Below are 54,685 nucleotides of genomic sequence, written 5' to 3'. Positions count from 1 at the left end.
TGCACGCGCGACCAGGTCGCAACGACCCGGGTACTCATTCTCTCCAATCATGCCCAAAACCGTTTTCATCACCGGCACCTCCACCGGCATCGGTGCCGCTGCCGTACGTCTTTTCGCCCAGCACGGCTGGCAGGTGGCCGCCACCATGCGCAACCCGTCCGACGCAAAATTTGACGACCTGCCCAACGTCCGTGTCTACGCCCTCGACGTGACGGATGCTGCTGCCGCCCCCCTCGCCATCCAGCAGGCGCATGCCGATTTTGGCAGTCTAGATGTTCTCATCAACAACGCGGGATACGGCCTCGTTGGCCCGTTTGAAATGGCCACGGATGCCCAGATTCAGGACCAGTTTGCCACCAATGTCTTCGGCGTTTTTGCCGTGACGCGGGCGGCGCTACCCATTTTTCGGACGCAGAAGTCCGGCGTTATCATCAACATTACCTCGGTGGGCGGGCGCACGGCTTTTCCGATGAATTCGCTCTACCACGCCACCAAATTCGGTCTCGACGGCTTCTCTGAGTCGCTTTGGTACGAGCTGGCCCCGTTCGGCATCCAAGTGAAAGTGGTAGCCCCCGGCGGCGTGGCGACGGATTTTGCCACCCGCTCCCTCAAAATGACCATCGACCCAGCCGATGTAACCGACCCCTACGCCCCGCAGGTGCGCAGCGTGCTGACCGCCTTCAGCGAGCGCGGCGGCGCGGCCAGCCAGCCCGAGCAGATTGCCGAAGTCATCTACACCGCCGCCACCGATGGCACCTCGCAGCTCCGCTACATCGCCGGCGATGATGCCAAGGGTATTCTCGGCGCGAAAGCCCAGATGAGCGAAGCCGATTTTGCCGCGATGATTCAGAAGAATTTCGGCGTGTAGCCCCAGTTGGTGAGCATTAAGCATAAAAAAAGCGGCCCCGGAAGGCCACTTTTTTTATGCTTGGGGCCGTGCTTATTCGGCTGGCGCAGCCGAAGCAGCGGGGGCTTCGCCCGCGGCCGGAGTGGCCGAGCCTTCGGGCTTGGGGCCTCTGTTGCGGTTGCGGCCCCCACGGCTGCGGCTGCGCTCGCCGTCGGCACGAGGTTCGCGGGCCTCGCCTTCGGGCCGGGGCTCGCGGGGCGGGCGGTTTTCGCCTTCAGCACGCGGCTCACGCGGCGGGCGAGGCTCGCCTTCCGGGCGTGGGGCGCGAGGTTCGCGGGGCGGGCGGGCCTCTCCTTCGGGGCGCGCAGTGCGCTCGGGGCGGGGGCCACGGTCGCGGCGCTCTTCGCCTTCGGGGCGGGGCGGGCGCTGGTAAGGCACGGTGGGCGCGTGGCCGGCATCGAGGGCCGCCAGGGCATTCTTGGCGGCGGCGAGTCGTTCCAGGTGCTTGGGGTCTTTGGGGTCGGGGGCATCACGGCGGGGTTTGCCATCATCGCGGCCTCCGCCGCCGCTGCCACCTTCGCGGCGGGGGCCACGGTCACTGCCTTCGGGGCGAGGACCACGGTCGCGGCTGCCGCCGCCGCCGTGGCCACCACGGGCCGGGCGGCCGCCGATTTTACCACCCAGGCCGGCGAAGCGCTTGGGGTCGAATTCCGGGGCTGGACCCAGGCCCAGTTCCTCGGTGATGGCGCGCTTTTCGAGGTCACGCTCGATGAGCTTTTCGATTTTCAGTACCCGGTCCTGGTCTTGGTCCGAGATGAAGGTGATGGCCGTGCCCTTGGTGGCGGCGCGGGCGGTGCGGCCGATGCGGTGTACGTAGTCCTCAGCGGCGCGGGGAATGTCGTAGTTCACGACGTGGCTCAGTGAGTCGATGTCGATGCCGCGGCTGAGCACGTCGGTGGCTACCAAGATGGGGAACTGCTTGTTTTTAAAGGCGCGCATGATTTCCTCGCGCTCCTCCTGGGTGCGGTCGGAGCTGATGCCCCGGGCCTCGATACCGAGCTTGTTCACGGCCTTGACGATACCGCCCACGGCTGCTTTTTGGCTGGTGAAGAGCACCATGCTCTGCACGTCCTGGGTTTTTATGATGTGCTCCAGCACGTAAATTTTCTGGCGGTCATACGCCATGTAGAGCTGCTGGTCGATGCCGGCGGCGGGCTTGGACACGGCCAGGCGGATTTCCTCGGGATTCTTCAGAATCTGCTGCGAGAAGTCGCGGATTTTGCTGGGCATGGTGGCCGAGAACAGCAGCGTCTGGCGCTCCTTGGGCAGCTGGCGCACGATGTTGAAGATGTCATCGCTGAAGCCCATGTCCATCATCTTATCGGCCTCATCAAGCACCAGATACTTGATTTGGTCGAACTTCACGTAGCCCATCTGCAAATGCGCGATGAGGCGGCCGGGCGTGGCGATGATGATATCGGCCCCGCTCGTGAGGGCGCGTTTTTGCTGCTCCCAGTTCTCGGATTTGCCGCCACCGTAGATGGCTATCGAGCTGGCTTCCACGTAGTAGCCGAAGCCCATCACCTGCTCGTCAATCTGGGTGGCCAGCTCGCGGGTAGGCACCAGAATGAGGGTGGTGGTGTGGCCGTGCTTGGCGTGCGAAATCTTGTCGAGCAGCGGCAGCAGGTAGGCGGCGGTTTTGCCGGTGCCCGTTTGGGCGCAGGCAATCAGGTCTTTACCGTCGAGAATTTTGGGGATGGCCTGCTCCTGAATGGGGGTGGCCTGCTGGTAGTTCATGGCGTCGATGCCAGAGAGCAGGTCGTCGTGGAGGTTAAATTCGTGAAACGTCAAGGTTCAGCTTATTGAAAGTTGTAAAAGGCTGACCTTGATGCCGTGGTCAGCAAACCGCTTGATTTGGGGTAAAGATACGCCGGGCGGCGGGTGTTGCGCGGTGGGCGTTTGATTGGGGAAAGGCCGTCATGCTGAGCGCAGTCGAGGCATCTCTACTGCTTCGCCTCCTGCCAGAACTTCACCCCCGACCCCTCTCCAAAAGAGAGGGGTGCCTGACAAAGCGGTAGAGATGCCTCGGCTACGCTCGGCATGACGTTCTTTGAGTTTCTCAATACTTTTCTCTCCCTCATGCCCGCCCTCGACCGTTTCTCCACCCAAGCTGCCGACTACGCCCGTTACCGCATTGCCTACCCCGCCGAGCTCTATAACTGGCTTTTGCCCCAGGTAGAAAGCCGCGAGCGGGCCTGGGATTGCGCCACCGGCAACGGCCAGGTAGCGGCGGTACTGGCCGATTCATTCATCCGGGTCGATGCCACCGACCTCAGCGAAAACCAGTTGGCTCAGGCTCCGCTACGCTCCAACATTCACTACCAGCGCGCCACCGCCGAGTACACGCCCTTCCCCGAACAGCGCTTCGACCTCATCACCGTGGCCCAGGCCGTGCATTGGTTCGATAGCGAAGCCTACCACCGGGAGGTGCGCCGCGTGGCCCGCCCCGGCGCGGTGCTGGCTGAGTGGGGCTACCAGCTGTGCCGCCTCGAAACGCCGGAGTTGAACCAGGTGCTGGATTCCTTTCACGACGTGACCTCGGCCCCGTATTGGGACGCCAACCGCCGCCACATCGAAAACGAGTATGCCAACCTGCCCTTCCCGTTTATCGACGTGCAGCAGGCGCGATTTGCTGCTGTAAAGCTCTGGACGGCAGGCGATATGCTGAATTATCTGCGCACCTGGTCGGCCACGGCCAACTATGCCCGCCAGCACGCCGGAGACGATATGGTGGCCCTGGTGGCCGACGAGCTGACGCAGCTGTGGGGGCCGCAGGCACGCTCTGCCACGTTCCCCATATTTGCCCGGGCCGGGCGGGTAGAATAATCGGCGGGCCGCCGCGTTGACCCGCTGAACCAAGCGTTTTCGATGACTATTTTGACTACCCAATTACGGGCCGTGGCCTTGTTTTACCGCAGTGTCGCGCCGTTTATGCTGGGCATTTCGGGGCTGATACTGCTGGCCGTGCTGCTGCCGGCCATCCACGAAGGCTGGAGCGGCGGCCTGCTGCCGGGGCTGCTACTCACCAAGCTGGCCACCGCGCCGGTGGTGTGGTACCTGGCGGAGCAGCTGCGGCCCGGCCAATACTGGTTTTATTTCAACCTGAACATGTCGCGGCGGCGGCTGTGGGGGGCGGTGGTGGCGCTGGATGGGCTGCTGTTTCTGGGCGGTGCCTTGCTCATGCGAGCCGTATTATCGTGAGCAGGGCCGATGAAACCCCGGCCAATCCGCAGGTACTGGAAGCGGATGGTATCCGCATCGTGTTCGGCGAGCGGCAGGTGCTGGGCAGCATCTACCTACGGGTGCAAACCGGCCAGATTGTGGGCCTGCTGGGCCGCAACGGCAGCGGAAAGTCGGTGCTGCTCCAAACCATTTTCGGCGCCCGCGCCGTGGCCGATGCCTCGGTGCGCGTGAACGGCCGGCACGCAGTGCCCGCCTTCCGAGTGCCCGGCCTGCTGAACTATTTGCCCCAGGAGCCGCTGTTGCCCCCGTCGCTGTCGCTGGCCCAGGCGGCCCGGCTGCTGGGTGTCGACCTCGAAAAAGCCACCGCCCGCTTCCCGGAGCTGCGCGCGCAGTTTGGCAGCCGCGTGGGGGAGCTGTCGGGCGGTTCGGCGCGGCTGGTGCAGGCGCTGCTGCTGCTGCATCAGCCCACGGCCTTCTCGCTGTTCGATGAGCCGTTTTCGGGGGTGATGCCGGTCCATGTCGAAACCCTGGCCGAGGAAATGCAGCGCCTCAAAGCACACAAAGGCCTGCTCATCACCGACCACCGCTACGCCGAGGTGCTGCCCATCTGCGACGTGGTGTACCTGCTGCACCAGGGCCGGCTGCTGAAACTGGACGGCGACGTGCGCGAGCAGCTGCGCGACTATGGATATTTGGCGAGTTAAGGCAATTTGTAGCCCGGCGCGTAGCTTGCCGGTTCTCCCAGCATTCTGGTATGTCGTTGCCACTTCCCTTCGCTCATCTCCGCGTCCTCGAACTTGCCTCGGTGCTGGCCGGCCCGCAGGTGGGCCAGTTTTTTGCCGAGCTGGGGGCCGAAGTCATGAAAATCGAAAGCCCCGCCGGCGATGTCACGCGCACCTGGAAAACCAGCGCCGAAACCGCCGCATCAACTGCTACGCAGGTCGCGGCTGAAACTTCCGTTTCAGCCTATTTCGCCGCTTCCAACTGGGGCAAAAGCTCCCTGGTGCTGGACCTGACCACCGCCGCTGGTCAAGCCGCGCTGCACCACTTAGCCACCCAGGCCGATATCGTGCTGGCCAGCTACAAGCCCGGCGACGCCGAAAAGCTGCGCGCCGATTACGCCACGCTGTCCGCCCAAAACCCGCGTCTGCTCTACGGTCACCTCACCGGCTACGGCCCCGATAATGCCCGCGCCGGCTATGATGCCGTGCTGCAAGCCGAAGCCGGGTACCTGCACCTCAACGCTGCCGGCCCCGGTCAGCCACCCCAGAAAATGCCCGTGGCCATGGTCGACCTGCTGGCCGCGCACCAGTTGAAGGAGGGCTTGCTTACGGGGCTGTTTCAGCGTGAAAGAACCGGACGCGGGGCGCTGGTGCAGGTCAGCCTGCTCGACAGCGCCCTTTCAGCCCTCGCCAACCAGGCCGCCACCTACCTCGTCACGGGCCACGACCCGCAGCCGCTGGGCTCGGGCCACCCCAGCATCGTGCCCTACGGCACCGTGTACCGTGCCGCCGATGGCCGGGCGCTGGTGCTGGCCGTGGGCTCCGATGGGCAGTTCCGGCAGCTCTGCGCCGCGCTGGGCCGCCCGGAGTGGGCCACCGACGCCCGTTTTGCCACCAACCCGGCCCGCGTGGCGCACCGCCCGGAACTGGAAACGCTACTAACCGAAACCATTGCCGCCGTGGGGGGCAACGAACTGCTGGCCGAGCTAGAGCTCCGCGCCGTGCCCGCCGGGGCCGTGCGCACGGTGGGGGAGGCCCTGCGCCAGCCCACGGCCCAGGCCATGCTGCTGCCGGGCCACGGTGCCGGCCCGCCGGGCCTGCGCACGGTGGCTTTCCGCAGTTCCCAATGGGCGGTGGCGGGCCGGTTGAGCGCGCCGCCGGGCCTGGGCACGGCCGCAAATGTCCGCTTCACGCCGGATTCATCAGCGCCGAGTGAAACTACGGCCCCGCTTGCTTTCGTACCTCCTGCAACCTGAGTGGCCCATGCCGGCCGCGTTGTCGTGCCTTGAAAAGATAATTTCCTGCCCGTGCTGCGTTTCTTCGCGGCTTATTCCCCTTCCGCATGGCTAAATCATCCCCTAAAAAAAGCACCGCCTCTGGCTTGTTAATCAACCCCGCGCCAGTGGCTACGCCGGAACCCAAGCCTGCGTCGGCCCGCCGCAAACCCGCGAAAGCGGCTAAATCCAGCAAAGCAGCGGCCGAAAATCCCAACGCTCCCGTTCCGGTGGTGTCCGAAACGGGCCATACCGGGGCCACCGCCACCAACAACCGCCCCACGGCCGAGGCCGGCTCGCCCACCGAGGCCCCGGCCGACCGCCTCAACCAGATTTTCGAGGGCCTCAAGCAGAAGTCCACCGCCAAGCAGGCCATCTACCGCAACACCCAGGCCGCCTTCGACTGCCTGCGCTTGGTGTCGCAGGAGCTGGTGCTGGAACTCAGCCACAAGCTCACACCCCTCGATTCCAGCGTGGTGATTGAGTACCGCTCCATCAACGACATGGAGTTTCACATCCGGTTTTCCGGCGATTTGCTGGTGTTCGTCATGCACTCCAACATCGTCACCTTCCCCGACGACTATGGCCCCATGCCCAGCAAATACGTCGAAGCCGACTTCCGCCGCCGCTTCTTCGGCCACATCATGGCCTATAACTTCATGGCTGACAGCATCAAGTACCAGCGCCTGAACGACCCCGGCTACCTCGTGGGCCGCCTGCTGGTCAACATCAACAACCACTACTTTCTCGAAGGCGTGCAGCAGCTCGAACTGCCCGACAACGACATGAGCGACAACCCGGTAACGCCGGAATCCATGCGCCTGTTCGTGGAAAGCGCCATGATTGCCGCCGTCAACAACGACCTCATCGCCCCGCCACTGCCCGAAATTCAGAAAATATCGGTGAAGCAAAAGCTGGAAAACCAGCAGGTGAGCCGCGGCAGCAAAGTTGGCTTCAGCTTCTCGGCCGAGCAGATGTTTTAAATGATTAATGGTTAGAGGTCAGTGATTAAGCAAACCCCATCATTAACCACTCACCGTTAACCATTAATCATTACTTCCCGTAGCCCACCTTCTGGCGCACCTTGGCCAGCACGCCCGCGCCGTATTCTTGCGCCCGTTGCGCGCCAATGGCCAGCGCGGCATCCAGCTCCGGTAGGTTGTTCATGTAGAAGTCAAACCGCTCGCGCTCCACGGCAAAGCGGCGCAGAATCAGCTCATACAGCTCCTTTTTGGCGTGGCCGTAGCCGTAGCCGCCGGCCAGGTAGTTGGCGCGCATTGTCTCTATCTCGGCCGGCGTGGCCAGCAACGAGTAAAGTTTAAACGTCACATCGGTATCCGGGTTCTTGGGTTCTTCGAGCGGCGTGCTGTCCGAAATAATGGTTTTGATGGCCTTCATCAATTCTTTTTCGGGTAGAAAAATATCGATGATGTTGCCGTAGCTCTTGCTCATCTTCGCGCCATCGGTGCCGGGAATAGTCATCAGCTCGGCGTCGACGCGGGCCTGGGGCTCCACCAGCGTGTCGCCGTAGCGGCTGTTGAAGGCTTTGGCAATGTCGCGGGCAATTTCGAGGTGCTGAATCTGGTCTTTGCCCACGGGCACGATTTCGGCGTCGTAGAGCAGGATGTCGGCCGCCATCAGCACCGGGTAAGTGAAAAGGCCGGCGTTCACGTCCGACAGCTTATCGCTCTTGTCCTTGAAGCTGTGCGCGTTGGCCAGCATGGGGTAGGGCGTGAAGCAGCTCAGGTACCAAGTCAACTCCGTCACCTGCGGCACGTCGGACTGCCGGTAAAACAGGTTTTTCTCGGTGTCGAAACCGCAGGCCAGCCACGCGGCGGCCACGGCGTAGGTGTTGGCGCGCAGCACTCCGGGGTCGCGCACGGTGGTGAGCGAGTGCAGGTCGGCGATGAAATACAGCGAGTCGTTGGCCGGGTTTTTCGACAGCTCGATGGCGGGCAGGATGGCCCCCAGCAGGTTGCCGAGGTGCGGGCGGCCGGTGCTCTGGATGCCGGTAAGAATGCGGGACATATGAATTAATTAAGGTTTCAGCCGCACGCCCTGGTTGTAAGCATGCACGGCGGCCACGAGCTGGGCGCGGCTGATGCCATTGATGGCAAATTGGCGCTGGAGCACCGGGTCGGCCGGAAATAGGGCGGCTACGAAGCCGCCGGGCGCGAGTTTCTGGTCGAACCCCGGCGAGCGGCTGGGACTGTACGCAAAGAACGCACTCGTGCCGGCTTTGCGCAGCACCGGCAGCTTCGCGTGGGCCTTAAAATTCGGCCCCATTTCCACCTGATAATGATAATAAAACAGCTCCACCGGCCCGGTTTCGAGGATTTCGAGCAGCGCGGGCTCCTTGAAATCCGCATCGGTGCCGCTGAGAAAGCGGAAATCGTTCGCCCGCATAAAGCGGTGGTTTTCCACGGTAAAAGCGGTGACCTCGGCGGCGTGGAACTTGCGCTCCTTGCCGTTTTTAACGCCCACCATCATCGTGGGGCTGCCGTTTTCGGCCAGGGCCAGCTTCAGCGAAGCCTCGCCTTTGGAGCCGTTGGCCAGCTGATAGGTGCCGGGGGCAAAAATAAACTGAGCATGGGCCACGGCGGGCAGCAAAAAGGCCCCGGCTGCCAGGAGATAGAATAGTCGCATGGCGGTGAAATGGCAACGAGCGGAAAAAAGTTACACGCTCACGTTTTCCACGGCTTCTTCCTGCAATTCGGTTGTTTCCTCTTGGCCCAGGTACTTGTCAATGAGGAAATGCGCCAGGTAAAGCACCGGCGTGAGCAGAATGGCCGCCGCAAATTTGTACCAGTAATTGGTGTTGGCTACGCTAAGCACTTGGTCCATTGTCCAGTTGCCAAACACGTAAAAGGCCACGTACAGCACCACAAACGAATCGACCAATTGCGAAATCAGGGTTGAGCCCGTGGCGCGCAGCCAGATGTAGCGCCCGCCCGTAGCCTTGCGAATGGCCGTAAAAATAGTGGCATCGAGCACCTGCCCCACCGCAAACGCCACAATTGAGCCCGTGATAATGCCCAGCCCCTGCCGAAAAATGCTCTGGTAGGCAAAGTCGATGTTGAAGGGCCGGCCTGCGTTATCGGTCTTGTTGACATCGAGCCAGAAATCGGCTGGCGGCAGCTTGGTGGTGAGGAAGATAACCCCAAAGGCGAACAGAATCAGCACTACCGTCAGGTAGCTGATGCGCAACACGCCCGCCTTGCCGAAATACTCGTTGATGATGTCCGTGGTCACGAACACGACGGGCCAGATGAGCACGCCCGCCGTGAGGTTGCCGGGTAGCCCCATCAGCTTATCGGCCGAGAAAATCTTGACGCCGATGATTTCGGCCAGCAGCGCATTCACCAGAAAAATCCCGCTGAGAACGAGGTAGAGCTGCTGCTTTTTATTAGCGAAGGTGTTCATAAGAAAGACAAGCTACAGGCTCACAACTATTCCCTCCGTGGCCAGCTCGGCCGTGGGGAATAGGGCCCGGGCCTCGTGCAGCAGCGGCTCCAAAGCCTTGTAGCGACTGGAGAAGTGGCCCAGTAACAAACGTTTTACCCCCGCCGCCTCGGCAATGGAAGCGGCTTGGCGGGCGGTGCTGTGGTGGGTTTGGGCGGCGCGCTCCCGCAGGTCCTCCAGGAAAGTGGCCTCGTGATAAAGCAAATCCACGCCCTGGATGAGCGGCACCAGCGCGGGCGTGTAGAGGGTGTCGGAGAAGAAGGCGTAGCGGCGCGGGGTGGGGGCGGGGCCGGCCACGTCGGCGTGGCGCAGGCCGGGCTGCTGGCCGTCGGGCGGCAGGTCGTCGCCCTGGGCCAGGCGGGCCAGCTGGGCGGGCGTGAGGCCGGCGGGCAGCTTCTCTTTCAGAAGGTTGGCCCGGCGGGGCCGTTCGGTGAACAAGTAACCGGCGCACGGCACGCGGTGGCGCATGGGTAGCGTGGCCACGGTCAGGTTTTCATCTTCATACACCACGGCGTGAGCTTCGGTATTCACGGCCGTGAACTCCGTGGCAAACCCCAACTGCATGTTGGAAACCCGGGCCTGGGTCACCAGCACCTCATCGAGGCCGGGCGGGCCGATGATGGCCAGCGCTTGGGTGCGGCCCTGCAGATGCATGGTGCCCAGCAGCCCAAATAGCCCAAAATAATGGTCGCCGTGCAGGTGTGAGATAAAGATGGCCCGGACGTGGTGGGGGCGCACGCGGTATTCCAGCATTTGCCACTGAGTGCCTTCGCCGCAGTCAATCAGGTAGTTGGATGCGCCAACGGTGAGCACCTGGGCCGTGGGGTGGCGCCCGGCCGTGGGCGTGGCCGAAGCCGACCCCAGAATCTTCAGCTCAAAAGTCATGGGTTGGGGAAAGGCTACACGCTATAAGCTGCAAGCCGCAAGCTGTTGTCCTGGCTAAAAGCAGAACAGCAGCTTGCGGCTTGCAGCTTATAGCGTGCGGCTAAAAAAATTATTCCTTATCCGTCAGGTCGCGCTCGATGGCGTGCAAAAACACGCGGTCGATGCCTTCTTCCACTGTGGGCAGAATGTGCAGAACGGACTCAAGCTTGCTGATGGTGATGAGTTTCAGCACATGGTCTTGCAGGCCGGTGAGCACCAGCAGGCCGCCCGTGGAGTTGCAAAGACGGTTGGCAATAAGGATGGAGCTGAGGCCCGACGAGTCCGTGTACTTAACGTTCGTGAGGTCGAGTATCAGGTTGTTAATGCCTTCAGCGTTCAGCTTCACGAACTCCGACTTGAGGTCGGGCGCGACGGTGGTGTCGAGCTTCTTCTCCTCAATCGTGATGATGGTGTAGCTATCTTTTTTATCAATCGTGTACTTCATACAGCGTAGGCGAGGGAGGGTAAGAGAACGGCGAAGGTAAAGAAAAAACCTAAAATTTAGGGTGAAGTTTGGCTAATGTTTTGTGGGCATTCGCAAACTTGATGCCGGACCGGCGAAAGTTAGCGATGCCCAGGTCGATTGCCAGTCGGCGCGGGCGCGCAGTTTGGCGGGGGCGGCGCTCATGTCCACGGCCGCTAGTAGGTAAGGGCCGGGGCCGGATAAGCGTAACAAGATGCGGCCGTTTTGGTTGGCGCGGGTGGTGTAATGCAAGGTGGGCAGGCCGCCGGGCTGGCGCTGCCACACCTGCACGGCCGCGCCAAACGCCGGCCGGCCGGCCCGCAGCACGCGCACGGTCAGGGCCTTATCGGCGGCCAGGCGGTAGGGGTTTTGCTCGGGCACCAGCTCCAGCGGCAGGCCGTAGACGTGGCGGCAGGCGCTGTCGGTGACGGCCGGAGTAGCGGCGGCCTCGCCCACCTGAATCAGGGTTTTAGCGCAGCGGCGGTAGGTTTCGCGGCCGGGCTTGGCCATTTCCTCGTTTTCCTGGCGCAGCTTCAGGGCATAGTCGAGGCCTTCTTCGCGCAGGTAGGCGGTGAACTGCTCGGCGGGCAGTTCGATGAAGGAATTGGTGGAGCGCAGCAGCACGACGTGCGTGCCGGGCCGGGCAAAGGTGAAGCCGGTGCGGAACGTATCGGTTTCGGTGGCGTTGTTAGGCGTGAGGTCGGTGGAATCGCCCGGGGTGGGGCCGAAGCGCACGAGGCGCTGAATTTTGGCGGCTTTGGTGGTCCAGGGCTCGCCCTTGAAATCGGCCCCGATGAAGGTATGCACGTTCACCGTCTCGCCCGGCTGGAGGCGGAAGCGCGGGGCTTCGAGCCAGAACTCGTGGGCGAGCGCGGCGGTGGCAGTACCAGCGAGTAAAGTAATAATCAGAAGTTTGCGGCTCATTCGAAATATTACTGTTTCTCTGCGAACCTCAGCGGCTCTTCTGCCTCCTCTGCGTCCTAAAACCGATGATTGAGTTTTAGCCCGTAGAGGACGCAGAGGCTCTCGCAGAAGGCGCAGAATGTTCTACTGCCGCTCCAACGCCAGCGCGTAGGCGCGGTCGTAGTATACGCGCAGGTTTTTCCAGTCGAAAAGCTCCGCCGAGCTTTCCACGGCGTTGCGCTGCATAATGCGGTCGCGGCGGTTGAGCTGCACGAATTGCCAGAGCATATCACAAAGCTCTTCGGCCGATTCGTCAAAGGACTTTTCCTGGCGGTGGACCACAAAAATGCCTTTGGATTCGGGGTCGGGCACGTTTTGCAGGGCGTAATCGCCGAAGCCGGAGAGGTCGGAGGTGATGGCGGGCACGCCGCGGGCCACGCATTCGAGCGGGGTGTAGCCCCAGGGTTCGTAGTAGCTCGGAAACACGCCCATGTGGCAGCCGCGCACAAACTGGCCGTACTCCATGCCCAGCAGGGGCGAGGCGGGCGACACGAAATCGGGGTGGTACACCATCTTCACCCGGTCGTGGCGGTGGTTGAGCAGGTTGGACCGGCGCAGGTAGTTCAGGATGTCGTCGTCGGCATCGTTTACCAGGTTGTGGGTGATGACGGGGGGCAGGGCGTTGGTTTTCCAGCTCTGGAGCTGGCGGCGGTAGCGCAGCTTCCAATAGTCGTCCACCATTGCGCCAAGCTCGGGCAGCTTGTGGTCCTGGCTGGCGGCGGCGGCGTAGAAGAGGCGCTCGCCCACCTGGCGCTCGATGGCCTTGCAGGTCTCGTGTACTTCATCTAGCATGGCGCGGCGCTCCAGCACCTGCGGGTTGATGCTGGTGAAGGGCCGCTTGGTGATGAAAAACATCACCACCTGGGTTTCGAGGCCGCTTTGCTGGAGGCGATAGTTGAGGCGGGCCAGGGCTTCGAGGGTCAAATCAAACCCCTTGTTGTGGTACTCGTAGCGGCCCGAAGTGAAGAAATACAGCGTTTTATCCAGGTCGAAGGCGTACGACTGGAAGAAGTGGGCCATCACGAATTCGTGGATTTTGGCCTTGTATTGCTGGTGCAGGTTCTGGAACTCGTGCAGGGCCACGAAGCGCTCGATGTTGAGGCCGTTGGGCAGCACCGCGTCCGGAATCCTATCTAGGAGGTAAATGCACTCGCGCACCGTCAGCTCACTCACGGTGGTGAAAACGTGGCTGCCGTGGGCGGCGGCGCGCTCCATGCGCACGGCTGGCTCGATGTTGAATTTCTTGGCCTCGGCTTCCCAGTTCACCCACATGAGGTGGTCGTAGAAAGCGGGGTCGTTCATGGCCAGGTAGCGGCCCAGCAGCGTGGCGTGGGTGGTGAAGAGCAGGTGCGCGGGCACTTGCAGGCGGCGCAGCTCGGGAATGGCCACGCCGGTCATCCACTCGTGGAAGTGGCCCAGTAGACGCTGCCCGGCCACCTTCTGAGCGGCCAGGTGCTGGAAGAAAACGGTGGTGAGGTGCCCGAAGGCGATGACCTGGTGCAGCAAGTCGTCGGTGTCGGGCGCGGGGATGCCGTGGCGGCCCCACAAATCCGACTTCAGCTGGCCCAGCCGGTCGTAGGCCTGAAACGGGTTGATGAGCACCACCCGGGGCCGGCCCGTGACGAGCCAGGTGCCAATCTGCACGTCGTAACCCTGGGCGCGCATGGTGCGCACGGCGGCCATGAAGGGGTCGGCCCCGGTGTGTACCGTCAGGTCGTCGTAGGGCTCAAACTCGCCCTGGGCCATGTTGGGGAAGTAGGGACCCAGCAGGCAGTACCGCTCGCCCCAGGCGGGCACGGTGGCCGGCACCTTGCTGCGAATGACGGTGTAGATGCCCCCCACCTGGTTGCAGACTTCCCAGGCCACTTCAACGAGCAGCGAATCGGGAAACAGGGCATCGAGAGCGTCGGGGGCGTGGGGCGTGGGCTGCATAGGCGGGGAGGAAGGTCGGGGCGGGAAAAAGAACGTGGCGAAAGGTAAGCCGACTGGGGTTTAGTTGACAGCCTGGGCCATGTTTTTTCAAAATAAGCCGGAAAAACAGGATTGGAGAAGGGCCGAAACTTCGGGCCACGGTAGCGGTTATTCGCCTTCATCCCATTCATTTCCCCATTCTGATGGCCGATACCACCAACGTTCTAAAACTCGAACACGAAATCATGCCCGTGCTGACCCAGCGCCGCAGCCCCCGCGCCTACTCTGCCAAAGCCGTGTCGGCCGAGGTGGTGGAGCAGATTTTCACGGCTGCTTCCTCCGCCGCCTCCTGCTATGGCGAGCAGCCCTGGCGCTACATTATGGGCAGCCAGTCGAGCAGCCCCGAGGCGTTCGGGAAAATTCTGGGTAGCTTGATGGAATTCAATCAGGCGTGGGCTAAAAAAGCGCATGTAATGGCCGTGGGCGTGGCCAAGCTGAATTTCTCGCACGACGGCAATGCCAACGGATGGGCCAAGTACGATGTGGGTCAGTCCACCGCCACGCTGGCCGTGGAAGCTGCCGAGCTGGGCCTGCAAATCCACCAGATGGCGGGCTTTTCGCCCGATGCCGTGCGCACCGCGTTCAGCATTCCCGAAGGCTTCGAGCCAGTGGTGGTGTTCACGCTGGGCTACCCCGGCCCGGCTTCCGACCTGCCCGATGGGCTGAGCGAAAAAGAAACCGCGCCCCGCACCCGCAAGCCCCTGGCCGAGTTCCTGTTTGAAGGCGCGTGGCCCACGCCCGCCGGCGAGCGGTACGACCAGGCACCGGTTTAGTAATTCCTGATTGCGCAGCGCCTGATGAAGTAGGGGCGAGGGCATACCCGTTTGGGCTTGCCCTCGCCCCTACGTTTGTTTTACCTCCACTACGCCGGGAACAAGCACCTGCGCGGGCAGCGTACCGGTGCGGGCAAAATCGGCCCAGAGCTGCCGTACCTGCCGGCCAGCGGCATCGAACTCCTCCCAATTGGCTTCGCCCAGCAGCGGCGTGGCGGCCCAGCTGGCCCGCGTGCCCAGCAGCAGCGGCAAGTCAATGACGTGCGCGGCCCCGAACGGGCTGCCGGGTGGCTGGTAAGTGACCAGAAACCGCCAGGCCCGGCCGCCCGCCCGGGCCTGGTGTTCGGCAAAAGCCTGCGCGGGGTCTAGGTAAATGCGGCGCGAAGTGACGCTGGTGAGCAGGCGCACTAAGCTACTGCCCGCCAGCGGCAGGCGCTGCAACCAGTTAAACGTGGGGTCGATAACGGCGAAAAACCGGGTTTCTTCGGCCGTTGTGCCAATCAGGACATCAATATGTGGGGCCACGGCGGCCCAGGTGGCCTCAATGTCAGGTTCGGGTGGTAGCGGGGCGGCCCCGTACTGCGGGCCGAAGGGCATACCGCTTTTCAGGCCCTGCCAGCGGGCGGATTTAAGTACGGCCCTTTCGCGGGCCAGCACCTCAGTGGTGGAAGCGGTGGGCGGCAGCGGGCCAACGGCCCTGCTCATGGTGCGTAGCATGCGCTGGCGGTTGCGGGTGAGGCCGAGCGGCGCACTGTGCAGCATGGCGCGGCGGAAAAGCGTGCCCGCACCCTCCGTCAGCATGAGTTGGGCAATGGCGTCGGCCCCTGAGGAATGGCCGAACATAGTCACCAGGGCCGGGTCGCCGCCGAACGCGGCAATATTGCGCTGCACCCAGCGGAGGGCTTCCAGCAAATCGAGCAGGCCGAGGTTGGGCGGGGTGGTTGCAGTGCCTAGAAACCCGAACAGCCCCAGCCGGTAGGTGACGGCCACAAACACCACGCGCTGCTCGGCGACCCAGGTGGTGGGGTCGTAAATCGCCAAATCGCCCGCGCCGGACACGTAGGAGCCGCCGTGTACCCACACGATGACGGGGAGTTTTTCATTGAGCTGGAAATCAGCCGGCCGCGTGATGGACAGGCGCAGGCAGTCCTCCTCAAAGCGGAGGGCGGCAAACAGGCCACCCATCACCTGGTCCACGCGCGGGTCGGCGAGCTGCGGGCAGGCCGGGGCGGGGGCCATGGCCTGGATGGGCTCCGTGGCGGGCGGCTCGGGCACTGGCGGCTGAAACCGCGCGGCCCGGGCGTAGCGGATGCCCGTGGCGCGCACCACCAGCCCGTCGGCCCGGCCGATGATGAGGCCGGCCGGGGTGTGGAAGTGCGGGGTAGCGGGAGCGATTTGCAAGAAGTCAGGTAGTTAAATAATTGAGCACGTCGTGCTTCTGTTCTGAAAAAGACATTCCTAGTGCAGCGCCCGCTTCTTGATGATGCCGCCCTGCGCGTCGTCGATGCGGTACTGCACGATGAAGGCGTTCGGGTCGACTTCCTGCACGGCGGTGCGCAGGGCGGGCAGCTCCAGGCGGGTCACGACGGTGAACACGATGTCGCGCTCCACCCCCAGCTCGCCGCGCTTGCCGTAGCCCGATTTGCCCTGGTACATCGTCACGCCCCGGCCCAGCTTCTCGGTGATGACCTTGCGCACGGCGTCGCTGTGCTCCGACACGATGGTGACGCCGGTGTACTGCTCAATGCCGTTGAGAACGAACTCCAGCACGCGGGCGGCGGCGAAGTAGGTGAGCATCGAGTACAGGGCCGGCTCGGTGCCCAGCACCAGCACCGCCACCCCGAAAATGACGACGTTGAGAATCAGAATCAAGTCGCTCACTTTGAGCAGCACCAGGAAGCGGCTCACGAGCAGGGCCGCGATTTCGGTACCATCCAGCACGGCCCCGCCGCGCATAGCCAGCCCGATGCCCGCCCCGATGAACACGCCGCCGAATACGGCCGTGAGCAATAAATCGTGGGTCACGTCCGGGAAGGGCACCAGGGCCAGCACCAGCGCCAGCCCGCCAATGCCCAGGGCGCTGCGCAGGGCAAAGCGGCGGCCCAGCTGGTTATAGCCCAGCGCAATGAACGGCAGGTTAATTACCAGAATCAGAATGGATAGCGGCAGGCGAAACGCCGCCGCCAGCAGCATTGAAACCCCCGTCACGCCCCCATCAATAAAATGGCTCGACAGCAGGAATGACTTGAGCCCAAATGCGGCCGAAATCACCCCGGCGATAATGAACAAGGCATTCTTCAGCTCCGAGTTGGGCCGGTTGATTTGGGCCGCCAGGGGCGGGGCCGGGGTTGAGTCAGGGGGCGGCGTGGGGTTCATAGGGTGGGGAGATTAGGTGCTCGGGTAGAAATTTAATAGCGTCTGGTTAGAATGGGTAGGGTGCGGGGCTTGCCCCCGCCCGTCGTCGAACAGCTCGTTGCTGAATTGTTCAACGACGGGCGGAGGCAAGCCCCGCACCCTACTTCATCCGGAACTGCCGAGCAAATACCTACCCTTCCTGCGACAAAATCAGCACGGCATACGGCGCAATGGCAATGCTGCCGTGCCAGCCAAAGCCGTCGTACTCGCCTTTCTCCGCGTCAATGCCGAAGCTTTCCATGTCGCCAAACTCGCCGTCGTAGCCCTGCCAGTCGCTGTTGAAGCGCACCTGCCAGTGGCCGGGACCGGGCAGGCCCATGGTGTAGGCCTCGTGGGCCTGGTTGGCGAAGTTGGCCAGCACCACGGTGGTATCGCCGGGGCCGCCTTCGCCGGCCTGCCGGCCAAAAGCCACCAGCTTAGCCTCATCGTTTACATGGAAAACCCGGGTGTGCTGGCCGCCCAGGCCCCGCGTGTTGCCGTGCAGGTTGCGGCGCAGGCCAATGAGGTCGCGGTACAAATGCACTAGGCCGCCGCGCTCTTCCAAGCGTTTCCATTCCACCGGCTCGGTGTCGACGAACGCGCCGTCGGCCAGCATTTCCTGGCCCTGGAAAATCATCGGGATGCCGGGGGCCGTCATCACCAGGGCCGCGCCCAGGGTGGTGCGCTTCTTGGCAAACCAGTGGTCGGCCGCGCCGGGCATTATTTCTTCGGCCACGCGGCTCTTGCCGTTGGCCACCTCGTCGTGGCTTTCGGTGTAGATGACGCGCCGGAAGGCGTTGTCGTTATAGAGCTGGGTGAGGGCCTGGGCCACGGCGTGCATGTCGCGGTCGGCGTCGTTGGGTGTCGTCAGCGCATCGCGGATGGGGTACACGAACGAGCCGTCCCACTGCGAATCGAAGCCCTGGCCGCCTTTTTCGGTGGCTTCCGTGATGGCGGGGTTGCCGCGCAGGTCCTCGGCGATGGTGATTTTCCAGGGCATCGTCTTGTCGATTTCCTCGTTAATCCAGCGCATCAGGCTCCAGCCGTCGGGCAGGTCCTCGTCGGGGTTTTCCTCGCCGTTCACGTTGCGGATGAAGGCAATGGCATCGGCGCGCAGGCCGTCGCAGCGGTACTCGTTCAGCCACATCAGGGCGTTGTCGCGGATGTACTGGCGCACCTCGGGGCGGCCGTAGTCGGGGCGGTTGTCGCCCCAGGGCGTTTTGGCGCGCCAGTCGTTGTAGAAGTAGATGCCGCCGCCGTCGTTCTCGTGCCAGCCATCAAACTGCCAGAGGTCGAGGTCGCCGGGGCCGAAGTGGTTGTACACCACGTCCAGCACCACGGCGATGCCGTGCTGGTGGGCCTGCTTCACCATTTCCTTGAAGGCCACCGGCCCGCCGTAGTCGCTTTCCAGCGCAAACGGACACGCCGGGTTGTAGCCCCACGAGCGGCTGCCCGGAAACTCCGTAGCCGGCAGCAGCTCGATGCAGTTAATGCCCAAATCGCGCAGGTAGGGCAGCTTTTCGGCCACGCTCAGGAACGTGCCCACGTTCTCGGCATCGGGCGCGTTGAAGGTGCCGACGTGCAGCTCGTAAATCACCAGCTCGTTCCAGGCGGGCATCTGGAAATGGTCGTCGCCCCAGTCAAAGTTCGGGTCATGCACCACCGACGAGCCGGCCGAGTTCGTTACCTGGCGGGCATAAGGGTCGTTACGGTCAAAGGTCTGGTCGCCGTTGGTGAGATGGAATTTATATTCGTCGCCCACCTTGGCCCCGGCCACGTCGGTGGCCCAATAGCCGTTTTCTTCGGCTTGCAGCGGGTTCTTGTCGCCCTGCCAGTCATTAAAAGAGCCGATAACGGACACGGTATTGGCGTGGGGGGCCCACACCCGAAACGTGGTGCCCGCCGCGTGGGGCACGGCCCCCATGCCGGGCTGGAGGGTGGGGCTAGGGGCGGGTTTGGGGGCGGGTGCGGGGGCCGGAGCCGGTTTGGCGGTTGCTTTGGGCGCGGTTTTGGCGCGGGAATCGGGTTTGGAAGCGGAAGCGTTGGGCATTGAGAAAATGACTGACCGCCGCCCGGGCAGCCGAAAATGCGGCCGGTACTGGGCAGAGGGAGCCTGACTATACGCGGGGCGGCCCGTTTTGGCCAAATCGGGGCAATGCAAACCGGCGGGACGCCGCAGGTTTTTCAGTACATTAGGTCAAAATCCTGTGCCATGACTGCCGCCGCCGTGCTGCCTCCCGAACACCACCCCCTGCACCACCGCCGCCTCGCCGTGCGGCAGCGCGTGAAAGCCCTCAACCACCTCGTACCCGCGCTGGTGCTGGTGCAAGGGGCTTTTGAGGCCTTTTATGGGGGCACGCTCTCCTGGATACGTGGGCTGGAAATGGCCGTGGGGGCCACTTATCTGGTCTTGCTCGCGCGCGAAATGCGGCACCTGCGTTGCCACCCCACCGGCACCGTACACCACGGCCCCGAATGGCTGGAAGTGGCCGCCGCCGGCATTCTGGCCCTGGCGAGCTACCACAGCTGGCACCGCCACCACGAAGCCGAGCTGGCCAGCGGCATCCACCGGACGCATTACCTGCCGTGGGTATACGGGGTGCTGGCGCTGGTGTACCTCGGGCTGGCGTTTGGGGCCGGCCGGCTGGCCCGCCGGCAGGGACTGCACTTCACCGAAGAAGGCTTCTGGATGCGCCTGCTGCCCATCAGCCGGGTGCGACGGGTGCAGTGGGCCGACTTGCAGGCGGTCACCATTGCCCCCAATGCCACCGATTTGCTGCTGCACCCGCGCGATGGCGGCCCCCCCCAGCTCCTCAAGCTCAGCCCCTATCACAACGGCGACACGTTGCGTGAGCGCCTGCTGGCCCATGCCGCGCAAGCCCTGGGCTCCGACGTAAATTTGCCCCTCACCTGAGCAAAATGCGCCGTTTGCGTGTTTATTACGCAACAATCAGCGCTTATCATCCTTTGAAGACCCGTCCCAAACCCGTCATTTTTGGCCTATACGGCTGGTCGCCCGATTACGGCTTCCGCTACATTCACCCCGCCAACCGCCGCGCCTTCGAGCTACTGGAACCCGTGGGCAAGCTCTTCGAAAAGATTTCCGAAGACGACGAAGGCGAGTGGATTACCATTCGCTACGACGAGCAGCAGTTCCTCGTGCGCCCCGAACTGTTCAAGGAAATCTACCACCGGCCCACCTTCAGCTTCGGCGATTCCGTGGAGGAAGCCACGCCCCAGCCCGGCCAGTACCGCCACTTCGGCCTCATCTCCGACGTGTTCTGGGACGAAGCCACCGACACCGCCACCTACCAGATTGTGGAGCGCAAGCGCAAGCTGCCGCAGGTGTTTCAGGCCAATGAGCTGCGGGCCGACTAGGTAGTACGGGCAATTAGCTTTGCATTCGTCACTCAAACGAAAACACCTGCGCTCGCTTCTCCGCCAAGGTCGTCAGTTGCATCGGGGCGGTGTGCCTGCGAGGGGCTGAAGCCGAACTGCCTTTTGAACGCCGTGGAAAAGTGTGACAGGTTTTCAAATCCCACTTCCAGGTACACATCCGAAGGCTTGCGCTGTTTGCTGCGGAGGAGGTAGTGCGCTTCGTTCAGCCGTTTTTGCTGGAGCCAGCGGCTGGGCGAAACGTGAAACAGCTTCTCAAAATCGCGCTTGAACGTGGCCAGGCTGCGCCCCGTGAGGTAGGCAAATTGCTTGAGCCCGAGGTTGAAGCTGAAATGCTGGGCCATGTACCGGCCTAGGTCGAGCTTGCCCGGCTCGCTGAAATCGAACAGGACGTGCCGCAGCTCGGGCTGCACATGCAGCAGCAGCACAACGGCCTCCTGCGCCTTGAGCGCCGGCAACTGCGGAATGGCGCGCCCGGCATTGTAGGCGATGATGGACTGGGCCAACGCCCTGAACAGCGGATAGCGGGGCAGCGCCACCACGGGCACCGCCGTGGCCGGGCGCTGGATGGCTCCGGGGGCCAACTGGTGTAGTCCGCGCAGCGTGGTTTGGTCCAGCACGATGCTTACCGAGTTGTATTCGCCCCCGTCCGGCTCCGGGTATTTGGTGGCTTTCAGCAACTGGTGGCGGGTGAGCAGAAGGGTGTCGCCGGCCCGGTAGGTCTGCTCGGCCCCGGCCACGAAAATGACGAACGAGCCATTCAGAATGTGCATCAGCACGTGCTCGCTCACAAAAAATTCGGAGGCCCGGGGCGCGCCGTCGTAGCAGGAATGCAGCACCACCGGCGTGGGGGCAAAAGGCATGGTTGGCATGGCAGTCGGGGTCGAAACAGTACACGATACGCGGTCCGGGGAGGCGCGGCAACCAGCGGCATTCCAGCCGGCCTAAGCTGCTTTGGCCCTGCCGGTGCTTAGCAAGTTAACTACTTCAACGAGGCCGTCGGCCCCGCTCAAGCCCCGGTTACGCAGCTCGGTGGGGTCGAGGTGGTGTTGGCGGACGCCATCGGCAAAGTGCTCAATGTCTTTCCGCATCAGGCCCTGCAAGTGGGCGGCCAGCTCGGGGGTAAAGTTGCCCAAGGCTTCCAGAATCGCGCTCGACCCGCTACTGGCCGTTACCATCTCGTAGAGCGCCGCCTCGTTCACGCCGAGCCGGCCGGCCAGGGTGAAGACATCCATGGCATTCTTCAGGTTGGTCATCGTCAGGGCGTTGTTGAGCAACTTGGCCATTTGGCCTGCTCCGGCCGGCCCCATGTAAGCAATTTTCTGCGAGAAGGTGGCGAACACGGGCCGGCAGCGCGCCAGCGCCGCCGCGTCGCCGCCGACGATGGTGGTCAGCGTGCGTGCCACGGCTCCTGGCCGGCCACCGCTCACCGGGGCATCCAGAAATGGATTCCCTGCTTCGCTTAGGTAGGCGGCTAGCCGGGCATTCTCGCTCGGGTCGCCGGTGCCATGGTTCACCACAATAGCCCCCGGCTTCAGGGCCTTGAGCAGCCCCTGCCGGTCGAGAATATCCCAAATGTCCTTATCGTCGGTCAAAACCAAAGCGACTAGGTCGCAGGCCCCGGCCAGCTCGGGCACGCTGGCGTGGGCCACGTGCGGCACGTCGGCGAGCACGTCGAGCGAGGCGGGCCGCCGGGCCCAGACGTGCAGGGCAAATCCGGCTTCGCCAATGGCGCGGGCCATGGGGCCGCCCTGGTCGCCGAGGCCGATGAATCCGACGCTCAGCGCGCCGGTGGTTGCGTTGCTTTCCATGATTCCGGTTGATTAAGCAGTCAGTTTCAGGGCCACATCCCACAGGCGCTCGGCGTTGGCTGCGTCGAGGGCATAAGCGGCCACGCCCCGGTAGTCGGCGGGCCGGCGAAAAACAACTTCGGCCTCGTTGCAGTCTTCAAAGTAGCGCCCGCCAATGCCCGCTAGCAGCGGCGAGGTGGCCAGCAGTATCGTGGTGGCGGCTCCCTGGGCCGGATTTTTTTGACGCTCGGGGGGCGTTTTCAGGCCGCCGGTGTGCTTTTGCAGGTTGGTGGCAATGGCCCCGGGGTTGAGGGCATTGGCGTAAATGCCGTCCTTCGCCCAGCGGCGGGTGGCCTCCACGGCCAGCAGGGCACAGGCCGTTTTGGACTGCCCGTAGGCCAGAAACGGGTCGTAAGGAATGAAGTTAAAGTGCAGGTCGTCGAAGAAAACCGGCGCAAACAGGTTGCTGCTGGAGCTGACCGACACGATGCGCGCCCCGCCGGCGGCGGCTAACGCCTCGTGCAGCCCCACCGTGAGGGTGAAATGGCCCAGGAAGTTGGTCGCAAACTGCGTTTCCCAGCCTTCGGGTGTGCGGGCCAGGTCGGGCAGCGCCATGATGCCGGCGTTGTTAATCAGGAGGTGCAGCGGGCCCTGCCAGGCCGCCACAAAGGCCTTTACTGAGGCCTGGTCGCTCAAATCCAGGGGTGCGACCCGCACGTTTGGGTTGCCGGTCTGGGCCTGAATCTCGGTGGCTACTTTATGGCCGGCTTCCAGGTTGCGAACCGCCAGGGTGACTTCGGCCCCCGCGCCGGCCAGCACCCGCGCCGTGTCGATGCCGATGCCCGACGAGCCGCCGGTCACAATGGCCCGTCGGCCCAGCAGGCTAATGCCTTGGATGATTTCATCGGCGGTGGAGTGGAAGCCGAAGGGTGTTTTAATGCGTTCTGACATGGCTTTTAAGTAAATTGTGATGGGCGTCAAAAGGCTGACAACCACAATACAAATTTCCATACAGATGCCCCGGCTCGTTTTGGCGTACGGCTCAAAGTTGCTTTTCTAAAAAGCTCAATATGCACCGCCTTTCACTAGGCGGTGCGGACAAGAAGCGGAGCCATCCCAAGGCGAAAACGTAGGGAATCATTGTCCCTCATGGGCAGTCGCTGAGTTCGGCTAGCTGCTTCACAAACTTCCAACGAATGCACCGTATCCCTTGGCCCAACCCAACGTTTGTGCCCGCTAATTGAGAAGGCGTGATGCCAGACATAATTTCGTCGGCGTCGAGCAGGATTTCATTTGGCTCAAAGCCCGTTCACTGCCCATGATTAGGATTTCGTCGTGGTCGAGCAGGATTTCGTTCAGGGCAAGTAAAACTTAGTTTGACCCGAGTAGGATTTAGTTTAGAGTGGGATGCAATTAGTTGCTCCAGAGCAGCAATTAACCCTGCCTCATACCCCCACCGCGATGCCCACCACCACCGCCACGGCCCCCAGCGCAAATAGCGCCGCCCACAGCGGCGCGGCAAACTTTATCCACTGCTCAAACCGCACGCCGGTGGCCGCCAGCATGGCCATCAGCGTGCCATTGGTGGGCGTGATGAGCTCGCACAGCCCCGCTCCGTACTGAAACGCCAGCACCGTCACCTGCCGCGACAGGCCTAGTATGTCGGACAGTGGCACCAGCAGCGGCATGGTGAGCGTGGCCTGCCCGCTGCTGCTAGGCACGGGCACATGCAGCAGGGTTTGCACGCCCATCATGCCCAGGGCGGCCAGCGCCACGGGCAGGTGCCCCAGCGGCGCGGCCAGCCCGTTCACGATGGTATCAACCACATGGCCCTGCTCCAGCACCACGAAAATAGCCCGGGCAAACCCCACCAGAATGGCCGAAAAGGCAATGTCGCGGAAGCCCGCGATGAAGCCCTCGGCCGTGCCCGTGAAGCCGCGCCCGCCCACCAGCCCGGCCACCACGCCCAGCCCCAGAAACAGGGCCGACATCTGCTCGAACTCCCAGTGCAGCTGCACCACGCCGTAGGCAAACACCGCAAAAGCGGCCAGCAGCAGCAGCAGCACCAGGCCGGGGCGGCCGCTGCTGGCCGCCGGGCCGGCGGCGGCTTCGTTGGCATCGAGGCTGAGGTCGGGGACTTGGCGGTGGCGCACGGCGTGGCGGGTGGTGGCCCACAGCCATAGCCCCACCGCCACCAGCAAAAAGCCCACCCGAAATGCCCCGCCCGAGAGCAGCGGCAGCTGCGCCAGCTTCTGAGCAATGCCCACCTGAAACGGGTTTATCGGGCTGAACGAGGCCCCTACGAAGGCCGCCCCCACGCTGGCCGCCACCGCCGTGAGGGTGGGGTAGCCCAGCCGCCGCATGAGCACCAGCAGCACCGGCACCAGCGGAATAATCTCCTCGCCCATGTTTTCCAGCGCCCCCATGGTGGCGAAGAGCGTGCCCACCAGCGGAATCACGAGCACCTCGCGGCCGTGGGCGCGGCGCAGCAGCCAGTCCACCCCGAAGCGCAGTGCCCCGGTCTGGTCCACCACCGTGAAGGCCCCGCCGGCCAGGAAAATCAGAAACACCACCGCCGCCGCGTCGGCCAGGCCCTTGGGCACGTCCACCAGCACGTCGAGCGGCCCCACCGGGGTGGCGGGCACGGCGTGGTAGGAGCCGGCCACCACCACTTGCCGCCCAGTCACGGCATCGAGGTGGCGCGTGAATTCGCCGGCCGGCAGCACGTAGCTGAGCGCGGCGGCCAGGATGATAAAACCAACAATGAGCACCAGCGGGTGCGGAAAACGAAAACGATTCATGGTGCGAACTTAGGGCGGCCGCGCACGAACTTTGCAAAACCGCCGTTTCGCTTCCCATGACCATCACCGCCTTCAAAGCCCTACACCAGCGCCGCCAGACCGAGCACCTCGCCCGGCACGGCACCCGCCTGGCCGAGCGCCAGGAAGACAGCTTCGAGCTCACGCTCTATGCCGTGGAGGGCTTTTATGCCGAAACCTGGCGTAGCCGGGGCGAAGAGCACATCCTTTTCATACACGTTTTTCAGAAGCCCGCCGGCCTGGGCGAATACCTCGCCCGCGTGCAACTGCCCGCCAACCTGTAGCCGTAGCGTTTGCTACCATCAGCGGCTCATCTTTGCAGTTGTAAATCCTCGTCTGGTCCACATGCAGGCTATTATTTTTTGCGGCATTCAGGCCACCGGTAAAAGCACGTTCTACTGCCAGCGCTTTCTCAGTTCGCACGTGCGTATCAGCCTCGATTTGCTGCGCACGCGGTACCGCGAAGCGCTGTTGCTGCAGTTTTGCTTGGAAACGCAGGCCCGGTTTGCTGTCGATAACACCAACCCAACGGTGGCCGAGCGGCAGCGCTACATCGAGCCAGCAAAAGCCGCTGACTACAGCATTGTGGGCTACTATTTTAACTCGGCGGCCGAAGCGGCGCTACTGCGCAATCAACGGCGGCCGGCGGGCGAGCAGGTCCCCGAGCGAGGTATTCGGGGCACCCGGGCCCGGCTGGAGCTGCCCAGCTACGCTGAAGGTTTTGATGAGCTTTACTTTGTGCGCATTGATGACCACGGGTATTTTGTGGTCGAACCCTGGCAAGTATGAAATTTGATGACCTCGACTCGCGTTTGCGGGTGTTCGAAACTGCCCATGACCACTGCGCCTTGCCCGGTATTTACTTGGTGGCCCGGCTCGATGGCCGCAACTTTACCCGGCTGACCAAAGAAGTCCACAAGTTTGAGCGGCCCTTTGATGAGCGGTTTCGCGACTGCATGGTGGGCACCGTGCGCCACCTCATGCAGTGCGGCTTTCAGGTGCGCTATGGCTACACCGAGAGCGACGAAATTTCGCTGCTGTTTGACCCAGGCGAAGACACCTTTGGCCGGAAGCTGCGCAAATACCACAGCATTCTGGCCGGCGAGGCTTCGGCTAAGTTCTCGTTGCTGCTGGGCGCAATGGGTGTGTTCGATTGCCGCATTGCCCAACTGCCGCGTGCTGTCGACGTGGTCGACTACTTCCGCTGGCGGGCCGAAGATGCCCTGCGCAACGCCCTGAATGCCCATTGCTACTGGCTGCTGCGTGGCGAAGGAGCCACCGAAATCGGGGCGACCACGCACATAAGCGGCTTGAGTACGGCCGACAAACACGAATTGCTGTTTCAGCGAGGCATCAATTTCAACAACCTGCCCGCCTGGCAGCGCCGCGGCCTGGGCGTGTACTGGCACATGGTGGAAAAGGAGGGCTACAACCCCATCAAGCAACAACCCACCCAGACAATGCGCCGGGAGCTAACGACAGATTTTGAACTGCCTGTGCGAGAAGCTTACGCGCAGTTCATCCATGATTTTCTGACGGAGAAAAGCATAGTCGGTTAGCACCCGCCCTGAGAAGAACGGCCCCACCCGCGTGCAACTGCCCGCCGGGCTCTAAAGTCTTTGCGCCGCCCCGGCACTACCGCCGCCCGGCGAAAAAAGGCTGCATGCGCCAACCCCTACTGCTGATTCTGGTGCTACTGGCGGGCCTAAGCCGCCGCCCGGCTCTCGCCCAAACCAACGCCGCCCCGCGCCCGCCCGAAGCCTTCGGCTACCGCCGCCTGACGGTGATGTTCGGGCCCGACAGCGTGCAGGTGCTGCTGCTCTCGAAGCCCGGCGAAGAGCAGCAGAAGAAGCCGCTGCTGCTCTGGGAACAGGGCTCGCTGCCCATGCCGCTGGTGCTCTACGACGAGCGTGGGGCCTTCGCGGCCTTCCCGTTCCACCCCAAAAAGGTGCTCGAAAGCTGCCACCTGGCCATCATCAGCAAACCCGGCCTGCCCCTCACGTTTGATGTGACCGGGCAGAATCCGAATGCCATCGGCCAGCGCCAGCCGCCGCCGTACTACTGCGCCCGCAATTACCTCGACTACTACGTGCGGCGCGACGAAGCCGTGCTGCGCTACCTTAAAAAGCAGCCTTGGGTCGATGCACAACACGTAGTTGTCGGCGGGCACTCGCAGGGCACGGCCGTGGTGGCGCACTTAGCCGCCGTGCCGGGCCTGGTGAGCCGGGCGGTGTACCTGAGCGGCAACCCACTGGGCCGGCAGATGTCGATGCTAGCCGAGGGCCGGCAGGCCGCCGATACCAGCAGGACGGGAAATACTTTCCGGCGCTGGCAGCAGGTGGTGGCCGACCCCACCCGCGCCGACTGCCAGGGCGATGACCCGCGCAACAGCTATGGTTTCGCAGCGTCGGAAATACCTGAGCTGCTGCGCACGCGGGTGCCGGTGTTCGTGGGTTTTGGTACTCTCGACCGGGGCGTGGCCGGCGACGACTACCTGCGCCTGGAAACCATCCGGCAGCACCGCGCCAACTTCACCTTCCGCGAGTACCCCGGCCGCGAGCATAACTTCTTCGGCATGAAAAACGGCCAAATCGACTACGACGACTTTTACTGGGACCAGGTGGGGGAGGACTTCCTGCGCTGGGCCGGCCTGTGGCCGCGCTAGCAGCGGCAGCCTGAACCCTACTTCCCCAGCCGGTCCACGTCGGTGAGCTGGCCTTTGTTGTGCATGATTTGCAGGTCGAGCACGGTGAGCGATTCGGTGGCTTTGCTGTATTTCTCGGGCGAGTTGAGCTCGGTGAGGGGCGACCGGTCGTCGATTTCGTACTCGTTGGCCGCCACCTCCACGGTGTTGCCTTTGGCGCTCAATACCTTCAGAAGCGAATACTTGGTGCTGTCGCCGAGCGAGTGAATGGTGTAGATATCGCCGGCATGCGGCGCGGCCAGCCAGGCCACGCGGTCGCGCTCGTGGTAGCGGCCGGCGATGGAGGCTCCGGCCAGGCCCAGCACTACCACGCCCACGCCGGCCCAGGTCCAGAGCGGAAACCGGGTGCTTTTCTTGAGGGCGCGCACGGCGGGGTGCATTTCGGCGGGCAGGGTTTTTTCTTCCCAGCCCTGCTGGCAATGGTCGCACTGCGCCACCGCCGATTTGCTGAACGGAAAGAATGGAATCCAGTAAACGTGGGCGTAGCGGCCGTACACGCTGGCCTTCAGCGAACCGGGGGTGGCACAGGCCGGGCAGCTGGTGCCGGTGGGGAGGGGAGCGGTGCGCAGGTGCGCGCCTTTGAAGCCGTAGACAATCATGCGGGGTAAACGGGTGGGGCGATAATGCCCGGGAAAGGTGAAGCCACAAAATAAGGCAATGATTGTCAAAGGAAAATGCACGGCCACCACTGAATTTCTGAGGCCGGAATACGCCGGTGATGGCATTGGCAATACTACCTTGCCCGGCATGAACCGCCGCCTGCCCCTTGCCTTTGCCCTGCTCAAGTTCGTCTCCGGCTACTTCCTCATCAGCCCACAGTACGACCTGCAACGTGATGAATACCTGTACCTCAACCAGGGCCAGCACCTGGCCTGGGGCTACCTGGAAGTGCCCCCGCTGATAGCGGCGCAGGGCTGGGTGAGCATGGCCCTGGGCGGGGGCTTTTTCTGGGTGAAGTGCTGGCCGTTTCTGTGGGGGGCGGCCACGCTCTACCTCGTGATGCGGCTGGCGCAGCGGCTGGGCGGCGGCTGGTTTGCCACGGCGCTGGCGGGCACCTGCTACCTGGGCACGGCCTTCGCGCGGCTCAACCTGCTGTTTCAGCCCAACTCGTTTGAGGTGTTCGGCTTCGTGTTCTGCCTGTACGCGCTGGTGCGGTACGTGCAAACGGAGCGGCCCCGGTTCCTGTACTGGCTGGGCCTGGGGCTGGGATTGGGCTTGTTGAACAAGTACACCACGCTGTTTTTTATCGCCGCGCTGGGCGGGGCACTGCTGCTCACGCCCTGGCGGCGCTTGCTGGGGCAGCGGCACTTATGGGGCGCGGCGGGGCTGGCGCTGCTGCTGTGGCTGCCCAACCTAGCGTGGCAAATCCGGCACGGCATCCCGTTTTTGCACCACATGCGGCTGCTGCACGACAGCCAGCTGGTACATGTCGAGGCCACCGAATTCTGGAAAATGCAGCTGCTGATGTGCGTTGGGGCGGTGTGGGTGTGGGTGCCGGGCCTGCTGGCACTGCTGCTGAGCCGTGCCCTGCGGCCCTACCGGGCGGTGGGACTGGTGGTGGTACTGGGCATCGGGCTGCAAGCGCTGTTGCACGGCAAGGATTACTACACGCTCGGGTTCTACCCAGTGCTGTTCAGTTTCGGGGCGTGGTGGTGGGAGCGGCGGTTCCGGCTGGTTAGGCGGCCCGGTCAGCCGGGCGCTTTGGCCTGGCGGTCGCTGGCGCAGGTGGCACTGGTGGCCCTGCCGCTGCTGTTGCTGCTGCCGATGCTGCCGTTCATCTACCCGCTGCGGTCGCCGGCGGCCATGGCGGTGCGGCCCCGCTACGCCGCGCTGGGCCTCTACCGTTGGGAGGATGGCCAGGACCACGCCCTGCCCCAGGACTACGCCGACATGCGCGGCTGGCGCGAAATGGCCGCCAAAACCCGGGCCGCCTACCAAAGCCTGCCCGCTGCGGTGCGGAGCCACACCCTCATCAAGTGCGCTAACTACGGACAGGCCAGCGCCATCAACTACTACAATGCTCCCCGGGGCATGCCGCCGGCCCAGAGCTTCAACGGCAGCTTCCTCTACTGGTTTGCGCCGCGTACCGACTGGCAAGCTGTGCTCATCATCGATGATGAGCCGCACCCCGAGCTGGCCGCGCAATTTGCCAGCTACCGCGAAATCGGGGCCGTGGCCGACCCGTATGCCCGCGAGTGTGGCACCCGCATTTTCCTCGGCCTGAGGCCCATAAATACTCTCACGGCCCGGGTAAACGACGAATGGCGCGCCGAGCTGGCCGAATGGGAAGGAACCGCCCCCCGCCCCTGATGGCCTCAAAACGGCGCGACCAGACTGAGTAGGCAATTAGGGGTTTGTTGATTGTTGATAGGAATAAATAAATAAACTTATTTTACTGAACGATTAATGGACTATCGGGGTGGAACTACGTATTTACCCGGATGTATTTTTGCGGCCGAGCCACTGCCGTGCCACAGGCTTTTATTGAAGCTGTTCAGGAAGTCGTTCAAAAATTGCCTGAACGACTTCCTGGATAGCTTCATTTCCATAAATTCTTTTGAGCTATGCCTGTTCATCAACTGATTTATCGCAGCGTCGCCACCCGTTTACCCGGTGGCGAAGAACTGGCGAGAATGGTTGAGCAAGCCCGCATCAACAATTACAGCCAGGCGATTACCGGCGTGTTGTTCTACGCCGAGGGTCGGTTTTTGCAGGTGCTGGAAGGGGAGGAGGAGCCGGTTGAGGCCCTGTATGCACGCATCCTTCAGGATTTCCGGCACATTGAGGTGGTCAAAATGCACGGCGCGCCCGTGGCCGAGCGCCTGTTTCCCAACTGGAGCCTGGGCTTTGGCCAGGTAGCTGCGCCGGCGCTGGCCCGCCTCAGTGCCTGCCTCAGCCCCGGGCATCTGGCCACACCGCTGCCCAGTGCCCACGACGTTGAGGTATTTATTGCCGCCACCCTCCAGGAATTTGCGCGCATGGAACTGACGGTGGCCGGCAAGGCGGCCCGGGCGTAGCGGCCCGGCTGGCTACGGCCCGAACGGAAACCCGGCCAGGCTTTCCCACGGCCCGTTGCGGTAGGCCCACAGGTGCAGGCCGGTGCCCACGGCTTCAAACGGGGCGAAATTGGCCTGCAAATCGGCCAGGAGCGTACGGGCCTCGGCGGGGGCCACTTTGTTCTGGATGGTGACGTGCGGCTGAAGCTTCTGCTGGTCCTGGGGGGTGAGGTGCGGGGCGAAGGCGGCTTGCAGCCGGCGGTGCAGGGCGCGCAGCGCGTCATTTTCGAGGGTGAAGGCCACACCCCGGCCCAGCGAGCGCAGGCCCGTGACCAGCAGCGGCAGCCGGGACTGGCTGCCCGCGAGGGCCGTTAGCTGCGTCTGCACGGCGGCCAGCTCTGCGCCGGGCAGATGGTGAAACAGCGTGAGATGTGCCGCCAGGTAGTTGATGGCCGGCGGGAAGTGCCGGTGGCGCAGCGCGTTGAAGTAGTCCTGCGCGGCGGCATCGAGCGTGAGGGTGAGAATGAGCGGGGCGGGGGCGAAATCGGGCATGGCAAACGATGGCAGCGGTACCGGTACCTACGCAACGCTGCCCACTCGGGCCGTAATTTGCCGCCCCACCCACCCGCTTTCGCCATGTCGCACCCCGCTCCCTACACCCTGCTCATTCAGCACGCCGCGCAGGTGCTCACGCTGGCCGGCGGCTCCACCCACCAGCCCCTGGCCGGCCCCGACCTCAGCACCTGGACGATAATCGAGCGCGGCTACGTGGCTTGCGTCGACGATAAAATCGTGGCCGTAGGCGCTATGGACGACCTCGACCTGGCGCACATCACCCCCGACACCCGCCTCGTGGATGCCACCGGCTGCGTGGTGATGCCCGGCCTGGTGGAGTGCCACACCCACCTGGTGTTCGGCGGCAACCGCGCCCCGGAGTTCGAGCGCAAGCTGCGGGGCGAGTCCTACCTCGACATTCTGGCCGGGGGCGGCGGCATTCTGAGCACCGTGCGCGCCACCCGCGCCGCCCCGGAAGAGGAGCTCCTGGCCAATGCGCTGCATCATCTGGACGGTTTCCGGCGCTACGGCGTGACCACCGTGGAGGCCAAAAGTGGCTACGGCCTCGACCGCGACACCGAACTGCGCCTCGTGCGCGTGGCCCGCCAGGCCGGCCGGCAGCAGCCGGTGCGGGTGGTGCCCACCTTCCTGGGTGCCCATGTGGTGCCGCCCGAATTCAAGGAAGCCGGCCCGCGCGCCTACGTCGATTTCCTGTTGCGCGAAGTGCTGTCGGACCTGAAAGGGGAAGCGGCATTTGTGGATATTTTCTGCGAGCAGGGCGCGTTTCCGCTCGATGTGGCGCGCTATTTCCTGGAGCAGGCCCACCACATGGGCTTCGGCCTGAAAATCCACGCCGAGCAGCTGCACGACCTCGGCGGCTGCGAGATGGCCGCCGCGCTGGGCGCGGTCAGCGTCGACCATTGCGACCACCTCACGCCGGCCGCTGCCGGCCGCATCGCGCAGCACACCCAGGGCCGCACCGTGGCCGTGCTGCTGCCGCTGGTGCCTATGTTCCTCAGGCAAGAGCAGTACGCGCCCGGCCGCGCGTTCATCGACAATGGCCTGCCCGTGGCCCTGAGCACCGATTTCAACCCCGGCTCGTGCCCCAGCAAAAACCTCTGGCTGGCCCTGTCGGTGGCCTGCCTCAAAATGGGGCTCACGCCCAAGGAAGCCGTGGCCGCCGCCACCATCAATGCCGCCTGGGCCATTGGCCTGGCCGCCGACTGCGGCAGCCTGGCCCCCGGCAAGCGCGCCGATGTGCTGGTCCTCAACGTGGGCAGCGTGGCCGAAATCCCCTACTGGCTGGGCGAAAACCCGGTGCGCGAGGTGATAATAGGCGGGCAGTAATTGGTAGAGATTCAAAAGCAAGAAAAAGGCCAGTCCGAAGCTTCAGACTGGCCTTTTGGTTGTGGAAAAGGAAGGAAGAAGTTGGTTAGAGCTGCCGGATGCGCTGCACAATTTCGGCGGCGCTGAGGGCTTCCAGGGTGGGTGTGACTACGGTGCCGGCGGCGGTGGTCAGGCGCTGGGTGCCGTAGTAGAGCAGGCCGTCGCGCTCCTGTAGCACAATGGCAATGACCTCGACGCCGTAGGGCAGGGAACTGTTCCAGCGGGTGGGCGAGGCGCTGGAAGCATCGCAGCGGGCCAGGCCGTTATAGCCCACCGGGCGGCAATAAACGCGCGTGCCGGTGGTGGTGCTGGTGAAAGGCACCTCCACCTCGATTGGCCCCGTGCTGCTGGCTGAGTAGGCGTGCCAGAACTGGTCGAGGTTCCAGAGGCTGAGCGAATCGAGCGGAATGGTCGCATGGTAGTACCCGGTCGGGCCAGGCCCAACCGGCGTTGAGCCGACTATCACATTGGTCGTGTCGCGTTGCAGCTGCCACCCCGACGAATCCCGGGGCGTACCCGCGAAAGAACTCATCGGCTGCTGCCAGAGCAGCATGGGCGACGTCGCATCGAGGCCGGCGGTGGGCCGGGGCGAGGTCAGCGAAAGCCGCTGGATAACGCCGGTGGCGGAAACCTGGGAAAGCCGCAGCCGCGTGCTGCCCTGCCACACCTGGATGTCAAACTCGCCGCCCGATATGAGCACCTGGCGCAACGAGGCCGCCGTGGTGGGCAGGTTGGCCAGCACCATGTCGGGCACGGTATAAATCTCGCGCACCCGCAGCTGGGCCGGCCCCGTAGCCACGTTGCCGTTGGGCAGGAGGTAGGCATTGGGGCCGAAGGCCAGCGTGGCCCCGGCCCTGGTGCGGAGACTTTGGGCCTGGGCTAGGTCGAAGGTGAAGGTTTGGACGGCGGGCGCGGCGGCCCGCAAATCGGCAAAAGTGGCCGGCGTGGCGGCGGCGGTGCATACCACCACATCATCGTCTTTGCGGCAAGCGGCCAGCAGGGCCACGCCCAGGCAAATACAAGCGAAATGCTTCATATAATCAGGAAGGAAAAATGGTTGAGAAATCCCCATCGGGCGCGGGGCTGCCGGCCGCTGGCCAGCCAGCCGAAAGCCCCGCGCCGAGGCATTAGGGCAAATTGAAAGCCACCCCCAGCAGGGCCGCGCCCCCAAATAGGTGGCGCTGGTAGTAGCCCGGGGCCAGGGGCGTGAGCAGGTAGGTGGCTGTGGGCTGGCCCAGCAGCTCCCAGCGCCCCCCCTCACCCAGGCGGTAGCGCACCTCGGCCCCGAGGCTGGCCCCCACACTCAGGCGGCGGTAGGGACTGCCCGAGAAACCCCAGGTCTGGCTCTGGCAGGCGCAGGCGCTGCCCTCGGTGCTGCTGCCGCCCACGTACACGGCGGCCTCGGCCCCGGCCAGCAGGCCCACACGCCAGCGCCCCGAGAGTGTCCAGCCGTAGCCCACCCGTACCGGCACGTTCACAAACCGGTAAGTGTCGCGGCGATGAATGCCCGTGGCGGCCGCCGAGTCCGGGCTGATGGGCTGCGAGCGGATGGCTGTGGGACGCACCTGTTGCAGGGCCAGGGCGCTGGCATATTCGGCGTAGCCCAGGCCCGCGCTCAGGCTCCAGTGCCCGCCGAGAGTGCGTCGCACGGTGGCCTGCGCCGCACTGCCTAGGGCCGGCCGTTCCAGCGTCGCCACCGGAGTAGGGATGCTATTGTTGGGGGTAATAACAAAAGGCGGGGAAGTGGAAGTGGATGTGGCCGCGCTCAGGCCCGCCGCTGTATTCAAGGTCCGGTAGGTGAGGGCCGGGCCGGCCATCACCTGCACCGCCCAGCGGGCTGCCAATGGTCGCGGCAATGGGTTGGGCACCACGGCTACCGGCTGCGGTGCCGGCAGTTCCGGCCACGTGGCCCGCTGCACGGCCACCACCTGGGCGGGCAGCAGCGCCGGGCGGGCGCTGAGGCGGCTGGCGGCTGGGGGGGCAATGCTGGCGGCGGTCGGGGCCGGCTGGCTGTTTGGCTGGGGTGTGATTGGGGCAGTGGAAAACAGCGGCAGCTGTTGCCCTGCGGGCGTTGCCCCCGCTGCCAGCGCCGCTTCGGGCTGGTGGTGGGGCGGTGCCAGGGTCTTCTTAGTGGACGCTAAGGGAGGCGATGAGCCGGTAATTGCGGCAGTTGGGGCGTTGCCGTGCAGCCGCGCCGTTCCGGGCCGGCCGGTTGCCGGATTGGTGGTTGCGGGCGAGCGGCGGGTGGCACTCGCCACGGTGCGCGGCTGGTGGCCCGGCTTCCGCGCTTGCCCGCGCGCGGCCCGGCGGGAAGCGTTATTATCCAGGGCGCTGTTCGCGGCAAGGCGCTTATTAGCTGGTTTTGCCCCGCGCCCCGCCATGCGGCCCGTGATGCCAGAAGAAGCGGCAGAAGCAGCCGAAACAGCAGCCATTGCCTTTAATGAACTGGAACTCCTCGCGCCAATCGGAGCTGATGCGGTTGTTTTTGGGGAGCTCTGAGGCGCACCCGCGCCGGTTGAAGCTGCCGGAATGGCCGTTGTAGAGGCCGAATTATTAACCCACCCGCTGGCGGCATCTGCTGCTGTCCCTCGTGCGGTGGCAGAAGACGTTTGGGTTGCCGGGGGCTGGCTCAGGGCCACTGCCGGCGAATTTGCGCTGTTGGCAGGAGAGGCGCCTGGTGTCCTGGCAGAATTGGTCCGGGAAGCGTTTGGAGTTGAAATGCGGGAAGCCGCGCTTTCTGCCCGCACAACGGTATTTGGTGGCTGCACCGGCCACCAGTGCCAGCCCGCGCCCACGGCCGCCAGCGTCAGCATCACCAAAAACAACCACGCTACCGGTACCCGCCGCCGGCGCTTCCGCAGCTGCGGCGCGTCCACCGGCGGCGGCAGCTGCGCCCGGATGCCGGCCCACAGCGCGGCCGGCGGCTCCTGGCCGTAGTCGGCCAAGCGGTCGCGCAGGGCATTGTACAGGTCGTCGGGTTTGCGGTCGGTCATGGCAATTGGGGGTGATGGTGGGCCGCCAGGCGGGTTTCGAGCAGCCGGCGGGCCCGCGCCAGCTGCGATTTGGACGTGCCTTCGGCGATGCCCAGCAGCGCGCCGATTTCCTGGTGCGAGTAGCCCTCCACGGCGTAGAGGTTGAGCACCGTGCGGTAGCCGGGCGGCAGCGTCGCCAGCAGGGCCAGCAGGTCGGCCGTGGCCAGCTGGTCCAGAGCCGAGGGTTCGGCGGTGGGCAGGTCGCCGGCCAGCTCGTCGAGGGCCTCGCCGGCCGGGCCGGGGTGGCGCAGGCGGTGCTGCGCCAGGGCGTGCAGCGAGGTAGTAACGGCAATGCGCCGCGCCCAGGCCTCGAACGGCCCCTGCCCCCGGAACTGGTCGAGGCGGGTAAAGATTTTGACGAACGTATTTTGCAGGGCGTCCTCGGCTTCGGCCCGGCTGGGGCAGTAGCGCAGGCACACGCCCATCAGGGAGTAGGAAAGCTGCTGGTAGAGCCGGTACTGCGCCGCCGATTCACCCCGCCGGCACGCGGCCAGCAAAGCCTCATCAACCAGGGTAATGGGTGGCGGCATGCAGTGGAAAAGTAGGAGTGAAGGCCAGCGGTACCGGCCCGCCTTATACTCCCCTGACCGGCCCGCGCCGGCCAGGGTTGCGTGGCCGCAAAATAATTTTAAAAATAAGCTGCCCGCCGCTGGAAAGGCAGCCTATCAATTCGCCAACGCGCCCCGCGCCGTATTCTTGCCAAAAGAATCCGCACCCAACCCGCCCGAACCCGCCATGCGCTACTTCCACGTCGACGCCTTCGCCCAAACCCCTTTTGCCGGCAACCCCGCCGGCGTGTGCCCCCTCGAAGCCCCGCTGCCCGCCGCCCTCATGCAGCAAATCGCGGCCGAAAACCACCTGGCTGAAACCGCTTTCTTCGTGCCTCGGCCCGGCACCCCGGCCGAATTTGACCTGCGCTGGTTCACCCCAGCCGTCGAAATCGACCTGTGCGGGCACGCCACGCTAGCCTCAGCCCACGTCCTGTTCACGCACCTCGGCTTCGCGGGGCCGCAGGTCACCTTCCACAGCCAAAGCGGCCCCTTGCGCGTGACCCGCGCCGCCGATGGCCGCCTCACCCTCGATTTCCCCTCGCGCCCGCCGCAGGAATTACAAGTGCATCCCACGGGCCTCACCGATGCCCTCGGGGCCACGCCGCTGCGGGTGCTGGCCGCCCGCGACCTGCTGGCCGTCTTTAACTCCGAGGCCGAAGTGCGCGCCCTCACCCCCAACTTCGCCCGCATCGCGGCCCTGGAGTACGTGGGCGTCATCGCCACCGCGCCCGGCTCCGATGGCGTTGATTTCGTGTCGCGGTTTTTCGCGCCCCGCGTGGGCGTACCCGAAGACCCCGTCACCGGCTCGGCTCACAGCATCCTCATTCCCTTCTGGGCCGAAAAGCTGGGCAAAACCGAGCTGCGCGCCCGCCAGATTTCGCCCCGAGGCGGCGACTTGTGGTGCCGCCTGCGCGGTGATAGAGTGGATATCAGCGGCTACGCCGTGACGTATGCGGCCGGGGAGCTGCTCGTTGAACCGGGGAAATAGTAAAACACTGCTCAAGCCTTAATTTCGGCCACTTGCTGTTTTATCGCAAGTCCAAAACCTTCGCAAATGAAATTAACTGCCATGGCAAAAAGTGCAAGGAATCCGAAGGTTGAATTTTATTTCAATAAATTTAAAAACTGGCTGGAAGAACTGGAGCAATTAAGGACGATTGTTCTGGATTGTGAATTGACCGAAGAATTGAAGTGGGGTGTTCCCTGCTACACGTTTCAGGAGAATAATATCGCGCTGATACACGTATTTAAAGAATACTGTGCCCTTTTATTTGTTAAAGGAGCCTTATTGAAAGATGCCAATAGCGTTCTGGTTCAACAAACGAAAAACACGCAGGCAGCGCGTCAGATTCGTTTTGTTAATGTTGAGGAAATAGTCGCGGCAGAGTCCATGCTGAAAGCTTATATCCGCGAAGCCATTGAAATAGAAAAAGCTGGTTTGAAAGTTGATTTCAAAAAGAACTCAGATTTTGATATTCCGGAAGAATTTCAAAATAAATTAGCCGAAAACGTAGTTTTGAAAACTGCTTTTGCAGCACTAACCCCGGGCCGCCAAAGGGCTTATTATCTTTATTTTTCTGCACCTAAACAATCCAAAACCCGGGAGTCGAGAATTGAAAAATGCATGCAGCTAATTCTTGACGGCAAGGGATTGAATGATTAGGCTATTCGCCGATGCACGCTCGCAATCGCTGAAAAACGGCGCTAACCGCCGTGCGCATTTACGATTTCGCCGGTGCCTTTTTCTTGCCCGTACCCGTGCTGGCCCCCAGCCGCTCGGGGTTTTCGGCCAGGAACTTGCCCCAGCTTTTGCCGCCGCTCACGGTGGCGTTGTTGCCCTTCTGGTAGTGGTGGCACAGAGCCACGGCCAGGGCATCGGTCGCATCCAGAAAGGTGCTGGCTTCGGCGATGGGCGGCAGCTTCAGGGTCTGGCGCAGCATGTGGGCCACCTGCTCCTTGGTGGAGTTGCCCGAGCCGGTGACGGACTGCTTCACTTTGGTGGGCGCGTACTCCACGTAAGGAATCTGGCGGGAGAGGGCGGCCGCGATGGCCACGCCCTGCGCCCGGCCCAATTTGAGCATGCTCTGCACGTTGACGCCGAAAAACGGGGCCTCAATGGCCAGCTCGTCGGGCAGGTACTCGTCGATGAGCTCCAGCATGCGGTCGAAAATCCGCTTTAGCTTTACGGCGTGATTCGAGCCCAGGGCCTTCATATTGATAACGTCGTAGCACAGCACGTCCACGCGCTGGCCGCGCACCTCAATCAGGGCGTAGCCCATAATCTGGGTGCCGGGGTCGACGCCCATGATGATTTTGGGCAGCAGCTCGACGGCGGGAGCGGGGCGGGGGCGAAGGGGAGCGGGCATCTGGCCCAAAGTTACGACCCCGGCAAGGCCGCCGCACCGGAAACCGAAGTATCGACTGCTTCGGCCGCTCGGCCTGGCTCAGGTTCCTCCTCACCAGAACCCGAAAATCGCCGCGCCCGGCAGTGGAAGCGCATTGTGTTCTGGGGTAAAATCGGCGTCACGCTGCTCACGCTGGGGCTGCTGTATCATTCCATCTTCGCCGCGCCCGATACGGCGGCGGCCTGGCGGCACCTGCTTAGCACCACGCTCAGCGGGGCGGGGCGCGGCCCCGTGCTGCTGGCCCTGGCCCTGGTACCCGCCAACTGGGGCCTGGAGGCCTGGAAGTGGTACCGCCTAGCCCGGCACCTGGAGCCCGTCACGTTCGGACGCAGCTTCCGGGCGGTGCTGGTGGGCCTCACGCTGGGCTTCGCCACCCCCAACCGGGTGGGCGACTATGCCGGGCGCATCATCGAACTCAAAAGCCGCCGGGTGAGTGCGCTGGGGGCCGTTTTTCTGGGACGCTACTGCCAGCTGGTGGCCACGGTGCTGGCCGGCGTGGCGGGCCTGCTCTATTTCCTGCTGAAATTTTACCTGAACGGCTACCCGGCGGCCGGGCTGGGCGTGGCGGTTTCGGCGCTGCTGCTGAGCGGGCTGGTGCTGGTGCCGCTGTACCGCTCGCGGCTGCTGCTGGCGGCTCTGGGCGTATGGCGGCCGTTGCGGCGGTTCCGGCCGGCGCTGGCCATCATGCCCACGTATCCGGCCACGGCGCTGCACGCGGTGCTGGCCATTTCGGGGCTGCGCTACGCGGTGTTCTGCGCGCAGTTTATGCTGCTGCTGGCGGCGTATGGCGTGGGTGGGCCGCTGGGGCCGGGGCTGGCCGCCGTGGCGGGCACATTCTTTTTGAAGTCGCTGGTGCCGTCGCTCAATGCGCTGGCCGATGTGGGCGTGCGGGAGCTGTCGGCCACGCACTTGTTTGGGCTGCTAGGGCAGCCGGCGCTGCCGGTGCTCTCGGCCAGCCTAAGTCTGTGGGTCATCAATATTGCCCTGCCCAGCGCGGCCGGCCTGCTGCTGGTGCCCGGCCTGCGGGTGCTGCGCGAGAAGCGCGCCAGCAAATGATGGTGGCGGTTGGAATAGGTTTGTTGGTGCTGCCGGCGCTGTATGCGGCGCTGATGGGCTGGCTGCGCGGCGGGTGGGACGCTTCGCTTAATGAAGAGTTAAGAATGAAGAATGAGGAATTGGGGCCGCCCGCGAATTCTCCATTCTTCATTCTTAACTCTTCATTAAGCGAAGCGCCGACTTTTTCCGTCCTAATTGCCGCCCGCAACGAGGCCGAAACTCTGCCCCAGCTCCTGCGCGACCTCGCCGCCCAAACCCTGCCGGCCGCCTGCTTCGAAGTCCTCATCGCCGACGACCATTCCACCGATACCACCGCCGCGCTGGTAACGGCTGCCGCTCAGGCCGCCGGTTTCACGCTGCGCCTCATCGAGTTGCCCGCCGCCCAGACCGGCAAAAAAGCGTCCCTGCTCACGGCCTTGCATGCCGCCCGCGCTCCCTGGCTGGTGTGTACCGATGCCGACTGCCGCCTCGGTCCCGGCTGGCTGGCGGCCTACGCGGGCCTGTTGCATCGGCAGCCGCAGGCCAATTTCATTAGCGGCCCCGTGCTGCTCACCGGGCCGGAATCGCTGTTCAACACGCTCATGGGGCTGGAATTTGCCGGGCTGGTGGGCGTGGGCGCGGCCTGCTTGGCCCGGCAAGTACCCACCATGTGCAACGGGGCCAACCTGGCCTACCGCCGCGCTGCCTTCGAGGCCGTGGGGGGCTTCGCCGATAACGCCCACCTCGCCAGCGGCGACGACGAGTTTCTGCTCCACAAAATCCATGCGGCCTTTCCTGGTACAGCCCATTTCCTGACCGATGCGGCGGCCATTGCCCGCACGGCCGCGCCCGGTACGCTGCGGACGCTGCTGCGGCAGCGGGTGCGCTGGGCCAGCAAGTGGCGGCACTATCAAAGCGCGGCTTCGCGCAACCTGGCCCTGTTGGTGCTGGGAGCTAATGTGGCCTTGGCCACCGGAGCCGGCGCACTGCTGAAGTGGCCCGGCCTCTGGCCCTGGGTTTTGGCAGCGTGGCTAATGAAGCTGGCCGGCGATGCGTGGCTGCTGAGCCCGGTGCTGCGTTTTTTTGGGCGGCGCAGGTGGCTGTGGGGTCTGCTGCCGCTACAGCTGCTTTACGCGCCGTATGCGCTGGCGGTAGGGGCGGCCGGCTGGCGCGGCGGCTACGAGTGGAAGGGGCGGGAGGTGCGGTAGCCGGCCAATTATTTGTATGTTGGAATCATCTGCCTTGTATTAAGGCGTTACCTTCCTTATTTTGCGCAATTGCAATCAGTTGGTTTCGGAAATTATCAATAGCGTTAGGCTCAACTATCAACTCTAAAGACAGCTTTGATTTTTCTTCGGCTCGATATTCAGTCGAAACATTTTCCTCTAACTGTATATAAATACCAATAAATCCTGAAATTCCAATCGGATAAAACGTTAATGAACAATAAGAATATCCATCTTTTTTGCCTGCCTGATAGATTATGGTATTTATGTTATTCGGAAAGTCCTTCAATTGATTGGCTAAATCATAGAAGGACTCACTTGTATCGTAAGCCTGGGTAATACCGCTGAAAAATGTAGCGCGAACTTCAAACTCAATTTCAAGCATGTGCTCGTCTTTCCATACCACTCCGAGCTTTAAGTATGATTCTTCTCCACGCATCGTTTTTAAATAATTACAACGTTTAAATCTAAGCAATTGCGTAATTGCCCCTGTATGAAACCGTGTTACGCAAAGGTGGGTATTTTATTTATTTTGAGGAGGCTAATGTTGGGTTTTCTAACTGCTAACCAGCAAACCCAACCCAATCGACTTATATTTGTCCTACTACCTTCTAGCGCCCATACTTCGTGACCGACCCCGAATTCGACCTGCTCGACGAACTGTACTTCGTCACCCCGTTTCGCACGCTGCTCCAGAAAACTGGTCTGTCCGCCGCCGAGCTCGAAGAACAGCTCCGCACCTTGCTAGAGCAGGGCCTCATCCGCAGCTACTGGCCCGACCCGGACACCGAGCTGGCCTACGAAACCACGTCCTTTGGGGCCATCGCCCGCGACGCGGCCTACCTAGCCTCGAAGGAAGGCCTGCTGCAACATAACACCCGCTAACGGTGGCCACGGCAGTTTCGGCAGCGCCTCCCGCCACTACTGCGGCCGCCGCCCGGCCGCCCGGCTACTACGTGCGCCAGCGCCTGTGGCAAAACCGCCCCGCCGTGGCCGGGCTGGCCTTTATTGCCCTATGCACGCTGGTGGCGCTGCTGGGCTACTGGGTGCTGCCCGACAACTCGCCCAACGCCAACCACGGCTTTGTGCAGATTCAGAAAGAAGGCCTCGGTCTGCGCGTGCTGCTACTACGCCAGCCCCTGCCCGATTCGGCCCGCACCGGCCTGGCCCCGGCCAATATCTTCAGTACCTGGCTGCGCGGTCGCGAGCCCGAAGTGCAGGAAATGCCCATCGGCGGCTACCAGTTTTCCGGCGATTCCATTATCCTGAAACCCCTGGGCCAGCACTCGGCCGAGGCGGGCCGGCAGCGGCGGCTGGCGCTGGCGGCCGTGGTGGGCCACGCCGGCCCTCCGGCCGAACTACAGCACGAAATCAAAGCTAATCACCTCATCACCCGCACCTACGCGCTGGGTACCGACAAAGCCGGGCGCGATGAGCTGAGCCGGCTGCTGCTGGGCACGCGCATTTCGCTGGGCATTGGGCTGGTGGCGGTGCTGATTTCGGTGGTGCTGGGCATGGCCGTGGGCGCGGTGGCCGGTTATTTTGGCGGCTGGGTCGATTCCGTTTTGTTGGGCGTGATGACCGTGGTGTGGAGCATTCCGGGCATCATGCTGGTCATTGCCATTTCGTTGGCCCTGGACAGCAAAGGCGTGTGGGTCAGCTTTGTAGCCGTGGGCCTGACCATGTGGGTGGACGTGGCCCGCGTGGTGCGCGGCCAGATGCTCAGCCTGCGCTCGGCCACCTTCGTGGAGGCCGGCCGGGTGCTGGGGCTGCCCACGTCGCGCCTCATTGCGCGGCACCTGCTGCCCAACATGCGCGGGCCCCTCATCGTGCTGGCTACCAGCAATTTTGCTTCGGCTATTTTGCTTGAAGCGGGCCTGAGCTTCCTGGGGCTGGGGGTGCAGCCGCCCGCGCCCAGCTGGGGCCTGATGGTAAAGGAAGGCTACGATTTGCTGGGCACCGAAGCGGGTTTGTGGCTCACGCTGCTGCCGGGGGTAGCCATTTCGCTGCTCGTGCTCAGCTTCAACCTGCTCGGCAACGGCCTGCGCGATGCTTACGACCCCAAAACGCCCGTAGCGGTGTAAGTTTGTGGCCCCGCGCCCGGATTTCCGGCGCATTGCTTACCTTGCTGCATGGCCGCTGTCGCTCCCAATTCTCCCACCGAACCACTGGCTGATTCCGCCGCATTGCTTGTCGTGCGCGATGAGCAGCTTAAGCTACTGCGCCGCCAGCTGCAACTCAAACAGTTCGAGCTGGATACGGTGCTGGGCGTAGCTTACGATATGACGGCCCGCGACCACTCCGTCGACGAGCTCTACCACATGCTGCGCCTCACCCTCCAGGGCCAGCGCAACGTGGTGCAGCTGGTGCTGTTTGCCCGCGAGGACAATCAATTTCGTGCCCGTCTCGCACTGGGCTGCGACCTGGCCACGGCCGAAAAGCTGACCCTTTCGCCCACTTTGCTCGATGGGGAAATAAAAGAGCCGCAAGCGGTAGAAGACCTGCTGCTGGGGCCGGCCTGGGATAAATACGAGCTGGTGTTGCCCATTTTGCGGCAGCGGCAGGTGGTGGCCTACGTCTTCGTGGGTGGCCTGCGCTCCGATTTTGACCGTCAGCAGCTCATTCCCTTCCTCACTTCGCTGGCCAACACGCTGATGGGAGCCGTGGAAAACCGCCGCCTCCAGGCCCAGCGCGTTGCCGATGCCGCCGTACGCAAGGAAATCGAAATTGCCCAGGAAGTGCAGGCCATGCTCTTCCCGCGCAAGCTGCCCAATGATGCGGACCTGGCCATCGAGCGCAGCTACGTGCCGCATACCGAAATCGGGGGCGACTACTACGACGTGGTCGACATCGACGCCGACCGCCTGCTGCTGTGCGTGGCCGATGTGAGCGGCAAGGGCGTGCCCGCCTCGCTGCTGATGTCAAATTTTCAGGCCGGGCTGCGCACGCTGCTGCGCCAGGGCGTGCCGCTGGCCACCATCGTGCCCGAGCTCAACCACTTGCTGTTCCGTAACTCGGGCGGCGAGAAGTTTATCACGGCCTTTCTGGGCATCTACGACCGCCGCACCCGCCGCCTGCAATTCGTGAACGCCGGCCACAACGACCCGCTGCTGCTGGCCGACAACGGCACCGTGACCACGCTCAAAGACGGCACCGTGATGCTGGGCATTATGGAAGAGCTGCCGCTGATGCGGGTGGGCGAAGTCGAGATTCCGCGCCACTCGCTGCTGCTGCTCTACACCGATGGCCTCACCGAGGTTTTCGATGCCGATAACAACGAATTTGGCGAAGAAGGCGTGCTGGCCGTGCTGCACCGCAGCCGCTACCTGCCGCTGCCCAAGCTGCACCAGGAACTGCTGCACACCATCAACGCCTTCAGCGCCCACAACGCGCAGTTTGCCGATGACGTGACGATTCTCAGCTGCCGGTTTAAGTAGCCTGCCATGAGGCCCACCATTTTGATTGCCGAAATCAGCCAGCAGCTGACCACAGCCTTCGACCAGCTCGACGGCTGGTTTGCGGCCCCCGCCCCTTTGCGGCGCTACCATCCGGCCAAGGGCGGCTGGACCATCGATGAGATTCTTGAGCACGTTGCGCTCACCAATCATTTCCTGCTCATTCTCATCGAGAAAGGGGCCACCAAGGCACTCAAAAATGCCCACGGGCTGGACCTGGCCACTGAGCTGGCCAGCCGGCAGTCGGCCCGCGTTCGCCTCGATGAGATTAGCCAGCCGGGGGCCTTCAAATGGATGCGGCCCGACCACATGGCACCGCATGGTCTGAAATCGGGTTCGGAAGTGGCCGCCACGCTCCGGCAGCAGCTACTGCAGTGCAAGGCGGTGCTGAGCCGCCTGCCCAACGGCGAAGGCGTACTCTACCACACCACCATGTCGGTAAACGACCTGGGCAAGATGGACGTGTATGACTTCGTTTACTTCCTGGCCAAGCACGTCGAGCGGCACCTAGCCCAAATCGGACAGGTGGTGGCCGAGTACCGTTCGTAAGGTCAGGCTGGTGTCGTGTTGGCCGGGTTGGTGGCCTCATCAAGCCACGACTGCGCCCGCACCAGCAGCGCCAGGCAGATGAAAAATATCGGCCCAATCTTATCCACTTCCACCAGCTCATTCAGCGTGAGGTGGAAGATGATGACCACCAGCGAGAGCGTGGCGGCCAATACCACGCGGCGCACTTCGGGCTGCGAGCGGGAGCGGTGGTAGAGGTTTTCGGCGAATAATAGCGAAGTGGCTATCAGAATAACGAATAGCAGAAAGCCCGGGATTCCCTGCTCGGCCAGCTGGAGCAGGAAGTAGTTGTGGGTCGTGGATTTCTCGGGGTTGTCACTCACGTAGGTGCGGAAGCTCTTCACCGTGTAGCGCTTGTATTCGGGGTAGAAAGTGGCCGCGCCGCTGCCGGTGATGGGCTTGTCGCCAATCATGCGGGCGGCAGCCACCCAGCGGTACACCCGCTCCATGCCCGACACGTCCTGCAGTTTATAAGTGGCTTCGAGGTGCTTTTCAAAGTTCTGGCCGTTGAAAACGGTGCGCTCGTAGTTGGGCGCGTACTCCATGTACCGGTCGCCGGTCACCACGTAGGTTACGCCCAGCGTCACGGCCACGGCCACGGCCAGCAGCAGCACCCGCGTGAGGCGCAGGCGCATCACCAGGTAAAAAAGCCCCGCGATGGGCAGCGACAGAATGGAAGCCCGGGTGTAGGAAGTGAGCAGGCCAAAGAGCACAATGCCCAGCCCCACGCGCCACGCCAGCCGCGCCCCACCCCGGCTGGTGGCCTGAATGGCAAACCAGGCAAACGGCACCAGCAGCGCCAGCATGGCGGCATAAATAACGTGGTTGCGAAAAAACGGGTGCAGCGCCCAGTTAATTTCGGCGAAGCTGAAGCCCTTGGTGGCGTGGCGGCTGGCCACGTACAGCACGCTCAGGGCGGCCCCCGCCACGTACACCGCCGCGAAGCGCCAGGTATCGTTGGGCCGCCGCACAATCAAGAGCGTGCCCAGCAGGAAGGGCACGATGTACCACACCTTGGCCAGCAGGTACTTGAAGGACTTCAGCGTATCAACCGAAAACAACAGGTCGACGCCCGTCCACAGCAGCATCAGGGCCAGGATTACCAGCAGCGGGTTTAGCAGCTCGCGGCGCGGGATGTGGCCCACGCCAAGCATCAGGGCCCCCAGCACGCAGGCCGTGAGCACCAGCATCAGCGGCTCGGAGGGCACGTCCATGCTCAGCCCACCAAACAGACCGATTTCCTGCGAAAAAGGCAGTACGAAAAATAGCAGGTAGTAGAGCCAGCGCCATTCGACCAGCGCCACCAGTACGCCCACGGCCAGCAGCGCCGGCAGGAACAGGGCCGGCATCTGAACCAGGGCCGCCGCCGCGCCACCGGCCAGCAGCAAGCCCACAAACCCCATAAAGAGGAATTGGGGCGTATCGAAGGACCGCCAGAGCTGGCCCAACCGCTCGTTCACGGGCGGGTTCACGCCGGGCGTACGGCCCCGGGCCGGTTGTAGCGGTACAGCTCCAGCAGCGCAATGAATACCACCGAGAGCGCGAAGGTGAGCAGCATGGAACCCAGCACAATGAGTGAGCGCACCGGCTTGAATTTCTTGGTGGCCGGATAAGCCTTCTGCACCAGGTACACGCTCGAAATCCGGCCCTTGATACTGAGTTCCGCCGTTTCGTAAGCCGAGCGGGCCGAGATGAGGCGGGTCTGCAAGTCGGCCACGCGGGTCGTGAACATGGCCAGCGAGTCGGTGCCGGCCACGTAGCTTTCCAGGTTGATGAGGTTGCCGCCGTCGGCGCGGGTCAGGCCGCGCAGCACGCGCTTGAGGCCGGCCACGTCGCCGCCGTTGGCTTCGGCCTTGCGCAGGGCCGCCTCGGTTTCGATGAGCTGCTTCACCATGTAGCGGCCCTGCATTTCGAGGCCGAAGATGCCGTAGCGGTGGCGGGCTCCCACCAGCTCGCGGCGGCTGCGCTCGTAGCTGGTGCTCAGGTAGTCGTAGCGCTGGCGATACAGCCCCAGCACCTGGCGGCGGTTTTCCAGCGTCAGTTGCTGGTTCACCGAGTCGATGACCTGCACCAGGGTATTGGCAATGCGGGCGGCCAGGTCTTTATCCTTGTCGATGAAGGTGAGCTCGATGGCGTCGCGTTCGTTATGTACGATGTCGAGGTTGCCGGTAAACTCGCTCAGCACGGCGTTATCGGCGGCGTCGTCGCCGGGCGTGCCGGCCTTGTAGTGCTGGTGCAGCTTGAACTTTTTGATGACCAGCTCGGCCACCGGCTGCGACTCGCCGATGGTGATGGCGCGGTCCAGGTCCTCGGCCCGGCCGCTGAGCTCCAGCTTGCCGCCGTCTACCAGCCGGTCAGGGTCAGTGGTTTGCGGGTTGGTGGGAATGAAGATGGCGGTGGAGCGGTACAGGTTGGGCAGCAGCAGGGCCACCACGATGCTCACAACGGCCGCCAGCGCCACGGCGCCAGCTACGAAATATTTCCAGCGGTTGATAATGGGCCCCAGGCCCACCAGCGAGAAAGAAGGTGCAGACATACAGAAAGGAAAACCGCTGGCTCCGCCTGCAAGAATTAGTTGGGCATGAGGCGGGAAAGCGGCCCGCAAAGATAGCCGGAAAATAGCCCTTCGCACCTAATTGCGCCGCTGCTCCGGCGCGTTGCGTAGCTTTGCGGGCTAAGCGCCCCGCCCCGGGGCCCATTTTCGAAATCTAGCGTTCCCTTCAGCATCAAACGGTTTTTTGGCAATATCAGCTTCGTCGTCCTGCTCAACCTGCTGGTGAAACCCGGCTGGGTGGTGGTCGAAAACATGGTGCAGGACCGGCTCGGGCACGCCACGTTTGGCCTCATCACGGCGCTCTCGGCCCTCACGCTGGTGGTGGCCGCCCTTTCCGATTTGGGCCTGACGCCCTACGCCGTACAGCGCGTAGCGGCCGAGCCGACCTTTATGGCCGAAACCTTCCCCACGCTGCTGCCCCTGCGCGGCGCGCTCAACTTCGTGGCCCTGGCCGCCATGCTGGTGGTGGGCTGGGTACTCGGCTACCGCGGCCCCGAGCTGGGTCTGCTGGCGGCCGTGGGTGCGGCACTGCTGCTGGCCCAGTACGGGCAGTTTTTGCGCGGTACGCTCCAGGCCCACCAAAAATTCAACACCGACGCCGTGCTTTCGGTGGTCGAGAAGTTTCTGCTGCTCGGGGCCGTGCTGGTGCTCATTCCGGTGGGCCTCACGCTGCCGCGCTACGTGGGTGCCCGACTAGGTGCGGCCGCTTTCACCACGGTGCTGCTATATGGGCTAATGACGCGGTTTTTCGGCCGCGTGAAGTACCGCTGGAAAGGCCCCGTGGCCCGCACCGCCCTGCGCGCCAGCCTGCCCTTCGCCCTCATGACGCTGCTCTACGGCGTGAACGAGCGCATCGATATGGTGATGCTTGAGCGCCTGGCCTCGCCCACCGAGGCCGGTTATTATGCCGGGGCCTACCGCTGGGTCGATGCCGTGATGATGTACGCCTGGACGGTGCTGCCGCTGTTTTTTGCCAAATTCGCCAGCGTGCCGAAGGATGCCGGCGCGCAGCGCGAGCTGCTGCGCTTCGGGCAGCGCATCGTCACGCTGCCGCTGCTGTTTGTGGTGGCGTTCATCTTTTTTCGGGGCGAAGTGGTGTTCTGGCAGTTCAAGCACAGCAGCCCGGCCGAAGTGGCCCGCATGACGCTCTGCCTGAAGATATTATTCGTCAACGTGCTGGTCCACGGCTTCTTTGCCATCTACAGTACGTTGCTCACCAGCACCACCCACGAGCGCGCCGTGAGCTGGCTGGTGGCCCTCAGCATCGCCCTGAATATTGGCCTGAACCTGGTGTTCCTGCCCAAATTTGGGGCCATCGCGGCTTCCGTCGATACCCTGGTTTGCGCGGCGGCTGTCTCGGTAGGCTACCTGGTGCTGGTGGCCCGCCGCACGGGCGTGGGCGTGCCCGGCCGCCTGCTGGCCCGCCTGCTGCTGTGTTTCGGGCTGTTGTGCGGGGCCTGGGCCGGCCTGCAATACGGTATGTACCTGAGCTGGTGGCTGGAGGCGGGCATCATGGCCGTGGTGTTCGGGCTGCTGGTACTGGGCACCGGCCTGGTGCGCCGCAGCGAAATCAGCCAGCTGCGGCCGGGGCAAAAAAGTTAAGAGTTAGGAGTTAAGAGTTAAAAGTCAGGAACACAGCTTCCATTCTTAACCACCAACTCTTAACTCTCAACTCCTAACTCTTAACTCAACCTCCATGCACATCGCCATAAACACCCGTTTCCTGCTGCCCGGCGACCACCTTGAAGGCATCGGCCGCTTCACCTGCGAGACGCTGGTGCGCCTTGTGGCCCAGCACCCGGAGGTTACGTTTCATTTCCTGTTCGACCGCGCTTATGATGCCCGCTACCTGTTCGGGCCCAACGTAGTACCGCACGTATTGCAGCCGCCGGCGCGGCATCCGTTCCTGTTCGTGGCGTGGTTTGAGGGAGCAGTGGCGGTGTGGCTGGCGCGGAACCGGCCGGCCGCCTTCCTCAGCCCCGACGGCTTCACGACGCTGAGCACGCGCGTGCCCCGCGTCACGGTCATCCACGACTTGGCTTTCGAGCATTTTCCGCTCGATGTTGGCCTGCTGCAACGCAAGTACTACCACTTTTTCTCGCCCCGTTTCGTCCGCGCCTCGGCGCAAATAGTAGCCGTATCGGAAGCCACAAAGGCCGACATCGTGCAGACCTACGGCACCGCGCCCGAAAAAATCAGCGTGGCCTACAACGCACCGGCCGATTTATTTCAACCTCAGTCCGAGGCCGAGCAGCGGGAAATGCGCCGAAAATTCAGCCACGGGCAGCCGTATTTTCTGTTCGTCGGGGCCTTGCAGCCGCGCAAAAACCTGGGCAACCTGCTCCGCGCCTTCGACCAGCTCAAAGCCACCGGCGGCGCGGCCGTGGCCGATGCCCAACTGCTCATCGTGGGCCGCAAGGCTTGGAAAGCCGGCCCCATCCTGGCTGCTTATGAGCAAATGCGCCACCAGTCGGCGGTGCATTTCACCGGCCGCGTAGCCGATGCCGAACTGGCCGGCCTTTATGCAGCGGCCCGGGCTACGGTGTACGTGCCTTATTTTGAAGGTTTTGGGATTCCGATTGTGGAGGCGCAGGCCAGCGGTTGCCCGGTGCTCACGTCGGGCGTCAGCTCGATGCCGGAGGTGGCGGGGGCGGGCGGCGCGCTGCTGGTCGACCCGCGTGATGTGGCCGATATTGCCGCCGGCCTGGCCCGTTTGTGGACCGATGCGGCCCTGCGCCAGCAGCTGGTGACCCGGGGGCACGAGAATCTGAGCCGGTTTTCGTGGGCGCAGAGCGCCGAAGTGCTGTGGCAGGCGATAGGCAAGGCCATCACCAAGCCGTAATATAGCGTGGTGCGCCGTGCTTCATAAAGCACCGCCCGGCCGTACTTTTGCGCCTAGTTATGGCCCGTTTGCACCCCTACAATTTCACCCACATTCTGCTGCCGCAACTGGCGTGGCGGCGTCCCTCCTCGGTGCGCCGCGAGCTGAGCGACCCGTATCTGGCCAAGGAGCTGCTGCATTACGTGTGGGACAAGGCCGCCGAAAACGTGGCCCTCATCGACCGCGTGCCGCCCAAGGGCCTGCGCCTGAGCTGGCACGAAGTAGCCGGGCGCGTCACGGCCCTGTTCCATTTGCCCGCGCCCCAGGCCACCATGGAGGCCCATTTTTCGGCTTTGGTATATGAGGAGGACGACGAGCCCGCCGAAACCGAAGCCGAGGAAACGCGCCCCCGCTACTTCACCCTCGAAGCCACGCTGGGCCTGAGCGGCCCCGCCGGCACGCCCACCGTGGTGGGCGAGTGGGCCGGCGACGTACACCGCCACCTGGGCCGCGGCCCCGCCGGCGGCCGCCCTAACACCGCCGAGGCCTTCCTCGAAGCGCTGGCCACCATGCTCGGCCCGCTGCCCGACACCAGCGTGCCATTTATGCGCATCGTCCGCTCCTGATGGCCGGTGGTTCGTTTGACTGGTTTGAAGCGGCCGTGCTCACGCGCCCGCCCCGGCTGCTGCACGCCCTGCTACCCGGCTGCGAGTGGACCGGACCGGCCGCCACGCCTGCCGGTGCGCCGCTCGTGTACCTCACGTTCGACGACGGTCCCATTCCCGACGAAACGCCCTGGGTGCTGGAGCAGCTGGCGCTGTTTCAGGCCAAAGCCACGTTTTTCTGCGTGGGCGAAAATCTGGCGCGCTACCCCGAAATTGCCCGCGCCGCCCTGGCCGCCGGTCATCGCCTCGGCAACCATACCCACCAGCACCGCAGCGCCTGGGCTACCGCCCGCCCGGCTTATCTGGCCGATGTTGCGGCTTGTCAGGGGCAAATCGATGAACTGCTGAAAAGCACGCCGGAAAGGCCGGGGCCGGCGGGGCCGCTTCTCGCTTCCCGCTCCTCGCTGCCGCTGTTTCGTCCGCCCTACGGCCGGCTTACCTGGCCGCTGCTGCCTGCGCTTCGGAATGAGTTTCGGGTCGTTATGTGGTCGGTGCTCACGCGGGACTACGACCCCGGCCTGAGCCCGGAAAGCTGCCTGCGGTTTGCGCTGGAAGCCGTGCGGGCCGGCGATGTGGTGGTGTTTCACGACAGCCGCAAGGCCAGCCCCCGGCTGCGGTTCGTGTTGCCCCGCGTGCTGGCCCACCTGGCCGGGCAGGGCTTTCAATTCGTCACGCTGTGAGCGGGCTGCTGCTGAATTTCTTAGTGATTTACCTGGCCCTGTGGCTGCTGGGCATGGCGTTCACGGCGTGGCGTTTCGCCAGCCGGCGCGGGGCCAAAGCAGCCGCAAACCTGCCCGCGCCGCTGCCCCGCGTCAGCATCCTCATTGCTGCCCGCGACGAAGAAGCCGCCCTGCCGCGCTGCCTTGCCAGCCTGCGGGCCTTAAACTATCCGGCCGAATTACTGGAAATTCTCGTCGGCGATGATGGCAGTACCGACCGTACCGCCGCCGTGGCCGCCGCCGCCATGCAGGGCTTCGCGGGCAGGTTTCGAATTATTCCCGTCACCGAAAACCGGGGCCAGGCGCGGGGCAAGGCCAACGTGCTGGCTCACCTGGCCCGGCTGGCCACCACCGATTTTTTCTTCATCACCGATGCCGATATCAGCCTGCCCAAAACCTGGGTAGCCGGCCTGCTGGCCCATGCCGCGCCGGGCGTGGGCACCGTCACGGGCATCACGACCGTGCGCGGGCCGCGCTTGTTTGACCAGTTGCAGGGCATCGACTGGCTGCTTTCGCTGAGCATGGTGCAGGTGGTGAGCGACTTGGGCCGCCCCGTCACGGCCATGGGCAACAACATGCTCGTGACCCGCGCCGCTTACGAGGCCACCGGCGGCTACGAAGCACTGCCTTTTTCCGTGACCGAAGACTTTGCCCTGTTCCAGGCCGTGCTGGCGGCGGGTTTCGGCTTCCGGCAGGTGTTTCAGGCCAATATCCGGGCCGATTCGCTGCCCATGCCCACCTGGGCGGCGCTGCTGCGGCAGCGCAAGCGCTGGCTGCGCGGGGTGGCCGGACTGCCACTGCGCCTGCGCATGGAGCTACTGTTTTTCAGTGGCTTCTGGCCGGCGCTGGTGGGCGTGGCGGCCCTGGCCGGGCCGGCCGTGGCGCTTGGATTCTGGGGTGCTAAAGTGCTGGTGCAGGGCGCGCTGGCGGCGGCGGCGCACCGCCGGGCCGGGCTGCGGCTGCGCTGGTGGCTGCTGCCGCTGTTCGAACTGTATACGCTGGGCCTGACAGGGGCCATTCTGGCGTTTCGGCTGAGTGGCGGCAAGGTGGTGTGGAAGGGGAGGAGCTACGCGTAACTGATGCCGCCCCGGTATCCGTTTCATTCTCACCCGAACCCGATGTTTGGGAGTGTGCATTACGTAACCCAAGTTGCGGAGTAGCCGCATAGCGGCGGCAGGTTTGTAGCCAAAGAGCATCAAGCGCATAAAGCCGCGTAGCGGCGACAGATTTCGGGTTAGTTCTGTCGCCGCTACGCGGCTTTTAGCTGTCAAAAAAGACGTTATCTACAAACCTGTCACCGCTACGCGGCTACTCCGCACCCTATCCGGGGTATGGAAAGGAATCTATTACCTGGCTTTCTCCACCACTACCAGCGCAATATTCACCAGGTCGGTGGCTGCATTGGGACGCATTTCGGGCGCAGGGTTGATGGCGACTTTATTCGGGTCGAACTGGCCCTGCTGGGCTAGTACGCGCTGCGTTTCCAGCAGCTTGGCCCGGCTGAAATCTTCGCCCGAGCGCAGCGGAATCAGCTTGAGCAGCGCGGCCGTGGCGGTTTTGGTGTTGCCCGTGATGCTGATGCGGCCAAGCTGCGCTTTGCGGCCTTCGGAAATGGTGAAGGCCAGGTCGGTGGCGCCGTCGGGCTGGCTGGTGGCTTTTGGTACTGCCGAGAAGAACAGGTAGCCGTGGTCCATGTAGCGCGAGGCAATATCGCCGCCTTTGGGGTCGAAGCTCAGGCGGCGGGCCACGGTGGCGGAGTCGTAGGCATCGCCGGATTTCAGGCCCAGCGCCTGGTTCAGCTCGGCCGCCGACAAGTACGTGTTGCCCTGCCAGCTGATGCGGCCAATGCGGCCCGCCGCCACCGGCGCAGTTGAGGAACCAACCGAATTATCGGCCGGAGCCGCGGTTTCCGAGGCCGGCGAGCCGACGCAGGCCGTGGCGGCCCAGGTGAAGGCAAATACGGGCACGATGAACAGAAAACGAAGCTTTTTCATGGGAGAAGAGGTTGGTTGAGTGAGCATTTGGATTCGCAGAAAAATTTGTTTGTGGGAAAAAGCATGCACCAGGGCAAAGGGCAGCTGCTGCGCCGCCAGTTTTATCAGCAGTTCGCCGTAGGGCGCGGGGTCGTACCCGGTAGGGCTGGCCGGGGTGCGGGCCACGGCGGCATCGGCCAGGTACTCATGCACCACTTTCAGCTGCCGGCCGAGGTACGGCACCGCGCCGTTGAACCAGAAAACCACGCCCAGCGCCTCTGTCAGTAGCAAATCCAGCGTGTGGCGCTGCCGGACGTGTACCTGCTCGTGCAGCAGCAGCAGTTCCCGCTCGGCCGGACTCAGCGCCTCGTGCAGCGGCGACAAAAACACGTACCGCCCAAAGGAAAACGCTGGCAAACCGGGCTCGGGCAGATGCACAATGGCGAAAGCGCCCAGGTCGGTTTGCGGATTGCGCCGCGCCAGCCGGCGCAGCGCCCGCAGGTTGCGCACGGCCGCCCCCAACTTGTAGAGCGCCCCGAGCGCATAAATAACCACCGCCCCGAAAAGCAGCAGCGCCACCCAATCCGGCCCGCTGGCCGTGGGTGCGGCCGCCGCGTGGGCCAGCGGCGCATTCAACTGCCAGCTGAGGCGAATCGGCAGGCGGGCCACGGCCGGCGCGGCGGCCGTGGCCCGCCAAGCCGCCAAGCCCGGAAAGGCCAGCAGCGGAAGCAACACGCTCGTGCCCAGCGCACCCAGCAAATACGCCCGGTTTGCGGCGAAGTAGGTGAGGCCGGCCAGCAGCAGGCGGTAGGCCAGGGCGAAGATTGCCAGGCAGAAACTGGCTTCGGCCAGGTAGAGGAGGAGGCTAGTGAGCATCGCCGTCGGGTTTGGGGCCGTTTTCGGAATTGTGGAGCAGGTCGAGCAGCTGCTGCTTTTCGCGCTGGCTCAGGGTTTCCTCCACCATGAAGGACACCAGCGCCGTGGGCGAATCATCGAAATA

The 54,685-nt window shown here is 63.7% G+C and carries 55 protein-coding genes (1 of these 55 only partly in view); 29 read left to right on the top strand and 26 right to left on the bottom strand.

What is annotated here, in order from left to right; translation table 11 throughout:
- Positions 1–49 precede the first annotated feature (49 nt).
- The gene (locus tag ACVWYF_RS04425; protein WP_457065017.1) at positions 50–868 is read left to right on the top strand and encodes an SDR family oxidoreductase; all 819 of its coding nucleotides are present in this window, start codon (positions 50–52) and stop codon (positions 866–868) included.
- Positions 869–940: 72 nt separating this feature from the next.
- On the opposite strand, the gene ACVWYF_RS04420 is transcribed toward ACVWYF_RS04425, so the two are convergent.
- Entirely contained in the window at positions 941–2,644 is a 1,704-nt protein-coding gene (locus ACVWYF_RS04420; RefSeq protein WP_457065089.1) for a DEAD/DEAH box helicase, read from the bottom strand.
- Between the two features lie 342 nt (positions 2,645–2,986).
- On the opposite strand from ACVWYF_RS04420, the gene ACVWYF_RS04415 reads away from it, so the two are divergent.
- From ACVWYF_RS04415 to ACVWYF_RS04395, 5 genes are all read left to right on the top strand, one after another.
- Positions 2,987–3,733: a class I SAM-dependent methyltransferase gene (locus tag ACVWYF_RS04415; RefSeq protein WP_457065014.1), complete on the top strand. Its 747-nt coding sequence runs from the start codon at positions 2,987–2,989 to the stop codon at positions 3,731–3,733.
- 51 nt (positions 3,734–3,784) lie between these two features.
- Positions 3,785–4,108 carry a hypothetical protein gene (locus tag ACVWYF_RS04410; RefSeq protein WP_457065012.1) on the top strand — a complete coding sequence of 108 codons (324 nt, stop codon included), beginning with the start codon at positions 3,785–3,787 and terminating at the stop codon, positions 4,106–4,108.
- The gene (locus tag ACVWYF_RS04405; RefSeq protein WP_457065010.1) at positions 4,105–4,794 is read left to right on the top strand and encodes an ATP-binding cassette domain-containing protein; all 690 of its coding nucleotides are present in this window, start codon (positions 4,105–4,107) and stop codon (positions 4,792–4,794) included. Before ACVWYF_RS04410 ends, ACVWYF_RS04405 begins: the two co-directional genes overlap by 4 nt.
- A gap of 50 nt (positions 4,795–4,844) precedes the next feature.
- Positions 4,845–6,068 (top strand): CaiB/BaiF CoA transferase family protein, encoded by a 1,224-nt coding sequence (locus tag ACVWYF_RS04400; RefSeq protein WP_457065008.1) that lies wholly within the window; start codon positions 4,845–4,847, stop codon positions 6,066–6,068.
- Between the two features lie 86 nt (positions 6,069–6,154).
- Positions 6,155–7,069 (top strand): hypothetical protein, encoded by a 915-nt coding sequence (locus tag ACVWYF_RS04395; RefSeq protein ID WP_457065006.1) that lies wholly within the window; start codon positions 6,155–6,157, stop codon positions 7,067–7,069.
- A gap of 70 nt (positions 7,070–7,139) precedes the next feature.
- Here ACVWYF_RS04395 and trpS read toward each other — a convergent pair whose 3' ends face one another.
- From trpS to ACVWYF_RS04360, 7 genes are all read right to left on the bottom strand, one after another.
- Positions 7,140–8,114: a tryptophan--tRNA ligase gene (gene trpS / locus ACVWYF_RS04390; RefSeq protein ID WP_457065004.1), complete on the bottom strand. Its 975-nt coding sequence runs from the start codon at positions 8,112–8,114 to the stop codon at positions 7,140–7,142.
- Positions 8,115–8,123: 9 nt separating this feature from the next.
- Positions 8,124–8,732, bottom strand: coding sequence for a hypothetical protein (locus ACVWYF_RS04385; protein WP_457065002.1), 609 nt, complete (start codon positions 8,730–8,732; stop codon positions 8,124–8,126).
- Positions 8,733–8,762: 30 nt separating this feature from the next.
- The gene (locus ACVWYF_RS04380) at positions 8,763–9,509 is read right to left on the bottom strand and encodes a queuosine precursor transporter (RefSeq protein ID WP_457065000.1); all 747 of its coding nucleotides are present in this window, start codon (positions 9,507–9,509) and stop codon (positions 8,763–8,765) included.
- A 12-nt stretch (positions 9,510–9,521) separates the two neighbouring features.
- On the bottom strand, positions 9,522–10,433 hold the full coding sequence (locus tag ACVWYF_RS04375; RefSeq protein ID WP_457064998.1) for a ribonuclease Z: 912 nt from the start codon (positions 10,431–10,433) through the stop codon (positions 9,522–9,524).
- A gap of 109 nt (positions 10,434–10,542) precedes the next feature.
- Positions 10,543–10,917 carry an STAS domain-containing protein gene (locus ACVWYF_RS04370; protein WP_168675310.1) on the bottom strand — a complete coding sequence of 125 codons (375 nt, stop codon included), beginning with the start codon at positions 10,915–10,917 and terminating at the stop codon, positions 10,543–10,545.
- A gap of 72 nt (positions 10,918–10,989) precedes the next feature.
- On the bottom strand, positions 10,990–11,859 hold the full coding sequence (locus tag ACVWYF_RS04365; RefSeq protein ID WP_457064996.1) for a DUF4198 domain-containing protein: 870 nt from the start codon (positions 11,857–11,859) through the stop codon (positions 10,990–10,992).
- Between the two features lie 123 nt (positions 11,860–11,982).
- Complete coding sequence (locus ACVWYF_RS04360) at positions 11,983–13,830, bottom strand: glycosyltransferase (RefSeq protein ID WP_457064994.1); 1,848 nt, start codon at positions 13,828–13,830, stop codon at positions 11,983–11,985.
- Positions 13,831–14,012: 182 nt separating this feature from the next.
- On the opposite strand from ACVWYF_RS04360, the gene ACVWYF_RS04355 reads away from it, so the two are divergent.
- Positions 14,013–14,642, top strand: a complete 630-nt coding sequence (locus ACVWYF_RS04355; RefSeq protein ID WP_457064992.1) for a nitroreductase family protein — start codon at positions 14,013–14,015, stop codon at positions 14,640–14,642.
- Between the two features lie 69 nt (positions 14,643–14,711).
- Here the strand turns inward: ACVWYF_RS04355 and ACVWYF_RS04350 are convergent, their stop codons facing one another.
- The 3 genes from ACVWYF_RS04350 to ACVWYF_RS04340 form a co-directional block, all read right to left on the bottom strand.
- Positions 14,712–16,043, bottom strand: a complete 1,332-nt coding sequence (locus ACVWYF_RS04350) for a carboxylesterase family protein (protein ID WP_457064990.1) — start codon at positions 16,041–16,043, stop codon at positions 14,712–14,714.
- 57 nt (positions 16,044–16,100) lie between these two features.
- Complete coding sequence (locus ACVWYF_RS04345; RefSeq protein WP_457064988.1) at positions 16,101–17,018, bottom strand: YitT family protein; 918 nt, start codon at positions 17,016–17,018, stop codon at positions 16,101–16,103.
- Positions 17,019–17,187: 169 nt separating this feature from the next.
- Complete coding sequence (locus ACVWYF_RS04340; protein WP_457064986.1) at positions 17,188–19,086, bottom strand: alpha-amylase family glycosyl hydrolase; 1,899 nt, start codon at positions 19,084–19,086, stop codon at positions 17,188–17,190.
- Positions 19,087–19,248: 162 nt separating this feature from the next.
- On the opposite strand from ACVWYF_RS04340, the gene ACVWYF_RS04335 reads away from it, so the two are divergent.
- Complete coding sequence (locus ACVWYF_RS04335; protein ID WP_457064984.1) at positions 19,249–19,950, top strand: hypothetical protein; 702 nt, start codon at positions 19,249–19,251, stop codon at positions 19,948–19,950.
- A 53-nt stretch (positions 19,951–20,003) separates the two neighbouring features.
- Positions 20,004–20,414 carry a DUF6960 family protein gene (locus ACVWYF_RS04330; RefSeq protein ID WP_457064982.1) on the top strand — a complete coding sequence of 137 codons (411 nt, stop codon included), beginning with the start codon at positions 20,004–20,006 and terminating at the stop codon, positions 20,412–20,414.
- Between the two features lie 32 nt (positions 20,415–20,446).
- Here the strand turns inward: ACVWYF_RS04330 and ACVWYF_RS04325 are convergent, their stop codons facing one another.
- The 4 genes from ACVWYF_RS04325 to ACVWYF_RS04310 form a co-directional block, all read right to left on the bottom strand.
- Entirely contained in the window at positions 20,447–21,304 is an 858-nt protein-coding gene (locus ACVWYF_RS04325) for a helix-turn-helix domain-containing protein (protein ID WP_457064979.1), read from the bottom strand.
- A gap of 72 nt (positions 21,305–21,376) precedes the next feature.
- A complete protein-coding gene (locus ACVWYF_RS04320; protein ID WP_457064977.1) occupies positions 21,377–22,243 on the bottom strand; it encodes an NAD(P)-dependent oxidoreductase in 867 nt (288 codons plus the stop codon).
- Positions 22,244–22,255: 12 nt separating this feature from the next.
- On the bottom strand, positions 22,256–23,173 hold the full coding sequence (locus ACVWYF_RS04315; RefSeq protein WP_457064975.1) for an SDR family NAD(P)-dependent oxidoreductase: 918 nt from the start codon (positions 23,171–23,173) through the stop codon (positions 22,256–22,258).
- Positions 23,174–23,667: 494 nt separating this feature from the next.
- Positions 23,668–25,023 (bottom strand): YfcC family protein, encoded by a 1,356-nt coding sequence (locus tag ACVWYF_RS04310; RefSeq protein ID WP_457064973.1) that lies wholly within the window; start codon positions 25,021–25,023, stop codon positions 23,668–23,670.
- Positions 25,024–25,079: 56 nt separating this feature from the next.
- Between ACVWYF_RS04310 and ACVWYF_RS04305 the strand changes: the two genes are divergently transcribed.
- The 4 genes from ACVWYF_RS04305 (at position 25,080) to ACVWYF_RS04290 (ending at position 27,706) form a co-directional block, all read left to right on the top strand.
- The gene (locus tag ACVWYF_RS04305) at positions 25,080–25,325 is read left to right on the top strand and encodes a hypothetical protein (RefSeq protein ID WP_457064971.1); all 246 of its coding nucleotides are present in this window, start codon (positions 25,080–25,082) and stop codon (positions 25,323–25,325) included.
- A gap of 61 nt (positions 25,326–25,386) precedes the next feature.
- Positions 25,387–25,830 carry an AAA family ATPase gene (locus ACVWYF_RS04300; protein ID WP_457064969.1) on the top strand — a complete coding sequence of 148 codons (444 nt, stop codon included), beginning with the start codon at positions 25,387–25,389 and terminating at the stop codon, positions 25,828–25,830.
- The gene (locus ACVWYF_RS04295) at positions 25,827–26,600 is read left to right on the top strand and encodes a tRNA(His) guanylyltransferase Thg1 family protein (RefSeq protein WP_457064967.1); all 774 of its coding nucleotides are present in this window, start codon (positions 25,827–25,829) and stop codon (positions 26,598–26,600) included. Before ACVWYF_RS04300 ends, ACVWYF_RS04295 begins: the two co-directional genes overlap by 4 nt.
- A gap of 104 nt (positions 26,601–26,704) precedes the next feature.
- Positions 26,705–27,706 carry an alpha/beta hydrolase family protein gene (locus tag ACVWYF_RS04290; protein WP_457064965.1) on the top strand — a complete coding sequence of 334 codons (1,002 nt, stop codon included), beginning with the start codon at positions 26,705–26,707 and terminating at the stop codon, positions 27,704–27,706.
- Positions 27,707–27,723: 17 nt separating this feature from the next.
- Here the strand turns inward: ACVWYF_RS04290 and ACVWYF_RS04285 are convergent, their stop codons facing one another.
- A complete protein-coding gene (locus ACVWYF_RS04285) occupies positions 27,724–28,344 on the bottom strand; it encodes a hypothetical protein (RefSeq protein WP_457064963.1) in 621 nt (206 codons plus the stop codon).
- A 58-nt stretch (positions 28,345–28,402) separates the two neighbouring features.
- Between ACVWYF_RS04285 and ACVWYF_RS04280 the strand changes: the two genes are divergently transcribed.
- The gene (locus tag ACVWYF_RS04280; protein ID WP_457064961.1) at positions 28,403–30,055 is read left to right on the top strand and encodes a glycosyltransferase family 39 protein; all 1,653 of its coding nucleotides are present in this window, start codon (positions 28,403–28,405) and stop codon (positions 30,053–30,055) included.
- A 254-nt stretch (positions 30,056–30,309) separates the two neighbouring features.
- Entirely contained in the window at positions 30,310–30,762 is a 453-nt protein-coding gene (locus ACVWYF_RS04275) for a BLUF domain-containing protein (protein WP_457064959.1), read from the top strand.
- Between the two features lie 12 nt (positions 30,763–30,774).
- On the opposite strand, the gene ACVWYF_RS04270 is transcribed toward ACVWYF_RS04275, so the two are convergent.
- Entirely contained in the window at positions 30,775–31,293 is a 519-nt protein-coding gene (locus ACVWYF_RS04270) for a 2'-5' RNA ligase family protein (protein WP_457064957.1), read from the bottom strand.
- Positions 31,294–31,377: 84 nt separating this feature from the next.
- On the opposite strand from ACVWYF_RS04270, the gene hutI reads away from it, so the two are divergent.
- The gene (hutI, locus tag ACVWYF_RS04265; protein WP_457064955.1) at positions 31,378–32,643 is read left to right on the top strand and encodes an imidazolonepropionase; all 1,266 of its coding nucleotides are present in this window, start codon (positions 31,378–31,380) and stop codon (positions 32,641–32,643) included.
- 85 nt (positions 32,644–32,728) lie between these two features.
- Here the strand turns inward: hutI and ACVWYF_RS04260 are convergent, their stop codons facing one another.
- The 3 genes from ACVWYF_RS04260 to ACVWYF_RS04250 all read right to left on the bottom strand — a co-directional run bounded on the left by ACVWYF_RS04260 (position 32,729) and on the right by ACVWYF_RS04250 (position 36,244).
- On the bottom strand, positions 32,729–33,718 hold the full coding sequence (locus ACVWYF_RS04260; RefSeq protein ID WP_457064953.1) for a hypothetical protein: 990 nt from the start codon (positions 33,716–33,718) through the stop codon (positions 32,729–32,731).
- Between the two features lie 91 nt (positions 33,719–33,809).
- Positions 33,810–35,675 carry a hypothetical protein gene (locus ACVWYF_RS04255; protein ID WP_457064951.1) on the bottom strand — a complete coding sequence of 622 codons (1,866 nt, stop codon included), beginning with the start codon at positions 35,673–35,675 and terminating at the stop codon, positions 33,810–33,812.
- Positions 35,672–36,244 carry an RNA polymerase sigma factor gene (locus ACVWYF_RS04250; protein WP_457064949.1) on the bottom strand — a complete coding sequence of 191 codons (573 nt, stop codon included), beginning with the start codon at positions 36,242–36,244 and terminating at the stop codon, positions 35,672–35,674. The genes ACVWYF_RS04255 and ACVWYF_RS04250 overlap by 4 nt, the downstream gene beginning before the upstream one ends.
- A 166-nt stretch (positions 36,245–36,410) precedes the next feature.
- On the opposite strand from ACVWYF_RS04250, the gene ACVWYF_RS04245 reads away from it, so the two are divergent.
- Complete coding sequence (locus ACVWYF_RS04245; RefSeq protein ID WP_457064947.1) at positions 36,411–37,253, top strand: PhzF family phenazine biosynthesis protein; 843 nt, start codon at positions 36,411–36,413, stop codon at positions 37,251–37,253.
- A 66-nt stretch (positions 37,254–37,319) separates the two neighbouring features.
- Positions 37,320–37,928 (top strand): YdeI/OmpD-associated family protein, encoded by a 609-nt coding sequence (locus ACVWYF_RS04240; protein WP_457064946.1) that lies wholly within the window; start codon positions 37,320–37,322, stop codon positions 37,926–37,928.
- Positions 37,929–37,986: 58 nt separating this feature from the next.
- Here ACVWYF_RS04240 and ruvC read toward each other — a convergent pair whose 3' ends face one another.
- Positions 37,987–38,631 carry a crossover junction endodeoxyribonuclease RuvC gene (ruvC, locus tag ACVWYF_RS04235; RefSeq protein ID WP_457064944.1) on the bottom strand — a complete coding sequence of 215 codons (645 nt, stop codon included), beginning with the start codon at positions 38,629–38,631 and terminating at the stop codon, positions 37,987–37,989.
- A gap of 135 nt (positions 38,632–38,766) precedes the next feature.
- Between ruvC and ACVWYF_RS04230 the strand changes: the two genes are divergently transcribed.
- Positions 38,767–39,726: a lysylphosphatidylglycerol synthase domain-containing protein gene (locus tag ACVWYF_RS04230; protein WP_457064942.1), complete on the top strand. Its 960-nt coding sequence runs from the start codon at positions 38,767–38,769 to the stop codon at positions 39,724–39,726.
- Complete coding sequence (locus ACVWYF_RS04225) at positions 39,723–40,913, top strand: glycosyltransferase (RefSeq protein WP_457064940.1); 1,191 nt, start codon at positions 39,723–39,725, stop codon at positions 40,911–40,913. The genes ACVWYF_RS04230 and ACVWYF_RS04225 overlap by 4 nt, the downstream gene beginning before the upstream one ends.
- 25 nt (positions 40,914–40,938) lie before the next feature.
- On the opposite strand, the gene ACVWYF_RS04220 is transcribed toward ACVWYF_RS04225, so the two are convergent.
- Entirely contained in the window at positions 40,939–41,370 is a 432-nt protein-coding gene (locus ACVWYF_RS04220; RefSeq protein WP_457064938.1) for a hypothetical protein, read from the bottom strand.
- A 188-nt stretch (positions 41,371–41,558) separates the two neighbouring features.
- On the opposite strand from ACVWYF_RS04220, the gene ACVWYF_RS04215 reads away from it, so the two are divergent.
- Genes ACVWYF_RS04215 through ACVWYF_RS04200 form a run of 4 tightly spaced genes read left to right on the top strand, consistent with a single transcriptional unit; the run spans position 41,559 to position 44,935 of the window.
- A complete protein-coding gene (locus ACVWYF_RS04215; RefSeq protein WP_457064936.1) occupies positions 41,559–41,816 on the top strand; it encodes a hypothetical protein in 258 nt (85 codons plus the stop codon).
- A gap of 2 nt (positions 41,817–41,818) precedes the next feature.
- Positions 41,819–43,015, top strand: coding sequence for an ABC transporter permease (locus ACVWYF_RS04210; RefSeq protein WP_457064934.1), 1,197 nt, complete (start codon positions 41,819–41,821; stop codon positions 43,013–43,015).
- Between the two features lie 48 nt (positions 43,016–43,063).
- Positions 43,064–44,368 carry a PP2C family protein-serine/threonine phosphatase gene (locus ACVWYF_RS04205; RefSeq protein WP_457064932.1) on the top strand — a complete coding sequence of 435 codons (1,305 nt, stop codon included), beginning with the start codon at positions 43,064–43,066 and terminating at the stop codon, positions 44,366–44,368.
- A 6-nt stretch (positions 44,369–44,374) separates the two neighbouring features.
- Positions 44,375–44,935: a DinB family protein gene (locus ACVWYF_RS04200; protein ID WP_457064930.1), complete on the top strand. Its 561-nt coding sequence runs from the start codon at positions 44,375–44,377 to the stop codon at positions 44,933–44,935.
- A 2-nt stretch (positions 44,936–44,937) separates the two neighbouring features.
- Here the strand turns inward: ACVWYF_RS04200 and ACVWYF_RS04195 are convergent, their stop codons facing one another.
- Positions 44,938–46,413, bottom strand: coding sequence for an O-antigen ligase family protein (locus ACVWYF_RS04195; protein ID WP_457064928.1), 1,476 nt, complete (start codon positions 46,411–46,413; stop codon positions 44,938–44,940).
- An 8-nt stretch (positions 46,414–46,421) separates the two neighbouring features.
- Entirely contained in the window at positions 46,422–47,489 is a 1,068-nt protein-coding gene (locus ACVWYF_RS04190) for a hypothetical protein (protein ID WP_457064926.1), read from the bottom strand.
- Positions 47,490–47,678: 189 nt separating this feature from the next.
- On the opposite strand from ACVWYF_RS04190, the gene ACVWYF_RS04185 reads away from it, so the two are divergent.
- The 5 genes from ACVWYF_RS04185 (at position 47,679) to ACVWYF_RS04165 (ending at position 52,788) form a co-directional block, all read left to right on the top strand.
- Positions 47,679–49,109: an oligosaccharide flippase family protein gene (locus ACVWYF_RS04185; protein WP_457065087.1), complete on the top strand. Its 1,431-nt coding sequence runs from the start codon at positions 47,679–47,681 to the stop codon at positions 49,107–49,109.
- Positions 49,110–49,203: 94 nt separating this feature from the next.
- A complete protein-coding gene (locus ACVWYF_RS04180; RefSeq protein ID WP_457064924.1) occupies positions 49,204–50,349 on the top strand; it encodes a glycosyltransferase family 4 protein in 1,146 nt (381 codons plus the stop codon).
- 59 nt (positions 50,350–50,408) lie between these two features.
- Positions 50,409–50,954 (top strand): hypothetical protein, encoded by a 546-nt coding sequence (locus ACVWYF_RS04175; protein ID WP_457064922.1) that lies wholly within the window; start codon positions 50,409–50,411, stop codon positions 50,952–50,954.
- The gene (locus tag ACVWYF_RS04170) at positions 50,954–51,673 is read left to right on the top strand and encodes a polysaccharide deacetylase family protein (protein WP_457064920.1); all 720 of its coding nucleotides are present in this window, start codon (positions 50,954–50,956) and stop codon (positions 51,671–51,673) included. Before ACVWYF_RS04175 ends, ACVWYF_RS04170 begins: the two co-directional genes overlap by 1 nt.
- A complete protein-coding gene (locus tag ACVWYF_RS04165) occupies positions 51,670–52,788 on the top strand; it encodes a glycosyltransferase (protein ID WP_457064918.1) in 1,119 nt (372 codons plus the stop codon). The genes ACVWYF_RS04170 and ACVWYF_RS04165 overlap by 4 nt, the downstream gene beginning before the upstream one ends.
- Positions 52,789–53,058: 270 nt before the next feature.
- On the opposite strand, the gene ACVWYF_RS04160 is transcribed toward ACVWYF_RS04165, so the two are convergent.
- Together ACVWYF_RS04160 and ACVWYF_RS04155 are read right to left on the bottom strand one after the other, a co-directional pair.
- The gene (locus ACVWYF_RS04160) at positions 53,059–54,561 is read right to left on the bottom strand and encodes a POTRA domain-containing protein (protein WP_457064916.1); all 1,503 of its coding nucleotides are present in this window, start codon (positions 54,559–54,561) and stop codon (positions 53,059–53,061) included.
- Positions 54,551–54,685 carry the 3' portion of a BlaI/MecI/CopY family transcriptional regulator gene (locus ACVWYF_RS04155; protein WP_457064913.1) on the bottom strand. The gene runs 255 nt beyond the window's last position, so the window shows 135 of its 390 coding nt (coding positions 256–390); its start codon lies off the right edge, out of view — the gene reads right to left on this strand; the stop codon is at positions 54,551–54,553. The genes ACVWYF_RS04160 and ACVWYF_RS04155 overlap by 11 nt, the downstream gene beginning before the upstream one ends.

This window comes from Hymenobacter sp. UYAg731, from assembly GCF_054061335.1.
This window is presented reverse-complemented; position numbering and strand designations above follow the sequence as displayed.

Coding starts and splice junctions, on each gene's coding strand:
- ACVWYF_RS04425 (WP_457065017.1), top strand. CDS start 50: ATGCCCAAAACCGTTTTCATCACCGGCACCTCCACCGGCATCGGTGCC.
- ACVWYF_RS04420 (WP_457065089.1), bottom strand. CDS start 2,644: ATGAACTACCAGCAGGCCACCCCCATTCAGGAGCAGGCCATCCCCAAA.
- ACVWYF_RS04415 (WP_457065014.1), top strand. CDS start 2,987: ATGCCCGCCCTCGACCGTTTCTCCACCCAAGCTGCCGACTACGCCCGT.
- ACVWYF_RS04400 (WP_457065008.1), top strand. CDS start 4,845: ATGTCGTTGCCACTTCCCTTCGCTCATCTCCGCGTCCTCGAACTTGCC.
- ACVWYF_RS04395 (WP_457065006.1), top strand. CDS start 6,155: ATGGCTAAATCATCCCCTAAAAAAAGCACCGCCTCTGGCTTGTTAATC.
- trpS (WP_457065004.1), bottom strand. CDS start 8,114: ATGTCCCGCATTCTTACCGGCATCCAGAGCACCGGCCGCCCGCACCTC.
- ACVWYF_RS04385 (WP_457065002.1), bottom strand. CDS start 8,732: ATGCGACTATTCTATCTCCTGGCAGCCGGGGCCTTTTTGCTGCCCGCC.
- ACVWYF_RS04380 (WP_457065000.1), bottom strand. CDS start 9,509: ATGAACACCTTCGCTAATAAAAAGCAGCAGCTCTACCTCGTTCTCAGC.
- ACVWYF_RS04375 (WP_457064998.1), bottom strand. CDS start 10,433: ATGACTTTTGAGCTGAAGATTCTGGGGTCGGCTTCGGCCACGCCCACG.
- ACVWYF_RS04370 (WP_168675310.1), bottom strand. CDS start 10,917: ATGAAGTACACGATTGATAAAAAAGATAGCTACACCATCATCACGATT.
- ACVWYF_RS04365 (WP_457064996.1), bottom strand. CDS start 11,859: ATGAGCCGCAAACTTCTGATTATTACTTTACTCGCTGGTACTGCCACC.
- ACVWYF_RS04360 (WP_457064994.1), bottom strand. CDS start 13,830: ATGCAGCCCACGCCCCACGCCCCCGACGCTCTCGATGCCCTGTTTCCC.
- ACVWYF_RS04355 (WP_457064992.1), top strand. CDS start 14,013: ATGGCCGATACCACCAACGTTCTAAAACTCGAACACGAAATCATGCCC.
- ACVWYF_RS04345 (WP_457064988.1), bottom strand. CDS start 17,018: ATGAACCCCACGCCGCCCCCTGACTCAACCCCGGCCCCGCCCCTGGCG.
- ACVWYF_RS04340 (WP_457064986.1), bottom strand. CDS start 19,086: ATGCCCAACGCTTCCGCTTCCAAACCCGATTCCCGCGCCAAAACCGCG.
- ACVWYF_RS04335 (WP_457064984.1), top strand. CDS start 19,249: ATGACTGCCGCCGCCGTGCTGCCTCCCGAACACCACCCCCTGCACCAC.
- ACVWYF_RS04325 (WP_457064979.1), bottom strand. CDS start 21,304: ATGCCAACCATGCCTTTTGCCCCCACGCCGGTGGTGCTGCATTCCTGC.
- ACVWYF_RS04320 (WP_457064977.1), bottom strand. CDS start 22,243: ATGGAAAGCAACGCAACCACCGGCGCGCTGAGCGTCGGATTCATCGGC.
- ACVWYF_RS04315 (WP_457064975.1), bottom strand. CDS start 23,173: ATGTCAGAACGCATTAAAACACCCTTCGGCTTCCACTCCACCGCCGAT.
- ACVWYF_RS04310 (WP_457064973.1), bottom strand. CDS start 25,023: ATGAATCGTTTTCGTTTTCCGCACCCGCTGGTGCTCATTGTTGGTTTT.
- ACVWYF_RS04305 (WP_457064971.1), top strand. CDS start 25,080: ATGACCATCACCGCCTTCAAAGCCCTACACCAGCGCCGCCAGACCGAG.
- ACVWYF_RS04300 (WP_457064969.1), top strand. CDS start 25,387: ATGCAGGCTATTATTTTTTGCGGCATTCAGGCCACCGGTAAAAGCACG.
- ACVWYF_RS04295 (WP_457064967.1), top strand. CDS start 25,827: ATGAAATTTGATGACCTCGACTCGCGTTTGCGGGTGTTCGAAACTGCC.
- ACVWYF_RS04290 (WP_457064965.1), top strand. CDS start 26,705: ATGCGCCAACCCCTACTGCTGATTCTGGTGCTACTGGCGGGCCTAAGC.
- ACVWYF_RS04285 (WP_457064963.1), bottom strand. CDS start 28,344: ATGATTGTCTACGGCTTCAAAGGCGCGCACCTGCGCACCGCTCCCCTC.
- ACVWYF_RS04280 (WP_457064961.1), top strand. CDS start 28,403: ATGATTGTCAAAGGAAAATGCACGGCCACCACTGAATTTCTGAGGCCG.
- ACVWYF_RS04275 (WP_457064959.1), top strand. CDS start 30,310: ATGCCTGTTCATCAACTGATTTATCGCAGCGTCGCCACCCGTTTACCC.
- ACVWYF_RS04270 (WP_457064957.1), bottom strand. CDS start 31,293: ATGCCCGATTTCGCCCCCGCCCCGCTCATTCTCACCCTCACGCTCGAT.
- hutI (WP_457064955.1), top strand. CDS start 31,378: ATGTCGCACCCCGCTCCCTACACCCTGCTCATTCAGCACGCCGCGCAG.
- ACVWYF_RS04260 (WP_457064953.1), bottom strand. CDS start 33,718: ATGAAGCATTTCGCTTGTATTTGCCTGGGCGTGGCCCTGCTGGCCGCT.
- ACVWYF_RS04255 (WP_457064951.1), bottom strand. CDS start 35,675: ATGACCGACCGCAAACCCGACGACCTGTACAATGCCCTGCGCGACCGC.
- ACVWYF_RS04250 (WP_457064949.1), bottom strand. CDS start 36,244: ATGCCGCCACCCATTACCCTGGTTGATGAGGCTTTGCTGGCCGCGTGC.
- ACVWYF_RS04240 (WP_457064946.1), top strand. CDS start 37,320: ATGAAATTAACTGCCATGGCAAAAAGTGCAAGGAATCCGAAGGTTGAA.
- ruvC (WP_457064944.1), bottom strand. CDS start 38,631: ATGCCCGCTCCCCTTCGCCCCCGCCCCGCTCCCGCCGTCGAGCTGCTG.
- ACVWYF_RS04225 (WP_457064940.1), top strand. CDS start 39,723: ATGATGGTGGCGGTTGGAATAGGTTTGTTGGTGCTGCCGGCGCTGTAT.
- ACVWYF_RS04220 (WP_457064938.1), bottom strand. CDS start 41,370: ATGCGTGGAGAAGAATCATACTTAAAGCTCGGAGTGGTATGGAAAGAC.
- ACVWYF_RS04205 (WP_457064932.1), top strand. CDS start 43,064: ATGGCCGCTGTCGCTCCCAATTCTCCCACCGAACCACTGGCTGATTCC.
- ACVWYF_RS04200 (WP_457064930.1), top strand. CDS start 44,375: ATGAGGCCCACCATTTTGATTGCCGAAATCAGCCAGCAGCTGACCACA.
- ACVWYF_RS04190 (WP_457064926.1), bottom strand. CDS start 47,489: ATGTCTGCACCTTCTTTCTCGCTGGTGGGCCTGGGGCCCATTATCAAC.
- ACVWYF_RS04180 (WP_457064924.1), top strand. CDS start 49,204: ATGCACATCGCCATAAACACCCGTTTCCTGCTGCCCGGCGACCACCTT.
- ACVWYF_RS04175 (WP_457064922.1), top strand. CDS start 50,409: ATGGCCCGTTTGCACCCCTACAATTTCACCCACATTCTGCTGCCGCAA.
- ACVWYF_RS04170 (WP_457064920.1), top strand. CDS start 50,954: ATGGCCGGTGGTTCGTTTGACTGGTTTGAAGCGGCCGTGCTCACGCGC.
- ACVWYF_RS04160 (WP_457064916.1), bottom strand. CDS start 54,561: ATGCTCACTAGCCTCCTCCTCTACCTGGCCGAAGCCAGTTTCTGCCTG.